The organism is Flavicella sp. IMCC45537, assembly GCF_057197705.1.
In genome coordinates, this window is the sequence record NZ_CM170067.1 from 2,595,212 (window position 1) to 2,652,882 (window position 57,671).

Here is a 57,671-nt window from a genome sequence, read left to right on the forward strand (position 1 = left end):
CAACAACATCAAATGAAATAATCTCAGATGGATTGGAAGTAACATTTACCTGAGACGGTCGAGACTCAAAAGTTCCTAAAACCGTAACAATTCTTTCTTCAATATCTCCCTGTATATCAGCAGCAGTATCATTTTCCGAACACGAACTTACGACAACAACAAAACACAACAAGACAAGTTTAGACAATAGTTTTCCTTTAGAGAAAACAAAATTCTTTTTTTTCATAGCTTTTTTTTGCGAAGATATAAAAGCTAGTGAAATAAAAAGACTTTCATAAAAAAACTATCTAAAGACTTAGAAACATTAACATTTAGCTAACCTTTCATAATACATCTAAACCTCTTTAGGAAAAATTTTGTTTCCGAAAATGATAAGAATAGCCACTCCTATTGTAATAGCAGAATCAGCAATATTAAATATCGCATTAAAAAAAGTAAAGTTTTGACCACCAAATTTTGGGATCCAAGTAGGTAGAACACCTTTCCACATTGGGAAATAAAGCATATCTACAACCTTACCATGGAAAACAGTTCCATAAGGTTCTGGTGCAAACAAAGTTGCTATTTGATAATTGGAGTGATCAAAAATAACACCATAGAAAACAGAATCTAAAATATTTCCCAAAGCTCCTGAAAAAATCAAGGCAATGGAAATCACAAGTAATTGATGCCCCTTTTTTTGCACTGTTGAATACAACCAGTAGCCAATTCCAACAATGGCACACAAACGAAATAAGGTCAAGGCTAACTTCCCTGTCTTTCCACCTATTTCCGCACCCCAAGCAGCACCGTTGTTTTCAATAAAATGAATTCGAAACCAATCAAAAACATATACTTCTTCACCTAACATAAAATTAGTTTTTATCCAAATTTTACTGATTTGGTCAATAGCTAAAACGGCGATAATTATTAAAATTGCTTTTTTCAAAATGGGATCTCTTTTACACAAAACAACTTCTTTATAACCAAATAAAGAAGTTGTTTCTTATATAATTTAGAACGAAAAAATTATGATTGCTTCTTTTTCGCTTCAATACTCAATGTTGCATGCGGAACTAATTTCAAACGTTCTTTTTGAATTAATTTCCCCGTTTCTCTACAAACACCATAAGTTTTATTCTCAATACGCAATAAAGCGTTTTTCAAATCACGAATAAACTTCTCCTGACGAATAGCCAACTGAACATTTGCTTCTTTTGCCATTGTTTCAGCCCCTTCCTCAAATGCTTTAAAAGTAGGAGACGTATCGTCTGTACCATTCGTACTATCGTTTTTATAAGCCGCATTTAGAATATCTAAATCTTCTTGCGCTCTTTGAATTTTAGCTTGAATGATTTCTTTGAATTCATTCAAATCACTTTCTCCGTATTGGGGTCTGATACTTTCTTCCATAGTTTTAGTTTTTACTTATCAGAAGTTTACTTTTTATATCATCAAATTCTACTTCTACTCCGTCAGAAATTGATGCCGTAAACTCTAATGAATTAGTTAGCGTTTCTGTTTTGATATAAGCTTCGTTTTCCAATACTGCCTCTTTTAAAATAGCATTGTCTTCGATTGTCAATTGTATTTTATCTGTTACTTCAAACCCTGAATCCTTACGGATATTTTGAATACGATTGATCAACTCTCTAGCGACTCCCTCTTTTCTAAGTTGTTCATTTATAGTAACATCCAAAGCAACTGTTAAACCTGCTTGATTTGCTACTAACCAACCTTCGATATCTTGGGAAGAAATCTCCACTTCATCAGTTGTTAAATCTACAAATTTTCCATTTATTTCTAAAGAAATTTTTCCATCTTTTTCCAAGGTAGCAATATCATCTTGAGTGAATTTCTGCACTGCAGCCCCAACAAATCGCATCTCTTTACCGTACTTTGGTCCTAGCACCTTAAAGTTAGGTTTGATATTTTTTACCAAGATTCCAGAAGCATCATCAATCAACTCAATTTCTTTGACATTCACCTCCGAAATAATCAAATCCTGTATTGCCAATATATCCTCACGATCTCTTTCGTCCAAAATAGGAATCATTACACGTTGTAACGGTTGTCTTACTTTGATCATTTCTTTTTTACGCAACGACAATACCATTGAAGAAATTTGCTGCGCTTTTTGCATTTTGCGTTCTAATGAAGCGTCAATACATGTTTCATTTGCAACAGGGAAATCCTCTAAATGAATTGATTCTTGTGCATTACCCTCCACTGCATTTGTCAAGTCTTTATATAAATTATCCATAAAGAAAGGGGCAATTGGCGCTCCTAACTTTGCAACTGTAACCATACATGTATATAATGTTTGGTACGCTGAGATTTTATCATGCTCATATTCTCCTTTCCAAAAACGTCTTCTACACAAACGAACATACCAGTTACTTAAATTCTCAGTAACAAAATCTTGAATTGCTCGAGCAGCTTTGGTTGGCTCATACTCTGCGTAAAACTTATCTACTTTATTTATCAGGGTATTCAGTTCTGAAAGCACCCATCTATCAATTTCTGGTCTTTTAGAAATCTCAATGTCCGCTTCTGCATAACTAAAGTTATCCAAGTTTGCGTATAATGAGAAGAACGAATACGTGTTATATAAAGTTCCGAAGAATTTTCTTCTCACTTCATCTACACCATCCAAATCGAATTTTAAGTTATCCCAAGGATTTGCATTTGCAATCATGTACCAACGTGTTGCATCTGGACCAAACTTATCCATTGTAGCAAAAGGATCAATTCCGTTCCCTAAACGTTTAGACATTTTTTTACCATGTTTATCTAACACCAATCCGTTAGAAACAACATTTTTATAAGCTACTGAGTCAAAAACCATAGAACTGATAGCATGCAAGGTATAAAACCATCCACGTGTTTGATCTACTCCCTCTGCAATAAAATCAGCCGGATAAAATTTATTATCATCAATCAATTCTTTATTTTCAAAAGGATAATGCCACTGTGCATAAGGCATAGACCCTGAATCAAACCAAACATCAATCAAATCGGATTCACGTTTCATTGGTTTACCTGAAGGAGAAACTAAAGTAATCTGGTCCACAATATTTTTATGCAAATCAATATTATCATAATTCTCATCAGACATATCTCCCACCACAAAATCAGCGAAAATATCTTTTGACTCCACTCCAGCTTCAATCGCTTTCGCAATCTCTGCTTTTAACTCCTCAACAGATCCTATCAATATTTCCTCAGCACCATCATCTGTTCTCCAGATTGGCAAAGGGATTCCCCAATAACGAGAACGAGATAAATTCCAGTCATTGGCGTTTTTTAACCAGTTTCCGAAACGCCCCTCTCCTGTTGATTTTGGCTTCCAATTGATTGTCTCATTAAGATCAAACATCTGGTCTCTTTTCTCAGTTACTTTTACAAACCAAGAATCCAAAGGGTAATACAAGATAGGCTTATCAGTTCTCCAACAATGTGGGTAACTGTGCTTATATTTTTCTACATTAAAAGCTTTATTCTCTTCTTTTAATTGAATTGCTATTTCAACATCTACAGATCTATCCGGAGCTTCACCATCATTATAGTATTCATTTTTCACATATTTACCTGCATAAGGACCTACATTTGATGTAAATTTCCCTTGTAAATCAACCAATGGAATTGGATTGTCATTTTCATCCAATACCAACATAGGTGGTACTTCTGGTGTAGCTTGTTTTGCCACCAAAGCATCGTCTGCACCAAAAGTAGGTGCCGTATGCACAATACCAGTACCATCTTCTGTGGTAACAAAATCACCAGAAATTACTCTAAAGGCATTTTCCGGGTTTTCATATGGCAATGCGAATGGTAATAATTGTTCAAATTTAGAACCTACCAATTCAGCCCCTTTGTATTCATCAACAATAATAAAAGGAATTTTTTTATCTCCTTGTTTGTAAGCTGCCAAATCTGACTCTGCCTCAACAGCCACAAACTTTTTACCGAACTGCTTTCCTACCAATGCTTTTGCTAACACGACTGTGATTGATTCAAAAGTATATTGATTGAAAGATTTTACTGCAACGTAATCAATTTTTGGTCCAACCGTTAAAGCTGTATTTGAAGGCAAGGTCCAAGGAGTTGTTGTCCAAGCTAAAAAATGCACATCTCCTTCTAACTCTTGTAATTTCGTTGGCAACGTATCTTTTACCGCCTTGAATTGCGCTACAATAGTTGTATCTGTAACATCTTGGTAAGCTCCCGGTTGATTGATTTCATGTGAACTCAATCCTGTACCAGCTTTTGGAGAATATGGCTGAATAGTATATCCTTTGTACAATAAATCTTTTTTGTACATCTGAGATAACAACCACCAAACACTCTCCATGTATTTTGGCTTGTAGGTTACATATGGATCTTCCATATCAACCCAGTACCCAATTCTTTCTGTAAGGTTATTCCAAACATCAGTGTATTTCATTACCGCTTTCCTACAAGCATCGTTGTATTCTTCGATCGAAATTTTTGTTCCGATATCCTCTTTGGTAATTCCTAATTCTTTTTCAACTCCTAATTCAACAGGCAACCCATGAGTGTCCCACCCAGCTTTACGCTGAACTTTAAAACCTTTCATGGTTTTGTACCTTGGAAAAATATCTTTTATAGTACGTCCGATAACATGATGAATACCAGGCAATCCGTTTGCAGATGGTGGCCCTTCAAAAAACACGTATGGTTCTTTTCCTTCCCTGCTGCTAATACTCTTTTGGAAAATATCATTTTCTTTCCAAAATTTCAACGTCTCATCAGCGACATTTGTTAAACTTAAGCCTTTGTATTCTCTAAATTTAGCACTCATTTTTCCTTGAATTCAATTGAGTTGCGAAAATACATATTTTCTATGAGATTTTACAAGCATTTTTATGTTAAGAAAACATGCGCTAAAAAGCTAAAAATGAACACTTACAGTAGATTTACCTCAAAATTTATTTTGAAGTTGATATTTCACTTTTCTAAGCAAACGAATTGCTTCTTTATACTGAACATAACTTTTTTTATCCTCTAATTTCTTTAAATATAAACGTGCAGATTGCAACTTAGCCTTTGCCTCGTTAAAGCCATTTAAATAACAAATCAAATATGTGATTGGAAAATCTTTAAAAACCTCTTTTTCAAATGTTGTTAACACTGAATTCCCAAGTATTTTTTCTAAAACAACATTATTTTCATCATATACAGCTTGCAGATTATTTTGATCAAATTTTGGAGTTTCAAAAAGAAACTCAGTGGCAATATTATACGTTCCATTATCTCTGAAATGAATGACTGTTTTTTCTAATGGATACTTTTTTAAATCTTTCAAAATCCCCAAATAAACATACTCCGTAATCACAAAAGACTCTTTACCAATTTCAATGGTTACTATATCTAAAGAAGAAAAAAACAACCTGACCTGCTCTTTGATCAACTCAATATCTACTCTTGTATAATACAACTCCCCATCGATATACTTTTTCTCTCCCGCCCAACAGAGTACAAAATATTCCTTAAAAACTAAATATGTAGGATTGTATTTGACAGGATGTTGCTTGATAAAATCAAATACTCCATTTAACGTCAACTCAATAGTATCACTCGATGATTTTTCTAGTTTCTCTACAAGTTCTTTGTTGTTATTTCTCAATACAAACCCATCACTAGTGGGTGTAGATGCGCTTCCTTTTCTAAAAAAAGCCATCCCTTTATCGTATTTCCAATAATTTTTCTTTAAGGATGATAATTTATTAGTAGGCATAATGGTTACCAATCCTAAAACCTTATGACGTGGTAATTTTGGAAAAGAAATATTCTCATATTTTATGAACGGCGGGTTCACCAAACAAGAATTTACTAAATCTTGAATTCGACTGTCATCGAAAAAATCTACTCCAACAATTTTATTTGTCCCATCATCAACACCAATCACAATATAGGAATTGTTCTCTGGGTTTGAATTTGAGAGTGCACAAATATGTTTTAAAAATTTTGCCTTCCCTTCCTTAGAGTCTAAATCAATTTTTCGCTTGTTATCATAGAAACTATTTTCATCATTATGATTTAATAGATTCCTGATAAGAAGACGTTTATTGATCATTTTAAAATTCTTTGTGAATTTGGGTTCCGGATGCTTGCGCGTTTGGCAATATTAAAATATCTGAAATATTCACATGATACGGTCTTGTAACTACAAAATGAATCAAATCTGCAATATCTTCTGCTTTTAGAGCCTCAAAGCCTTTATAAACATTATCAGCTCTTTGAACATCACCTTTAAACCTAACGGTAGAAAATTCAGTATCTACTAAACCAGGGTGCACAGCCGACACTCGAATTCCATATTTACTTAAATCCATTCGCATCCCTTTATTTAGGGCATCTACCGCATGTTTGGTAGCACAATATACATTTCCTCCTTCGTATACTTCTTTTGCAGAAATAGATCCAATATTAATAATTTGACCTTTTTTTTGAGCCACCATCCCAGGACTAATCGCTTTGGTTACATAGAGCAAACCTTTGATATTAATATCAATCATTGCTTCCCAATCCTCCGTATCTCCTTCTTGAACCGGACTCAGACCATGTGCATTTCCCGCGTTATTTATTAAAACGTCAATTTCCTTAAAGCTTTCTGGTAAAGATTGTACCGCTTTAAAAACTGAATTTTTATCACTAACATCAAAATTTAAAATACAAACATCAGTAGTTGCAGAAAGTTCTTTTTGCAATAACTTCAATCGATCCAATCTTCTTCCACATAAAATTAATCTTATATTATTCTTTGCAAAAATCTCTGCTGTTGCTTTTCCTATACCAGAAGTAGCACCTGTAATAAAGGCTGTTTTTTTCACTTTAAAATATTTAAGTTAAAGGTATAAAAAAAACCGTCTCCAAGCGGTGACGGCTTTCTTATTTTTGATTGGATAACCACAACCAACCAAAATCAACTAACCAAACTTAATATGAAATTTTATTTATTTTTTGTCTTTTTATTTTGGAGCGTTTCCGCTCAATTTTATTTTTATTAGAAATTTTTCCATCCTTTAAATATTGAATAAAATAATCTCCTTCAAATTTATATGTTGTCCCAGAATTGATATGAAATAACTCTACAATAGTATCACTTACTACAGTTAACTCAAAAGTTTCAGTGTTAATACTATCATAACCCAGTGTTAAAACTTTCAAATCGTCATATCCATCAATGTCAAAGATTTCATAATTACCTTCGTAATTCCAAAACACTAAATCAATATCCGTGCCAACTTTTGATTCTGAAGAATAAAATGTATTATTTTTTTCTGCAGTAAAGCGTAAAAAGTTCTCATAATCAAATTCATTCCTACTTCCAGCAATGCTTGTCTCATATTTTCTCCATATCTCAAAGTCTTGAAGAAGGTACTCTATATTCTCATAAAATAATTTATCGTAATCAAATTCTTCTACATCATACCCTATTAAAAAATAACTGGTTTCTGTAGCCACATGATACAACTCAATTTCATTCTCAGATAACTGATGCACCTCAAAAGAATCTTGTCCATCTAAATCATGATTCGCCACGAGCACACCTCTATTTAAATCATAATTCCCAATTTGAATTCCAAAACCGTTTCCTTGGAAACCAATACCTGAGATATTATTATTTGCATACAAATTACCCCTATTAAAAGACAAAGTAAAGGCCAACTGCAAATACGGTATTTCATCAGATCCTTTAGTTGCATGGTAGTCTAAATACCACAAATCATAAGCTTCCACAAAGCTCGGGTCTCCGATAGACTCCACAATATATTCATCTGAATACTCATTGATCACACAAGAACTAAACAGCAACAATGAAATTGCTAACGAAAATGTAATTTTTAAAAGTCTCATAGGCATTAGGTTTAATTAATTAAGACTTTTCAAAGTTTGTGCCAAAAAAATAGAGCCTTTGAAAATTTCTTTAAAAGCGAAAGGCATAATTTTTCATTTGTTATAACTCACTCCATATATTTTTCTCTATTTTTTTTGCTTTTGGGTGTAAAATATTATTTTCTAAATGAATGTGTTGATGCAAATCCTCTTCAAACTCTTGCAATTTAGAATACATCGCTTTAAATGTATTGCACGCCTCTTTTGGAGTGGTATAATTATTAGTTAATTCGGCAATTCTTTTAAAAATTTCACCTGCGGATTCATGCTCCTCTTCCATCACTTGAATAGGGTTTTGAACCGATTGAAAATGAGGTTTGGCATACTCCTCCAATCCATTTTCTATTTGAACCAAATACTTGATATATGGAAAGAGAATTTTCTCTTCCTTTTGCATATGGAAATTTAATTCTTGAGCAACCTCCCTAAACAAAGATTGAATTTCTAACAATTCTGTATAATGGTGCCCATGAACTTTAGTCACTTTATTAATATATTGATTCAAAACAGCCACACTATCTAAAACATATTTATGATGAATGTTTACAATATGATCTATTAAAAAATTTAAATTCCAGCTATCATAGTTTTCTGCTCTATTTGTTATTTGATCCACATTTTGCAAATCTTGCAACAAATCATCATACAAAACCCCTTTTTTATTGCAAACTTTATCCAATGAAACTCCTCCACCGCAACAAAAATCTATGCCATGCTTTTTAAAAACATCAGCGGTTTTAATATTATTAGAAACTACATCTGCTACAGTACACTCTTTGGTTATCGTTAACATATTCTATTATTTCAATAAGAGACTAATTTATCCTTTTTACAAATATATACAAAATCTAACCATTTACAAGTTCGATGTAACCAATTCGTTTTCTTTATATAAGGAAATGAGTATCTTTAAAAAATCCAACCTAAATAAAATATAAAAACATTAACAATGTTCTTTTACAAAATGCCTTCTGCGAACCAAATCCAAAAACTTTGTTTCGCAATTATTTCAAGCTTATTAATGTTTTCATCCTTCAAATCTGCTGCCCAAACGATAGAAGGAACCGTTTTGGAAACCGGAAAAAAAACGCCATTACCCTATGTAAACATATTCATTAAAAAAAACAACAGAGGAACGATCACCAATGAATCTGGAACCTATTCTTTAAACGTTAAAGGACTACAAGAAACGGACACGATTTCTTTTCAATTTATTGGATTTAAAACCGTAAATACAACTTTCCAAAGCTTATCAAAAAATCCTACGATACTATTAACGAACGATGTTATGTCTATTGAGGAAGTTGTGATTACAAACAAACAATTAAAGGTAGAAGATATTGTAAAAAATGTTCTCAAAAACAAAGACCTTAACTACAATACAAATTTTCAAAAGACGCAAATATTCTCTAGAGAGCGCTACATAACCGATGTAAATAAAATAGAACTCGATTATAAAAAAAGTACTATTGAAGAATTAAGTGAAGATACCATTCGAAATTTTGAAGAAAAAATGCCAAAAACCTCTACTTCATATTTTGATTTTTTAGCGGATTTCTATTTTAACGGACAAAACTCAGACTTTAAAATTGCACCCATCCAAGCAGCAGAACTTATTTCTAAAGACTTGGCCGAACTTGCAAACTATGAAGACGTTTTTAACGCTCTTTTCGCCGACACTAAAGACAAAGAATATTGGAAGATAAAAAGTGGGATGTTTGGAGAAAAAATAGATTACGAACAAGACACTACAGAGGTGCCTGAAAATGCAGATAGTAGACCTCTTTCGTACTTTAAAGCCCAAATTAAAGAAAAATCAAATTACGTTACCCTAGAAGACAAAAATTTTTGGGAGTTTTTACACAAAACCGGACGTTATAATTTTGAGTTAGAAGGAAGCACCTCTGTGAACGGTGAATCTGTTTATATCATCAGCTTTACCCCAAAAAAGAAAGGAAAATTTATTGGTAAACTATTCATCACCACTGAATCTTTTGCCCTCTTAAAAGCAAGTTATCAATACGCCGAAGGCAAACGAGGCAAAAACTTCAATTTATTAGGAATAGGCTATACAGAAAATGGTTTTAAGGGCTCTATATACTTCGAAAAAGAAAACAACACTTACCTATTAAAATATTTTTCTTTCAACAAAAATTACAACATAAGAATCAATCGAAAAATTGCCTTGCAAAAAAAGAAAAACCGCTTCCTTTTTGATAAAACATTAAAAGAATTAAAAATTGGCTTGAATTTAAATTTGCAAATTCAAGAAGCTATTGAATATTTTGCCATAAAAACAGCAACCATAACAAAAAAGGATTTTGATAGCTTTCAAGAAAGCAAAACATTTAATGTAATCCACATTGACCAATTTGATCAAGAACTTTGGAAAGGATATGACATCATAGAGCCGACAAAAAAATTAAAAGGCTACAAAAAGCTAAAATAACCTTGTTATTTACCTAAAAAGGATTTTGTAACTTAGAGCAATATAATAACACTATGAAAAAACAATGCCTTGAATGTGGAGATGAGTTTATCGGTAGATCAGATAAAAAATTCTGTTCGGATTATTGTAGAAACTCATACAACAACAAAGTTGACTCAGAGGCCAAAAATTTAATTCGTAACATCAACAATCGACTTAAAAAAAACTACAAAGTACTCAACAAACTAAATTCTTCCGGAAAAACAAAAATCCCTAAATCTAAAATGATAGATGAGGGATTTTATTTTCAATATTTTACAAGTATTTACACCACTAAAACAGGTAATACTTATTTTTATGTCTATGATCAAGGCTATCTTCCTTTAGACAATGACTTTTATCTTTTAGTAAAAAAGGAATCTTAAATATCTTTTAACGCCAAAGCTGCTTTTAAAACATCTCTACGACTTATTTGCCCCACTAACTCACCATTATCTACCACAGGAAAACGTTTTCTTTTTGACTTATAAAACAACGTAGCAACTTCAAAAATTGACATGTCAGAGGTTATTGTTTCCACATCTTTTACCATATGGTCTTCTACCTTTACGTCATTCATAGGAACATTGTAATAGCCACTTTCTGCGATTTGCTTCATACAATCTCCCTCAGAAATAATTCCCAGCAACTGATTTGTATCATTTACCACCGGTCCACCAGAAATTTTATTTTTAATCAACAACTCCATTACTTCTAAAACGGATTGATCTGCTCTAAACGTGATTAATTTAGTAGTCATATATTTTGACACAAAAATTTTATCTGTGTAGTCCTTTTCCTCCTTTGTAGTTGGTGCTTTAAAATTCTTTATTGCCATGTGGTTATTATTTTAAGTAGTTAACAATTTCTTTTGCTTTTTGTTAGCTTCCCTAATATATAAATTTATTCATAAAAAAAAAGCGTCTTCAAATATAATTTAAAGACGCTTTTCAATTTCTATGTTTAGAATCAATCTATTGCACTTGACTAACTCTAATATTATTTGTCATTCCTTGCTCTTCAACAGGAGATGCATTTAAATTAATTACGTGATCACCCGTTTTTAAGAATCCGTATTTAATTGCAATTTCGTTTACATCTTTAATTGTTTCTAAAGTAGAAGCATCACTACTGTAATACTTCGCTTTCACTCCGTAATACAAGTTCAACATTGCCAAAACTCTTTTATTTGGAGAATAAGCTAAAATATGCGTATTCGGTCTCAATGCAGAAATTTGAACTGCCGTATACCCTGAATATGTTACTGTAGAAATAGCTTTAGCATCTATATTCTCAGCCAATAAAGCTGCCTGGTAACAAATTCCATTAGAAATAAAACGTTTTGGATCTTTCAATACAGGCACTACTCTAGGCACTTCAATCAATGGAGAATGCTCACAACTAGTAATGATATCACGCATTTTTCTAATTACCTCTACTGGGAAAGCACCAACAGACGTTTCACCAGATAACATTACTGCATCTGCACCATCCATAATAGAATTGGCAACATCATTTACTTCAGCTCTTGTTGGAACCTGATTCTCGATCATCGTTTCCATCATTTGCGTAGCAATAATAACTGGTATCTTCGCTTCTTTTGCTTTTCTTACTAACATCTTTTGAACCAAAGGAACCTCAGCCATTGGAATCTCAACACCTAAATCACCACGCGCTACCATTAAGGCATCTGTATTAGCAATAATTGCGTCAATATTCTCTAAAGCTTCTGGTTTTTCAATTTTAGAGATTACTCTTGTTCTATATACTGAAGTATCAGAATTCTCTTCGATTAGCTTATGAATATCAGCTAAATCTGCAGGGTTACGAACAAATGATAAAGCCATCCAATCTACTTCTAATGACAATGCAAAGATTGCATCCTTTACATCTTTCTCTGTCAATGCAGGTAAAGAAATAGCAGTATTAGGCAAGTTTACACCCTTTTTAGACTTCAATGGTCCACCACGCAATACTTTCGTAGTTACATTTTCTTTTCCATCAGTAGCTGTTACTTCAAAAAGCAACTTACCATCGTCTACTAAAATCTGCTCTCCAACTTTTACATCCACTGGGAAGTTTTTGTAAGTCATGAAAGCTTTTTCTTGAGTTCCTATTGGAAGATCAGCAGTTGTAAATGTAAATACATCTCCTTTTGCTAATTCAACTCCTTCCGTCATAACTCCAACACGAAGTTTTGGACCTTGTAAATCTGCCAAACAAGCAACATGGTATCCCATTTCCTCGTTTAACTCTCTAATAATCTTAACAATTTTCGTTACCTCAGTGTAATCAGCATGAGAAAAGTTAATTCTAAAAACGTTCACACCAGAGATCATTAACTCTTTTAAAGTTTCTCTGTTATTGATAGCAGGTCCAAGGGTTGCTACAATTTTGGTTTTTTTTGATTTTAACATAATTCTAAATAATTAAAAAATCTTTCGACTTTAGTGTTGCTATGTCTATAATATAGGAGGTCATAACTTGCTCCATTTTCTTTATTTCCTGAATCGTTTCGTATACAAGATACTCTTCGAAATCACCTTCAATTTTAACTAAATAATCCGTCTGTTTTTTCTCAGGGATCAGATAGCTCGTTCTGTTTACTGTTTCATTAATTGTTCCAAACAAACCATTTTCAATTGGTACCTGCGAGACACCATGAAATTTGTTTGCTATTAAAAACCAATCTACATCTATAGACTCGTCTAAATAGTTGAACACAGAAAAACAAGCATCCTGTACACCTTCTTCTACAACCAACGTATCTTTTGATTTTTGAAAGGAAGTATTCAAGTTCCTATTCAATAGATATGCCAATTTATAGTCTGGTAAACTTGTATGAATACCAATTAGTGTAAAATTTGAATCTTCAAAATCATCTATTTCCAACGAATGTACTTGCATAAAAACAAATTCTCTTATTAGATTTCAAATTTTAAAAACATGCGAAAAACGCAGGTTTTTTCAGAACAAAACTTCGGCTAAGTTACTTATAATTTAGAGCAACCTAAAAAAAACATACGAAAACGTTGTAGCGATTTAGAGGATATTCTTGATTTCATCTTGGTAGACAAAATATATTCTTTTAGATGCAATTTCTTCGGCTTTCTTTTTTGAAGTTGATCTCCCCTTAGAGACTACCTTATCATCGATCATCAATCTTACACTGTAATGTCTGATATTTTCGTTACCAGAATCTTCATAGGTTTGAAATTCAAGATTCTTTTTCGTTTTTTGGCACCATTCGATCACCAAACCTTTGTAACTAGTAATTTTATTTTCTAAGGACGGTATATCAACAAAGGCGTTGATTACCCGCTTATCAATAAATTTCTCACAATAGCGATATCCCCTATCCAAATAAATAGCACCAATTAGAGCCTCAAAAATATTACCATAAATATTCTGACCCATTCTATTTTTAGAGATGGTACTCTTCACAAAACGTATTAAATCGAGCTCTTTACCTAAAGTGTTCAATTGATTTCTACTTACAATCTTTGAACGCATTTGGGTAAGGTACCCTTCATTTCCATCAGGAACTGTCTTAAACAAAAAAGCCGCTATAACAGATCCTAACATAGCATCGCCAAGAAATTCCATCCTTTCATAATTGATAGGATTTCCATTCTCATCCAATACTTTTATAGATCTATGTATAAAAGCTGTTTTGTAATAATTGATGTTCTTAGGACGAAAACCTAAAAGTTTTTTAAGCGCAACATAAAACTCCTCATCATCTTTATCCTGAGGATTTATTATGTTACGAATAAATTTCAAAGGCTACTTAGTCTATTTTTTTTATCAATACACATGCGTTGTGCCCACCAAACCCGAAAGTGTTACTCATCGCCACTTTGATATCCCTTTTCTGAGGTTTGTTCAAAGTAAGATTCAACTTTTCATCAATACGCTCGTCATTCGTTACGTGATTGATTGTTGGAGGTACAATTCCATGTTTCATAGACAAAATTGTAGCAATTGCTTCAATTGCCCCAGCAGCACCTAATAAGTGCCCTGTCATAGATTTAGTAGAATTGATATTGATGTTGTATGCTTTTTCACCAAACACATCTTTGATCGCTTTTGTTTCAGCAATATCTCCTAACGGAGTAGATGTTCCGTGTACGTTAATTGCATCAATTTCATCTAGAGATACACCAGCATCTTTGATACAGTTTAACATTACATTTTTAGCCCCTAATCCTTCTGGATGCGGCGCTGTTAAGTGATGTGCATCTGCAGAAAGTCCTGCACCACCAATTTCAGCATAAATTTTTGCACCACGTGCTTTAGCGTGTTCGTATTCTTCAAGAATCAATGCTCCCGCACCTTCTCCCATTACAAAACCATCACGATCTTTATCAAATGGTCTTGAAGCTGACTGTGGATCATCATTTCTCTGAGATAATGCATGTAAAGCATTAAAACCTCCCATTCCAGATTGCGTAATTGCTGCTTCAGAACCTCCTGAAACAATAACATCGGCATATCCTAAACGAATATAATTTAATGCATCAATAATTGCATTTGCCGAAGAGGCACATGCAGAAACAGTTGTAAAGTTTGGTCCTCTATAACCGTGTTTAATTGAAATCATTCCTGGTGCTATATCAGCAATCATTTTAGGAATGAAAAAAGGATTAAATTTAGGTGTTCCGTCACCAGCAGCAAATTCTAACACTTGTTGTTCAAATGTGTCAATACCACCAATTCCTGCACCCCAAATTACTCCTACTCTATCAACATCAATATTCTCAGGTGTCAAACCAGCGTCAGCGATAGCTTCGTCAGATGCAACCATTGCATACTGCGTAAACTTATCCATTTTTCTAGCCTCTTTCCTGTGAATAAAATCGTTGACATTGAAGTCTTTTAATTCGCAAGCAAAACGAGTCTTGAACTTGGCAGCATCAAAATTAGTTATAGGCGCAGCTCCGCTAACACCATTCACTAGTCCATTCCAATATTCTTCAATATTATTTCCGATTGGCGTCAATGCACCAAGTCCAGTTACTACTACTCGCTTTAATTCCATAAAAGTCTTACTTTTTTGCTTCTTCTATATAGCTTACTGCTTGTCCAACAGTTCCAATGTTTTCTGCTTGATCATCTGGGATTTGAATTGAAAATTCTTTTTCAAATTCCATGATTAATTCTACTGTATCTAATGAATCAGCTCCTAAATCGTTAGTGAAGCTCGCTTCGTTAGTTACTTCGTTTTCGTCAACGCCTAATTTATCAACGATGATCGCTTTTACTCTTGATGCAATGTCTGACATAATTTTTTATTTTAAATTTTAAATCGGGGCAAAAATAATAAACTTTCAATTAAAAAAGCATTTTACCCGAAAAATGTGCTCACTAAAATAAAAAATTATCTTTAATATTTTGATTATCTTGGTCTAATATTAATATTTATTGTTTCTTTTGCAGTTGAATTTCCTTTACAAAATATCATGAAAAGATTAGCAATATTAGCATCGGGGTCAGGTAGCAACGCAGAAAACATAATTCGTTACTTTCAAAACCACAAGTCGATTAAAGTAACTTCTATCGTTACCAACAGAAAAGAAGCAAAAGTTCTTGACCGAGCAAAAAAATTAAATATTCCAGCCGAATATTTCCCCAAAAAAGCCTTTTTTGATGAGGAAACCGTACTTGATCATCTAAAGAAAAACGCTGATTACGTCATCTTAGCAGGATTTTTATTAAAAATACCGCAAAATATTGTGGACGCTTACCCAGATAAAATCATAAATATTCACCCAGCATTACTGCCAAAATTTGGAGGAAAAGGAATGTATGGAATGCATGTACACACTGCAGTCAAAGAACAAGGTGAAACAGAAACAGGAATTACAATTCATTTTGTAAACGAAAACTATGATGAAGGAGCTATCATATTTCAGGCAAAAACTGAAGTCCTAGCCTCTGACTCTCCAGAAGACATTGCACATAATATTCACCAATTAGAGTACGCGCATTTTCCTAAAGTTATTGAAGAAACGCTTTTATAGTACACCAATTGGAATACTTTAATATATTCATAGAAAATAAACATCCCTAAAAGAAGTTAATATTTCTAAGTTATGGCCAAAAAATACTACGTCGTTTGGGAAGGAAAAAAAAGAGGTGTCTTCACTTCTTGGAATGTCTGCAAAAAAAATATTGACGGCTATCCAGGAGCGAAATACAAATCCTTTGCTGATAAAGAATTAGCTGAAAAAGCTTTTAAGGGAACTTATGAAGAATATAAAGGTATTAGTACAAAGAAAAAAGAGCTTTCTGCTGAGGAGAAAAAAGCTTTTGGCAAACCTTTATTAAATACAATTGCCGTGGATGCTGCCTGTAGCGGTAACCCAGGACTAATGGAATATAGAGGTGTTGCTACCAGCACCTCTACGCAACTCTTTCTTCAAGGTCCTTATAAATCTGGAACCAACAATGTTGGTGAATTTTTAGCCCTCGTACATGGCTTAGCTTGGTTGCAACAAAAAAAACAACCTACCATGCCTATCTATTCTGATTCTAGGATTGCGATTTCATGGGTGAAACAACGAAAATGCAAAACAAAACTCCCAATCAATAAAGACACTGAAATTTTATTTGACTTGATAAAAAGAGCCGAATTATGGTTGAAAAACAATCCTTTTCAAAATCCTATACTAAAATGGGAAACCAAAGCATGGGGTGAAATTCCAGCAGATTTTGGTCGTAAATGATGACAAAGTCATCGTTTAAGTATCTCACTCGGATGGAAAACTATTTTAGTCGCCCGTTTATAGGTATTCTTCTCAAAAGGTAGATTTCATATTTTAAGGAAACCTTCAAACAGAAATATTTTGATTTCTTTCAAATAGAAATTCAATTGCTACGAAAGCATCATTTTTGCTTTTTTAACAGCGTCAATAAACACGTCTATTTCTTCCTTGGTATTGTAAAAAGCAAAAGAAGCTCTCACCGTACCTGGAATCTCAAAATAATTCATAATAGGTTGTGCACAATGATGCCCGGTTCTAACTGCTACTCCTAGTTTATCTAAAATACTACCTACATCAAAAGGATGTACACCCTCTAAATTAAATGAAATCACAGCAGCTTTTTTTTCTGACGTTCCGTATATTTTTATGCCTCCTATTTCAAGTAATTTTTCCGTACCGTATTGTAGCAATTCATCTTCATAAGCAGCAATATTTTCAAAACCAATAGCATTCATATAATCAAGCGCTACACCAAAAGCAATTCCACCTGCAATATTTGGAGTTCCTGCTTCAAATTTATGAGGCAATCCAGCATAAGTAGTCTTTTCAAATGTTACGGTTTCAATCATCTCACCACCTCCTTGATATGGTGGTAATTTATCCAACCACTCTTCCTTACCATATAGAACACCAACACCCGTTGGTCCACATAGTTTATGAGCAGAAGCTACATAAAAATCTACCCCCATGGCCTGAACATCAGGTTTTATATGAGGACATGCCTGAGCTCCATCAATCAAAACTGCCGCTCCTACAGCATGTGCTTTGTCAATTATTTCTTGGACAGGGTTGATCGTTCCAAGAGCATTAGAGATATGATTGCTAAAAACCAATTTTGTTTTGTCCGATAATAATGAATCGTACACATCCATTTGCAATTCACCGGCATCATTAAACGGAATTACTTTTAAAATTGCTCCTGTACGTTCGCACAACATCTGCCAAGGCACAATATTAGAATGATGCTCTAAAGCAGAAACGATAATTTCATCACCTTCCTTTAACAAATCTGTAAAACCTGTTGCCACTATATTGATACTATGTGTGGTACCCGCTGTTAAAATAATCTCGTAAGATTTTTTAGCATTGAAATGTTTCTGAACAGTTAACCTAGCTTGCTCATAAGCATCCGTTGCAACTTGACTTAAAGTATGTACACCACGATGAATATTTGCATTTATCTTAGTGTAATAATCTACTATCGCATCAATCACTACTTGTGGCTTTTGACTTGTTGCAGCATTATCAAAATACACTAAAGGTTTTCCGTTTACTTTTTCATTTAAAATAGGAAAATCCGCTCTTATTTTTTGAATATCAATCATAGGACTACTAATTTGAACTGCAAAAATACGACAGGAATTAGTCTTTACCTACAATAATGAACAAAATAAAACTTTTATTTAGACTTAATAAAAATAATATTATATTTGTTTAAAACATTTTACTATGACATCTGATATTACAATTTTAAACATGACAACAAATGGTATCATTTCAAAAAAACAATATTTCGACGAGTATCATATTGTATATAAGAATCTTAATTTTACATTTACCTTAAAAGGGTATGAAACCTTTACCAATTATATCCTTGATTTGAAGGACATCTTTGATGATCATAGAACTGAAAACTCGTGCGGTTGCCAGGAAATGGAAATCCCTACTGGAAATGATAGTTTAAAACTAACACTAACCTACAATGAGCTAAGAGAACTAAAAGATTTATTCAATTTAAAACCCTTAAAGGTGAATATTATGAAAAGAATGGAATACAGTTTCTCTCTAAATTAATTTGAATTAAAATACCTTTCTTTCAAAACATTGATATGATGTATGGGGTGCCCAACAATAACAAAACCAAGAGCCAAAACAGAAATTTTCATAAAACTCATTCCTTCTCTTAACAGCATTTCGTCAGAAAAACTTTTAAAAAGGGAAATAGTAGCTTTTCTTACCTCAACAAATTCTTGTAATAGATCCTCAATAGTTCTCGCAGAACTTGATGCATTTGCAGCATAGCCATTTTCATCAAACCCCGGCATCGTATTTTTGTCACCTCTTACAAATGCTAATGCTCTATAAGCTTGCACCCTCTCAGTATCGATGCAATGCTGCAACAAATCTTTTGGAGTCCACTTTCCAGGTGCATAAGAATATCCTTGATGCTGTAGCAACTCCTCTTTTAAAGTTTCAAAAATATCTAAAGAAGATTCTAATTGTTCTAACAATGGGATTTCAGAATCAGCCAAATTGATATATCTGTCAAAAAACTCTGGCATAAAATTTAAATCTTCTATTTTCATTTCTTATTTTTTTAAAGCAGTAACTTCTATTTCAATTTTCATTTCTTTATTCGCTAAACCAGCGGAAATCATAGTAGCTGAGGGTTTAATTTTTCCAAAATATTTTTTTAAAATGGGCCAACATTTTTCAAAATCTTCTGCTACCGGAACAATATACGTAACACGAATTATATCATCCAAACTAGCGTCTGCTTTCTGTAATGTTTCTACGATATTTAACATACACTGTTCGCACTGCTCTACAATATCATTTGATATTGTCATTTTTGCATAATCATATCCTGTAGTTCCAGAAATAAAAACCCATTTATCTTGAATAACGGCACGCGAATACCCTATTTCATTTTCAAACGTTGATCCAGAACTGATCAATACCCTTTTACTCATTTCTTTTTTTTACTAAGATATATCTTTCACAAAACATCTAAAAACAAAAAACCTAACAACTCATAATGAGCTGTTAGGTTTCCAATTCTTTTTAATATTTCTTCCTAACTCACTTGTGCTCCATTGGCAACATTTTCTGTTGAAGGTTGCACAAAAGCTAATTTTCCATCTTTCGTATCTGTCATTAAAATCATTCCTTGACTTTCTACTCCTCTTAATTTTCTTGGTGCAAGATTCACCAAAACAGATACTTTTTGACCAATAATATCTTCTGGCTTAAAGCTTTCTGCAATTCCAGATACTATGGTTCTTACATCAATTCCAGTATCTACTTTTAACACCAATAACTTTTTGGTTTTAGGCATTTTTTCTGCTTCAACAATGGTTCCTATTCGGATATCCATTTTTGTAAAATCATCAAACGTTGCTGTTTCTTTTTGAGGTTCTACCACCTTAGATTCAGCCTCATTTGCCAATTTTGTAGCCTCTAATTTATCCAATTGCTTCTGCACCTCTGCATCTTCAATTTTCGCAAATAACAATTCTGCTTTTCCAATAGTATGTCCTCCAGGAAGTAGTACTTCTTTTGAACCAACATCTGACCATGAATTCTCGATACAATTCTCCTTTGTCGAATCACTTGAACTGACATTCAGAATGTTTTTTAGCTTTTCAGAAGTAAAAGGCAAAAATGGCTCAGATAACACAGATAATCCTGCCGCAATTTGCAAGGCAACATACATAATTGTTTGCACTCTTTCTGGATCTGTTTTAACTTGTTTCCATGGCTCTTCATCTGCCAAATACTTATTCCCTAAACGAGCAAAATTCATCAGTTCGCTCAAGGCTTCTCTAAATCTGTATCGTTCAATTGATTTAGAAATAATCTGTGGATATGCTTTTAGTTGTTCCAAAGTCTGCTCATCTAACTCAGTAAACTCCTTTGGAGATGGAACCACACCACCGTAATATTTATTGGTAAGAACTACTACTCTATTGATAAAATTTCCAAAAATCGCAACCAATTCGTTATTGTTACGCGCTTGAAAATCTTTCCAAGTAAAATCGTTGTCTTTTGTTTCTGGTGCACTTGCCGTTAATGCATAACGCAGCACATCTTGTTTGTCTGGAAATTCTTCTAAATATTCATGCAACCAAACTGCCCAATTTTTAGAAGTAGATAATTTGTTTCCTTCTAAATTTAAAAACTCATTTGCAGGAACATTATCTGGTAAAATATAATCTCCTTGTGCTTTTAACATCGCAGGGAAAATGATACAGTGAAATACAATATTATCTTTTCCAATAAAATGTACTAATTTGGTGTCCTTATCTTTCCAATAGGGTTCCCAATCTTTACCTTCTCTCGCTGCCCATTCTTTGGTAGAGGATATATAACCAATAGGAGCATCAAACCAAACATACAATACTTTTCCTTCTCCGCCTTCTGCAGGTACCGGAATTCCCCAATCTAAATCACGTGTTACTGCTCTTGGTCTTAAACCGTCATCAATCCAAGATTTTACTTGACCATATACATTAGACTTCCAATCACTTTTATGACCTTCTAAAATCCATTCTTTTAAAAAGGCTTCGTGTTTGTCTAAAGGCAAAAACCAGTGTTTGGTTTCTTTCAAGGCAGGCACATTTCCTGTTATTGCAGATTTTGGATTGATCAAATCTGTAGCATTATGAGACGTACCACATTTTTCACATTGATCTCCATAACTTTCTTCATTCCCACATTTAGGACAAGTACCTATTACAAATCGATCTGCTAAAAATTGTTTTGCCTCAGCGTCGTATAATTGTTCTTCAACTTTCTCAACAAACTCCCCTTTTGCATCTAAATCTTTAAAAAATTCAGAAGCGGTTTCGTGATGGATTGGAGCTGAAGTTCGAGAATAATTATCAAACGTAATCCCGAAATCTTGAAACGATTTTTTTATGATTCCATTATACTTATCTACAACATCTTGAGGTGTAACCCCTTCTTTTTTTGCTGTAATGGTAATAGGCACACCGTGCTCATCAGAACCACAAACAAAAGCAACATCTTTTCCTTTTCCTCTTAAATAACGTGCATAGATATCAGCAGGCACATACACCCCGGCTAAATGTCCAATATGGACAGGTCCGTTTGTATAAGGTAAAGCTGCTGTAATGGTAATTCTCTTTGGATCGTTCATCGTAATATTTTAATGGCTGCAAAGTTACATATTAATGTTGATTATTACTATGTGGAATCTGACCGCATTCTATGATTCTCAGAATTCCCTTTTTAATTATTAATTTTTACCCTAAAAAAAAAAGCACCCTATGAACTTAGGGTGCTTATTTAGTTTTTAAGATTTCTTCTTTTAGTCTTCTAAATCGTCAATTACATGCTTGTCAATGTTAATTTGAGACTCACCATGGTAACTGATATCCATTCCTTCTAATTCATGTTTCTCATGGATACGTGCACCTCCTGTAATTTTAGCTACAACCACAAATACAATATACGTTGCTACTGCAGAGTAAATGATTGTTGCTCCTACAGATTTCAACTGTAAAAGTACTTGCCAAGGGTTTCCGTCAATCAATCCAGCTCCATCAGGGTTTACTACTGAAGTAGCAAAAACTCCTGTTAAAATTGCACCAACAATACCAACTAAACCGTGCATTCCAAAAGCATCTAAAGTATCATCATGTCCCGTAAATGATTTGAATTTTACAACACCCCAGTACCCAACAATACTACCAATTCCTCCAATAACCAAAGCACCGGTAACATCAACAAAACCAGCCGCTGGCGTAATAGCAACTAGTCCGGATACGGCTCCAGAAGCAATACCAATCAACGTTGGTTTTTTAACTATTTTCCATTCTATAATCAACCATACCAAACCACCAAAACAAGCAGCTACGTTTGTTGTTAAAATTGCATTCGCAGCAATTCCATTGGCTGCATAAGCAGATCCTCCGTTAAATCCGTGCCATCCGAACCACAATAAAGCAGCTCCTAAAATCATCAACTTTATTGAAGATGGTTTTCTTTCTTCGTCTAAATGCAATCTTTTACCTAACAATAGAGATAAAACCAAACCAGCAACTCCGGCATTTACGTGAATTACAGTACCTCCTGCAAAATCTAAATCACCATGCAAAAACCCATCAGATCCCCATACCCAGTGGCAAATTGGAGCGTATACAACAATCACCCAAACAAACGAAAAGATAGTCCAAGTAGAAAATTTTACTCTTTCAATAATAGATCCTGAAACAATTGCAACGGCAATAGCCGCGAAAGTCCCTTGGAACATCACATCTAACAATAATGGAATTCCATCTCCATCTGTCGGCTTAATTCCGTGTAACAAAAGATAATCAAAGCCACCAATAAAGGCATTTCCTTCAGAGAAAGCAAAACTGTATCCTACGATTACCCAAGCAATAATTCCAGTACAAAATGAAACAAACGACATTCCGATTGTATTCAATACAGATTTGTTTTGTGTCAACCCAGAATAAAATAAGGCTAATCCGGCAGGAGTCATCATCATTACAAGAGCCGTTGACATTAACATCCAAGCAGTATCTCCTGTATCAATATTATTTGCTGCTGATGCAGAAAGCGTTGAGCCTCCAAGCAACAAAATAGATAACAACGATAATTTTTTCTTCATAATTTTTAATTTAGTTCGATTAATATGAAAGTTTCTATGAGCGGCAAAACTACGTGTTTTATAAGAGATTAAAAAAAATACGGATCAATTTAGGTCTTGTGACTTAAGTAAAATTCTTTAAATAAATTGTAATATTGTAACAATTCTAAGACCTCAACGGTGAAATTTATATTTATAATTTTTTGCAGTTTTCAAATACTGCTCGCGCAACATCAAATCATGAAAAAACCTGATTTTTTAAAACCTGGAGATACAATTTCTATTGTGGCCCCTTCTGGAATTATCAAAAAAAACGCTAGTATTTATGAAGCCGCTGATTTGGCCAAATCATGGGGTTTACATGTGCTTATCGGAGATCATGTTTTTGATAGGTATCATCATTTCTCTGCAACAGATAAAAATAGATGCGCTGATTTTCAAAAAGCCTTAGACAATCCTTCCATAAAAGCCATTTGGTGTGCAAGAGGTGGTTATGGAGCTGTTAGAATTATCGACGATATAGATTTCACTGAGTTTAAAAAAAATCCGAAATGGATTATTGGCTACTCAGACATTACTGTATTTCACAATCATATTCATAATATGGGAATTGAAACCATACATGGTATGATGCCTGTGAACGTTGAATTTCCGAAAGAAAAAAACATAGAAAGTGTAAAGACGCTACAGCAAGCATTATTTGGGGAATTAAAAAACTACACCATTTCCTCCTCCAAATATAATATTGAAGGAACTGCCAAAGGAATTTTAGTTGGAGGAAACTTAACCTTATTGGAAAACCTATTGGGCACCCGATCTTCTATCAACACCGAGAATAAAATTTTGTTTTTTGAAGAAATAGGTGAATATAAATACCATATTGACAGACTACTACAAGGGCTTAAAAGAAATGGATATTTTGATAATTGTGCAGGAATAATAATTGGTGGAATGAGTCACATCAAAAAAAACACCCCTGCCTATGGTCAAACTATTGAAGCCATTATCTTAGATGTTTTACCAAATAAAAATATACCTGTAGTATTTGATTTTCCGGCTGGACATGACCCTGAAAATAGAGCCTTGTTTTTTGGCAACACGATAGAACTTACTGTTACAAAAGCGACAACAAGAATTTCTTTTGAAAATTAAAATACGGCCATCTTTTAGAGATGACCGTAAAACATATTTAAATGAATAAAATTGGGTCATCATCGTCCTCCTCTTTTACATCATCTTTTAAGTGTGGTTTTGGGTAAAGGGTATTGGTAACTTTGTCAAAATAACTTAACAAATTTTTCTCTAAGTAATTATCTATTTCGGTTGCAATTCTTCTAATTGTTTTCATAATTAATTTAATTTTTTCTCATAAAAAAAGACGCTAAATAAGCGCCTCTACAATTCATAAGAAATTGATATTATTTCTAATTGGTATTATAAAGGCTTGTAGGTGGACATACAAAATGCTTATGGCGTAGCATTGTGACTTTTACCATTTTGATTGATTTTACTGTTGATTTGCGTACTTGTCTGTTCATAATTAAAAATTTATAGTTACTATTATTACATAAAAAAAGCGCCCATATAAATGGACGCTTTTTGTATTAGATAGATATATTTTATTACATACTATGATACAATTTCGTCCTTGATACGTGGTTTTTTACCATGTTCAATCGAATCATATGCTTACAAAAAGCAACTAAAACTGATGTATGTAGGTTATTTGTTTTCATTTGTGTTACAAATATTAGAATTTTTAACCTGAATTACAACTAGTTATACTGAAAAAACAAAATTTAATTTTTAACCCTTTTTGATTACAAAATCTAATATTCATTATCTTCGTCCACAAAAAATGAAATGATTGCTAAAAATTCTATGAAAATATTTTCTATAATACTGTTTCTAAATTTTAACTTTTTAGCTGCACAATGGAAAACTGCAGCCGCCGAAAAAATTGTAAATGATGTTATCATTACCTATTCCGTCATTTATGAAAATGAATTATCCGAAAGGCAAAAAAAATCCTCTCTCTACAAAAGTGAAATTGTAGTTGCTTTTAACAAAAACAGCTTAAAGGAAACATCTTTTGGCTCTTCTAGCGGTCTTCAAAAATTCAATTTTTTAGATTACAATAATGATGTTTTTTATCAATGTACTGAAAGTAGCTCCTCTAAACTAGCTATTTCAAATAGTTTTAAAAAACCTTACAAAGAAGCTACTTTACAAAAAGGAAAAACAAAAAAAATTATTGGAATGCCCTGTGAAGAATATATTACAATTGTCAAAGGAGTTCCTACAAAAATTTACAGTACGCAAAAGTTTGGGCTAAAATTTATTCATCAATACGACATCGCTGGTTTTCTTTTGGACTACCCAGGTTATGACAAGTACCTTGGAAAATATAGAGTTGTTGCCCAAAAAATAAACTATGCCAAGTTACCAGCATCCTATTATTCTTTAGATAAATTTATCAAAATCACAAAAGAGCAATATGCAAAAAGCAGGAAAAAACCGGGCGAAAAATACAAAGCTCTTTATGAAAAAATGATTGGATCTAAAACTCCAAAATACAGGTTTAGAACTATAGAAGGTGAAAAGTTTAGTACTAAAACGAATGAAAATAAAATAGTGGTACTTAATTTTTGGTTTACAACATGCCCGCCATGTAAGTCTGAAATTCCTCATTTAAATGATTTACAAGAAGAATTTGCAGACAACCCTGATGTGGTATTTTTAGGAATTGCATTAGATGATAAATTGAAATTAGAAAACTTTGTTGCGGAACACCCTTTTACTTACAAGTTAGTATCCGATGGCAGATATGAAGCTAATATGTTTAACGTGCCTGCCTACCCAACTAATATTATAATTGACAAAAAAGGTAACATCCGTTTTTATAAAACAGGTGGACTTACTAAAACTGCTACCAAGGCACTCTCTTATAAAATAGATGATTTATTAGAAGAGGAATAATTTTCAATATCTCTTAACTAAATTTGTAGCCACTTTGGATTCTTGATCTATTTTCATATAATTTGCCTTTGCAATAAACAGAACTCCTAAAATTAAAATAGAAAGACTAATTATTAAAACGCGGATACTTTTAGAAGAAGCCCCTTTCCATTCTTTTGTAAGTATTCCATTGATATTAGCAACCATAATGGCACCCGTTTCTAGAATAGCAAACCCTACAGAGGTTCCTAATTCACCTAGTTTATAAGCCCCTAAACCATAAATCACCAAGGCTGCATCATGAAAAACAGCCATCGTTAAAATTAAAACAAGACCTTTAAATGCTCCATTGCTTGTAAAATTTGACCAGGTTTTTCTTTTGGTAATTGTAAAAGAAAAATAAAGCATTGTTGAAATAGCAGCCCCCATAAATATTGGTAGTAAAACCGCTAATCTTGCAATCCAGGGTGCATTGCCATAATCTAATTGTGCCACTTCTCCAATTTTACCTAAATTATTTCCTACATGATATGATAGATTAAAACCCGCAGCGCAAATGGCTCCTAAAACACATAAAAGAATTCCTTTTTTCATTGTTTTTGCATCTGCTTTCAAAGAAATATTTTTGCTTTTATCACGTAATACACCTGCGTAGCCATTCAAGGCGATCCCTGAAACAATTACAAAAACACCTAAAAACATCATATTACCTACATCAGTCCCTATAACCGATTCTTGACCTTCTGGAAGCAATATTAAAGGCAAAAGAGTATCAATAGAGGTTATCACTCCAAGGAACAAACTAAAAGCTAAAGACATGCCAATAGATGCAATACTAAACCCCCACAACATATTACCAATTCCCCAGCAAAAACTTAACGCGAACATGGCAAAGAAAATCCAACTAGGAATATGCTCATAGATTGCCCAAAGATTATCAACTAGCGTAAAAGTTGTAATCAATGGAATAACAATCATTCCAAAAAAGAAAAATCCACCCCAAGTATTTTCCCAAGCATAGTTTTTAGCGTATTTTGAGGGCAACGCATATAACCCTAAAAGTATTGCGGAAACAAAAGCAAGAACAATTCCAATAGCCATTTTAATTTTTTTATTAAGTTGCTTAAAGGTAAAAATTTATTTTTTTCTAAAATATTTCCTTGAGCAAGCTATTTTTCCAAAAACTCTAAAACAACATCCACTTCGTCTTCTTGAGAAAAACTTGGCAGGTCTTTTGTTTGACGCATCCAATTTTTTGAAAAAATAGCAACGTCCTTTTTAAAGTTTTTTTGATTCTCTATATCTTGCTGAGTAAAATCTGTCTGCAAATAATTAAAATAAGTCTTCCATAAAGGCCGATAAAAAGTTTTGATTACTCCTGCCAATTGATAATTGGAGGCTATTACTTTTTGAGAAAATTTTTGTTCAATTAATTTTTTGTCTATGCTTGTTTTCCCTTGGCTTTTTATCTCAGATAGAAGAAACCCAAAAGAAAATTCATTTCTTACAGCTAAAACATTATCTAAATTCTCAAGGCTTGTCAATAATTCTTCGGTATGTTTTGAAAAAGATGTTGAATTTTTCGATTTCAGGTCCTTTTGTAGGTTATGATACTTTTTATTATTTGTCAATATTAATATTTCTCTCAAAACATCTACAATATCCAATCTAAAATTATCAGACTCCCCAATAAATTCTCTATCCTCTAACAAATAATTCAAAGCGAGCAATAAATTCATAGCATCCAAATTTTGAACACCTTTATTTAAATTGCCGTCCTTGATAAATTTATATCCTGCGATTTGAGTTTTTGTCTGAAAATCGTTTTGTTGGTTTAGCCGTAAATTATAATTAATTAGAATCTCTATGGCTTCTGCTGCTCTCGCCGATACAGCACCATATCGTTTAAAAACAAAAGCATCAATTCCATCTTTATTACTCTGGAGGTTTTCAATTTTATAAAAAATTCTATTTTCTTGAGTTTTTGCATATTCCTTTAAAAACTCAGACACAAGTGTATCAATAAATTCAGCAGACATGTTGGTTTCAGGGAACTGAGTACTAACGTTCGCTGGTGGATCTTTTTTTACAGAAACCATTTCCTTTTTGTTGGTCAGGTACTTGCAAGAGGACATTAAAACCAAAACCAAAGAAACTTGAAAAATAAACTTACCCATAAAACTCAGCTAAACATTCACAAAAATAACGATAATTACATTGCTTTCTATATAAATTCATACAGCTAATTGTTGCCATTTTAATCTGCATATTTTTTTATGATAAGATTATTTTAATGATCTAAAACACTGCTTCAATCCAAAAATCTATTCGATATTTGCAGCATGAAACTATTAGTCAAACAACGTATTGCAATTGGTGTTTGTTTTTTTCTAACAGGAGTTTGTTTTTCTAGTTGGGCATCAAGAATCCCTACAATCAAAGATTTATTTCTGCTGAATGAAGCACAATTAGGAAATTTATTGATGGTTATGCCAATCACCGCTGTAATTGGATTGCCTTTTTCAGGATGGCTTGTCTCTAAATATAATACCAGAGGTCCCTTATTTATATCCTTTTTTATCTTTAGTATTTCCCTTTTTGGAATCGGAATGGCTTCTGAACTTTGGATATTAATTCTTTCTTTGACTGGATTTTCTTTTTCATTAAGGTTGATCAATATTGCAATGAATACGCAAGCAGTTACTCTTCAAAAAAAATTCACAAAAAAAATCAATGGTGCCTTTCATGGGTTTTGGAGTTTAGGTGGAATCTTTGGCTTATTATTTTCCACGGTTATGATAAAATACAATATTGATATTAAAATTCATTTGGCTTCTATTTCAGTATTTACCATTGTAATGATTTCATTAGGCTATCCATACTTGCTTAAAAACGATCGACCAAAAACAGGAAATAAATTAATTTTTGGAAAACCTGATCCATTTGTTATGTATTTAGGGTTGATCGTATTTTTTGCGGCGGTGTGCGAAGGCGGAATTTACGACTGGAACGGAGTCTATTTTAAAGAAGTTGTAAACGTAGAATTATTCACTGCTGGATATTTATCATTTATGATCTGTATGACTCTTTCTCGATTTTTTTCTGATCTTGTTATTGATAAAATCGGTATCGAGAAAACTTTTGTTTTAAGTGCTTTACTAATTGTATTTGGAATATCCGTTACCATTTTATTTCCCTTTTTTTGGCCTGCACTTATCGGGTTCTGTATCACTGGTCTTGGGGTATCAACATTATTTCCAATGACATTTTCTTTATCGGGAGAATCAAAAAAATATGCTCCAGGCATGATTATTTCAATCATCTCCACGTACAGCATTGTCGGCATGCTCATCGGTCCACCCTTGATAGGATATGTTGCCTATATCTTTGATTTACGCAAATCCTTTATCATATTTATTATTTGTGGAATTATGTTCATCCCTATTTCAAAAATGTTTTTCCGACTTCCTAAATAAGTTGAAAAAAAGCAATTTTCAACCGTAACTCTAGTAAACATTAACTAAACGTAAGGGTATTGTTATCCGATAGGCTATAACATCAAGTAAACATTAATAATTATAAAAAAATATAATTTTTCTTTTATTTTAAGAATATATTATTATATTAGCAGAACAATTGTATAATATACAATTAATCCAACGGATTTTGAGAATCTATTACCCCCATAGGATTCGAAATAAATCAAATGAATTTTGAATCTAGTACCCCCAAAGGATTCGGTTAACAAATTAAAAACTCCCACTTAGTTGTGGGAGTTTTTGTTTTTATACATTTCATTGATTTTATGTATCTTAAATTAAAAATGGCCAACCATAATGATTTTGGAAAGCAAGGAGAAAAATTAGCTGCAGACTATCTATTAAGGAATAAATACATCCTACTAGAAAAAAATTTTAGATATCGAAAAGCAGAAATTGACTTGATTGCTATAAAAGGCAACGAACTTATAATTGTAGAAGTTAAAGCAAGATCTAGTGATTACTTTGGGAACCCGCAAGATTTTATCTCTCCAAAAAAAATTGAACTCCTAACAGAGGCTGCCAACTATTATGTAATTAATAATGATTTAGATGTTAATGTAAGGTTTGACATTATTTCTGTTTTAAAAAAAAGTGGAAAAACTGAATTGAAACATTTTGAAAATGCTTTTTTACATTTCTGACACGATACAGACAAACAGATACAATTTCACTTTATTAATTTCTGTTTTGTATTTTTACCCAATCCTCAAAACCTAACACAAAATGCTATATAGAGTTTTTAAATTTCTTTTTTACTTCACCACCAAAGCTTATTTCAGATCTCTCTATATAAAAAACAAAAATATAGTTCCCGACAAAGGACCTGTCGTTTTTGCTGTGAACCACACTAGTGCATTTATGGATCCCATTTTATTGGCTACACATATCAAAAGACAGCTTTATTTTTTATCGAGAGGAGATGCTTTTAAAAGTGGTTTTTCTAGATGGCTTTTCCCTAAACTTCATATGATTCCGGTATACAGACCAGATCTTTTTCCGAATGACACACATAAAAACAAACAGGTATTTGAAAAATGTTTTGAACATTTAGAAAACAAAAAAACGGTAATGATATTCCCAGAAGGAATTAGTGAAACTGTGAGAAGACTAAGACCTATAAAAACTGGAATTTCAAGAATTTCATTAGTGTCAGAAGAAAGAAACAACTTTGAATTAGGAGTAGTAATCATCCCTATTGGAATTAATTATTCTAATCCTCATCATTTTAAAAGTGATGTTTTTGTAAAATTCGGAGACCCTATTTCTGTAAAAGATTATAAAGAGCGTTATTTTTCAAACAAAAAACAAACCGTTTTAGAGTTAACAGAAGACATCAAATCTAGCTTAGAAAATGTAACAGTAAATATTGAAGATAAACATCATGAAAAAATAATCCGACAAATTGAAATTCTATACAGAAGTAGGCATAGAGAACTTATTAATGAAGGAGACAAAGCACCTAACGACTTCTACCTATCTCAAGATATTGTAAAAGCTGTTTCTTATTTTTGTGAAAACAAACCAGAGCAATTGAAAAAAATAGAAGTCAAAATGACTTCTTATTTAACCAACTTAAAAAGACTTGGAATACGAGATACTCAAATTAGAAATGAGAATTTGAACTTTAAAAACAGTCTTAATTTTTTATATTTTTTTCTAGGATTCCCATTATTCCTTTATGGTTGTATTTTTAATTTAATTCCTTTTAAAGGAGCAGAATTACTCGCAAAAAAAATCCCTGTAAGAGCAGATTTTGTTGGTTCTATGAAACTTGGATTAGGAATGTTTATCTTTTTAATTTGCTATTTTATTATGACCATCATTATGGGTATTTATACAAATTTTGGATGGGCAATTTTATTTCTTTTAACCCTATACCCTATCGGGCTATTCTCAATAAATTATATTAAAGAATATTTTCAAGTAAGAGGAACCTTAAAATATTTATTTTTGAAAAAAAGAAAATCTGATCTGATCAATGAATTAAAAGAGTTTAGACAAAAAATTGTGGAACAATTAGAGCAAGGCAAAGCTGAATATGAAAGCTTTAGAAACATTGAAAAGAATTAACCAAGAGATCCCCTAATTTTTGTTTAATAAACCCATAAATTTGATAAATTGTGGAAGTAATTTTTGACACCATGAATTTATTTGATCAAAAAAAAAATTTCTCTCAGAAGTTAATCATCCTGCTCTGTTTCATCTTTTTCTATCAAGGATATGCTCAACAAAAAGAAAATTCTTTCAAATTAGGAGGGTTGTTATTTGGAGATGTCTATCATATTTCTCAACATCATTTAGAGGAAGATATTGGAAAAACAGAAGCTGTTTTAAGAAGAGCTTATATCACCTTTGATACCAAAATAAAAAACAAATGGTTCGCCAGAGTTAGAACTGAAACCAACCAAGATGGAAGCTTCGGTGTTTATAATTTTGAAACCGATATTAAAGATTTATTTATAGGCTATAAAACTGAAAGGCATAAAATTACCTTAGGTTTATCTCCTACCAAAACCTATGATCTAATAGAGAATATTTGGGGCCTGCGCTACCTTTTAAGAACACCAATGGATTTACAAGGTGTTGCGAGTAGGGATTTTGGTATTGCATTAGATGGTGCTATTGATAAAAAAGACCGCTTTTTTTATCGTTTCATGATCGGAACTGGACAAGATTTTGGAAATGAAACGGGAGATGGAACCAAAACAATGGTTGGATTTACTTATAAAACCAAACAAAAATATTATTTTGATCTCTATGCCGATTATGAGCGTCTACCAGGAGAAAAAGACAGAAGTACCTATCAATTATTTTCTGGTTTCAAATCCGATGATTTAAGATGGGGAGTTCAATATTCTCATCAATTTAGACAGCTAGACCCTGCTTTAGAACTACTTTCTGGGTTTATTGTAAAAAAGATTCATAAAAACATTGCTGCTGTAGGTAGAATTGATAGAATTATGGAACCTAGCCCGAATGGAAACAACATTTCCTATATTCCATTTGACCCAAGTACCAAAGCTACTTTATTTATCGTAGGAACCGAAATCCCAATCACTTCCTACTTTTTAATTCATCCTAATATTATTTTCACAACCTACGATACCATTGCTGGACAAGCTACCCCCAACAATGATTTAATGCTTCGATGTACGGTGTTTTTAAATTTAGAATAAACTACTGTTGCAGCGCTTTTATATTTTCTTTCAATGCTGAAAAATTATCTGGCAAAGCTATTATTCGCTTGTTGGCGTTTAATAAAATAAAAGTTGGTGTAGATTCTATGCTGTAAGACTGGGCAATTTCATTTTTCCATTTCCCCATTCCTAAAACATGCTCCCAACCTTTAAAATTTGGTACTAATTTTTTAAAATCTGTATCTTCTTTTTCTAAGGCTACTGCAACCACTTGAATATCCTTATAGTCTTCTAAAAAACGATACAACTCTGGCAACTGTTTTTTACAATGAGAACAACCTGTACTCCAAAAAACAACAACATAGTTTTTATGCGTATTTAACGTAGACAACTGTTTATTTTTACCCCATTTAAAGTCTGGTGCTATTGCTCCTACAACCACAGATATTTTAGCTAACGTTTCAGAAATATATCCATCGCTTTGCAATTCTTTGGGTAAGTTTTTATAGTAATTATCAAGTACATACCTTACAATTTCAGTATCTTCCGTTTTTACAAACTCCTCGATAATAATTTGAATCAGATCTTTTTGAAGACTCGTTTTTTTAGGAATTTCAATTACATTTTTTATCGATTCTTTATATAAGTTTTGTTGGACCGATTTATCTTGAGAATAATTCAAATTGAAAATATAGTCGATCGTTCTATCTACCAAAAAGGAAGAATTAATCAAAATAGGATCTTGAAAATCTATATGTTCAAAAAAGTTAATTTTTATATTCTCTAAATATGCTTGTGGAGCCTCCACTACTGTTTTTGAATTATATCGTTGTGTAGCCTGAATAAAATTAAAGGCCAACATACTTTTTGATTTGTTTTGATACTCCTTTTGAAGGTCTTTTAACTCATAATACGTTTCTTGATAGGTAGTAGCCGTAGATTGTCTAGGATCTCTAAAATAAGCTATCTGCAGGGAATCTAAATATTGTTGTGCTCCTAAAATATTCACCAAATATTCTTGGTACATTTTATTTTCTCTAGACTTCTCATATACCACGCTTTCCTCAGGATAATCCGGATTAAATTTTAAAGTAACATCTTCTTTATTATACAAAAAGTCTAAAAATCCTTCTCCTTTTAACCTGTACACAATTCTATACATTCCTGAAGAAGCCTCTTTGGGCATTTCAAAATAAAACGACTTATTATCTATTTTTGTGTTTTTTATATAATGTTGTCTACCATCTTTGATCTGGTATAGCATCACCCATTTGATATCTTTAGAAAAAGGTTCAAAAGTTCCTTTCAATTGTTTTTGTGCAAAAGACATCAAAGAACACAGAACTAAAATAAAAAGTATTTTTTTTTTCATCATAACACACATAATTCAAATATCAAACCAAAACTATTCTTCTTCAGAAGAAAAATATTTTACGATGGCTTCTTTCATTAAAATCGATTGTTCTCCAGGTTTTAACGGAGGTAATTCTTCTAAGACTTTATAATGTGGCCAACCATCTGGATCTATAAAATCAAACTCATAGTACCCATATGGCTCAAGTAATCTACATATTGCAATATGCATTAGGTTTACTTTTTCATCTTTTTTAAAAGATTGAATCCCTTTTCCCAGCTCTTGTACTCCAATTAAATAAACGATAGAATCTAAATCTAGCATATCTCCATCCGCAAATTTATCCGAAAGAAATTTCACTACAGACTCCCATTGTTCCTTCAATTCTATATCTCTAGACATCTTAATAATTTTGAAAGCAAAGATACATCAAAAGACTATTAATTCTCCTGTCAATTGTTTGAACTAAAACTAGAAAACTTTAACTTATCTTTGAAAACCAAAACGCATCATTTTATTTCAATGAATACATTTGATATTATTATTGCTACCCTATTACTTTTCGGTTTTATCCGAGGAGTTTTTAAAGGATTATTTGTAGAAATAGCTTCTCTAGTAGCGCTCATAGGAGGCGTCTACGGAGCAATGCATTTTTCGTTTTATGCAGGCGATTTTCTAAAAAAACAATTCGATTGGGATGAACAATATATTTCTTATGCCGCTTTTGCAGTTACTTTTATTGGAATTGTTGTAGCCGTTTCTTTGGCAGGAAAATTACTTACCAAAATAGCAAGTTTTGCCGCATTAGGAATTCTAAATAGAATTCTAGGAGGTATCTTTGGATTTCTAAAAATAGCCTTTATATTAAGTGTCATTCTCTCCTTTTTTATGAAAATGAATAATACTATTCCGTTTGTAAGTAAAGAACAACTGAAAGCTTCTATATTTATAGAGCCCGTTAAAAATTTGGCACCTACAATATTTCCTAATTATTTTAATAACACGCAAACCCCTTCTTTAGAAGAAATTATTTCAAACGAAATATAATTGAGTGTTATTTGAATACTATAATAGGCTTATCATAGTACAACTTTTCATTGTTCATATGGCAGTAGGTTTTATCTAACTCATTCATTAGACTAAAATCCCTTTAAACTAAGGATCAATGATATTTGTGAACTTAATTTTTACTTAATTTAAATAACGATTAAACTTCTTTCCTTTGATTCATTTCTAAAAAGTTGAAAACCTTCATTATCAATATTTATAGCACAAAAAAAGCGACCTAAAAAAGGTCGCTTAATTCTCGTTCATAGCGATTTTGATAACGAATAATTGAAAAAACTTCAATTTAATAATGTCAATAGCATCCAATTTTACCCCTAAAACGAATTATTTTTTCCATATTTGTGTAAAAGCTTAATATCATTCGTTAACAATGGTAAAATTATATAATTAGGTTTATACGGGCAACTGTGTAAATACGCAAGTTTTTTGACTATGAAAAAAGAAAACGAACCAACAATACAATCTGTTGTTACTGAACAGCCGATTGACATCCATTGTGATGAGTACAAACATTACGATAAAATAATTCAACGCTTTCCAAAACAAGCGGTCTATATTTATTCGTTTTCAGAACAACGAATGGTTTTTGCTGCCGGATGGAAAGATGTTTTAGGATATGAAGACAGTGAGATCAATATGATGCTTATTGTTAATTCTGCCGCTGCTCAATATTCACAATCATTGAATGAGCTCAACAACAAAGCATGGTATTTTTTAAGTACAAAAACAGAAAAACTAGAAGAATATAGCTTTACTTACGAAATCCAAAGATATCATAAAGACGGATCTGAGGTGCCTGTTTTTTCTACAGTAGGCGTACATAAAGCCGTGAACGGAAAAGTGGATCAAATTATTGGAATTACTCAAATTGTTCCTTCTTTAAAGTTTGGAAAAGTGATGCAATTTGCAACCTATGGTCCAGAAAAAGAAGAATTCGAAGATAGTTTAAGCAAAGAGATTTTTCATCATTTTGCCATCTCAAGAAAAGAAAAAGAAGCCCTTCAATTGGCATCAAAAGGATATGCTTTTAAAGAAATTGCTAACAAGTTAGGAGTTTCTCAATCTGCTATTGAAAAACGAATCATTCCTATGTACAAACGATTTAACGTAAAAAGTTTAACTCATTTAATTAGTTTTGCATACGACAATCATGTTTTGCCGTAAACTTACCTCTTAAATAAATTCTCTAGTGCACTATTTACATCAGGAAAATTAAATTCAAATCCAACGTTTTTAATTTTTTCTGAGGAAACTCTGCTTCCTTTAGTCAAAATAACAGCCATCTCTCCAAAAAATAGTTTCAACACCCATTGAGGAACTTTTGGCATAAAGAAAGGTCTATTTAACGCCTTTGCTAAAGATTTGGAAAGTTCTTCATTATTTAAATCATCACCAACAACAGCATTGTACGGGCCAGAAACATTTGAGTTTTCTAAAGCAAACAAATACATCTTACAAAGATCATCTATATGGATCCATGGTGTATATTGCTTTCCGCTACCTAATGCAGATCCCAATCCAAATTTAAAAGGAAGAAGCATTTTTGCAATGGCACCCTGATCTTTGGCAAATACAATTCCAGTTCGCAAAGCCACAGTTCTTATCCCCATTGAATTCATTTGAAAAATTACAGATTCCCATTCAGAGCATACATTAGACAAAAAATCTGTATCAGATTCATCGTTTTCTGCATAAATATTTCTCGTTGTTTTGCTTCCATAAATCCCCGTTGCGGATGCAGAAATAAAACTTTTAACATTATGACTTTCTTTACTTAGTAAATCATAAAGTAACTCTGTAGATTTTACTCTACTTTGTAAAATTTTATCTTTTCTAGAATTCGTCCATTTTGATGCTGCAACATTCTCACCAGAAAGATGAATAATTGTTTGAACTTTGAAGAGACATGTTCTATCGATGAGTTTGTTTTCAATATCCCACAAAAAATAAGAAACATCTTTCGTATTTTCTCTGATACTTCTAGATAATATTGAAACTCTATAACCTTTAGAAAGTAGGTATTTAGTTAAGTATTGCCCAACAAAACCAGTTCCTCCAGTAATTAACACTCGATTCATCATTAGGTAAATGTAATAAACTCCAAGCTGAAATTTATGAACATATGTTAGGATTTGATAACATAATTTGTTTGAATAATTGATTTATATTTGTATTTCAACTTAAAAATTTATTATGGATATAGAAGAAATGAACACTACGTTTGAAAGTATCAAAACACAAACTGTAGAAATCGTAAGTGAGTATGGTTTAAAATTAATTGGTGCCATCGCTGTTTGGATCATTGGATCTATGATTGTTAAATCAATGGTGAACGCTTTTGATAAGGTTTTAGACAAATCAAAAACGGATCCTTCTTTAAAACCTTTCTTGAAAAGTATTGTAGGAGTATTGCTAAAAGCGCTACTTGTTATTACAGTATTAACGATGCTTGGTATTGAAATGACTTCTTTTGTTGCTATTTTGGGAGCCGCTGGTTTAGCTGTTGGTATGGCTTTGTCTGGTACTTTGCAAAATTTTGCTGGAGGTGTTATGATTTTAATTTTCAAACCTTTTAAGGTTGGTGATTTTATTGATGCACAAGGATATACAGGTGTTGTTTCTGAAATTCAGATTTTCAATACAATTCTGAAAACTTTAGATAACAAAACGATCATTATTCCAAACGGTGGTTTATCTACTTCTTCTATGACGAATTATTCAGTAGAAGCTTTTAGAAGAGTTGATTTTACTTTTGGAGTTGGCTATGGTGATAGTACAGAAAAAACAAAAGAAGTATTGAATGGTTTAATTGCCGCAGACAAAAGAATTTTATCTGGTGGAGATCATGATTCATTTGTTGCTGTTTCAGGATTAGGTGATAGTTCTGTTGATTTTGTAGTTCGTGTATGGGTAAAAGCAGAAGACTATTGGGGAGTATTTTTTGACATGAATGAAAATGTTTACAACACGTTCAATAAAGAAGGATTAAATATTCCTTATCCACAAATGGATGTGCATGTTCACAAGAGCTAATAAAAACAACCTATCCTCCTCATTTTAAAAAGAGGGACCATATATAAAAGCCTTAAGTTATCTTAAGGCTTTTTTTATTGCTTTTAAAACGGTTTATTTCCAAAAGACACATCAGATTAATACTTTTCATAAAAACGTCTAAAACAGCTTTAAATTCCGCGTTTAGCTGTACATGTCTCAAAACATTTTCTTCTATAAAAACTAACATAACGACATAAAAAAAGCCTTGCTCGTTTGAGCAAGGCTTTTTGTAATTTTATAAAGCATCTTACATGTGAATACCTACACCTAGGCTTCCTCCACTGTTTCCAGCTTCTAAAATGATACCCCATGTTTGGTTGAATTTATATTCACCACCAATATGCAGGTTCCACGACAAATCACTATTGTAGTCATTCGCAATTCCGATGTTAAAACCAGCTCCTACACCACCCCAGATATCCCAAGGCTCATTTAATTTTAATAAAGAATCAAAGTAGTAATCCACTCTTGCTCCTGCTTTAATATAATCAAAGTCAAAAGGAATAGTTGCTTCAGGAGAAATTGTCCAGTTCTTAGCCAATGGAATCTCATAGTTACCTGTAACTGAAGAGTTATTTCCAAAAGTAGCAAAAAGGTTCAACGCTCCTCCGTAAGATTCTTGAGCAGACATAGTAGATGATGCTCCAAAAGCGAAGACACAAAATAAAGTAATTCTTAGTAATTTTTTCATGTTTGTTAAATATTAGTTAATAACAACACGAATATAGGAAAAAAATAAACTTAGAATAAAAAATTCGCAAAAAATAACATTACAAAATCTTTAAACTTTCTGCTAAAATCCAACCGGTTTTACCATCAGATAATTTGATTTTTTTCCAAATATCTACCTCATCTAAAACCTTAACTTTTAACCCTTCATGAATCTCAAACACCTCTTGCCCAGATGTTAAAGGAGCATCTTTAACACTCGTTTTTTCATCAAAAACGATCGCTTCTATTGTTGAAATACTTGTATCGTATTGCTTAATAGTAAACAGCAAACTAAAAATTAATATCAAACAGCTTAAAATACTGGTAATAAAATAGGCTCTTTTTCTCGTAGGGATGTAAGAAAAATAGAAAAACAAGAAGAACAAACAGGTCAATATAGAAGCAGACGTGGCAATATATGCCCATTGATCAAAAGACAATTGCTGAATTATATTTTCTTCTAAGTTCTGAAAAAACGTTTTTGGCAAAACTTCAATTGCATCAATAGTCATCCTATTAGCAAACACCAAATTATTTGCTGCATCACTATTTTGAGGATTTAACAACAAAGCTTTTTCTAAATTATAAATGGTAGGTGCTACTTTATTTATTTTATAGTACGCATTACCCAGGTTGTAATACAATTCTGAAGAAACCATCCCGCTGGCTTCTATTTGTTCATACAGACCTATAGCCTCAACATATTTCTCATTTCTGTATAACTCATTCGCTTGTTTGAATACTTCTGAATCGCTTTGAGCAAATGAATTTGAAAATGCAAAAAATAAAACCAAACATATTTTTATTATTTTAAACCCAACCAACGGTAAAGCATACTTTTTCAAAGTAGCTTTTGCTTTCCCTATTTCTTTTAAAAAACCAATCATAATCTTATAATTGTTTATCCATTTTGGTAATTACCTCTTTCGCCTTATGGTACTCCTCCTCCATCATTACACTTGTAACAGGTGCATATCTTGCAAAATCACAATCGTCTAAGACAGCAATAAAGCTTTTAATTATTTCTTGATCAACTCCTTTACTCATCAACAACTCAGAAATTCGTTCTTTGCTAATTTCATTGGTTTCAATTTGTAATTTAGCTTTCAAATAATTATGCAATGCTTTTTCCAAAGCAATATAAAAGGCTTCTTTTTGACCCAATAATTTTTTCGCTTGAGAAAGAAACTTTCTTGCAAGTTTATCCGCCTTTCTTGTTCTGTTTCCTATGAGGTCATTGGCTCTTTCTTTTTGTTTTTTACCAATAACAATAGCAATTGGAATGGCTAAAAACGGTAAAAACAACAATAAGTAAAATAAATTAGACTTAAAGAAATCCTTTTTTTCTATCCTTGCTAAATCCGTTTTTTGCTGTATGTATTTAAAGGAACTATTAGCCGTAACAACCTGTTTATTGATGCTATTATCAGCTTGCTGACCTTGATCTGAATTGGTAACCAAACTTTTTCCTTCTGTTACGTTTACAAATAAATTATCAGAAATTATACTATGGTATTTTTTATCTTTTGGATTAAAGTATGAGAACGAAACTGGGGGTATTTTATACTTCCCTTTAAATTGTGGAACTACGGTATAAGCATCAGAAATATCACCACGTAAACCTTTGGTACCTGAAACTGAAATCCTCAAGTTTTCACCATGCTCTGGTGTATACACTTCCAACTCTTGAGGTGTAACAACTTTTGGAATTTCAAATAATTTTAAATTTCCCTTCCCAGAAACAACTACTTTTAATTGCGTAGATTCATTGGCTTTTAAACTTTCTTTACTCGTTGTTACCGACATATCAAAATCTCCAACAGCCCCATTAAAATCGGCTGGTTTTCCTTCAATTGGTAACTCTTTAACTTTAATCGTCTTTTTAAAAGTTTTAAAATTCTTTCTGATATTTCTAGTAATAGGATTCCCAAAAAAGTCTCCTCTACCAGTAGGCACTCCAATTATCAGATCTGAACTTAAAGGTTCTAAAGCTAGCTTTCCTGATTTTTGCGGAATTAAAACTGCTTTTTTAATCGTAAAGTATCTATAATCTTCCCCTTTAAATTTTCCGTTTTTAACCTGAATCTGATCAATTTTTATATCTTGATTCCAGAATCCTTTAAACTCTGGTAACTCTTTAATATCAAAATCACTAATGGCAATATTATTACTAAAATACAATCTGTATTCCACATAGATTCCTTCTCCTAAATAGGGACTCGCATTGGAAACCATTACCTCTAAGTGCACATTTTTATCTGCAATATAATTCGGATCATTTGGATCCTTAGGCATTTCAATGGCATCAACCACTAAAACATCTACTGGGTTTGATTTTATAAGTTCCCCTCTGTACTCAATAGTTGCTCCAGAAACAGTTAACTTTCCTTTCCTTTTCGGGGCCACTATATAACTATAAGATTGGGAATAGGTAACCTTCCCGTTAATCCAAGATTGATTGACAGATTGACTAGGCCCTCCAACAACTTCAAAGCCATTAAAACTAGGTGGAGAAAAATTATCTGCACCTTGTTTGTTTACGGTAAACTCAACTCTTAAACGCTGATTTAGTCCGAGTTTATTTTTACTCACTTTAGTAGATAACTCAATTTGAGCCAACACGCTTTGTGTAAGTACTAATAAAAATATATATGTTAATTTAAATTTCATTTCTAAACTCCAATTCTTTTTTGATAAAAACTACCAGTCTTTTTCTTGCTGAACTTTTTTACCTTTTACTTTCTGAGCATTTACTTTTTTCTGAGTTTTAGCCTCCTCATTATTCATGGTTTCTAGCAACTGTTTTATTTGTTGAGGAGTCATCTGACCTTGTTGCGGCTGTGCCTGCTGCTTTTGTTCTTCTTTCTTTTTGTTTTCAGAATCCTTGTTTTGATCGTCTTTATTTTGATCTTTATTCTGGTTATCCTGCTTATTTTGATCTTGTTCGTTTTCTTTTTTGTCGTTGTTTTCCTTGTCCTCTTTATTTTTCTTTTTATCCCCGTTCTGATCTTCTTTTTGATCTTTTTTCTTCTTTTCCTCAACCAATGCTTTCTTTAGTTGATTCAATTTTTGGTCATTAGGAAACTTTTTTAAGCCCTTATCAATCGTTGCCATTGCTTTATCAATTTCACTATGAATAAAATCCTTTGCACCTGAATTGAAATAGCCCTGTGCACTAGTTTGAGAATTGACCACCAAGCCAATCATCATAAAAAACATAAATACGATTGCTTTCATTATTTTGTTTCTATTTTAATTACCGACTCAATTTTTTTCATAAAATCCTTGTAGTTTGCCACTGTTGGATCTTTTTCTAAAGCACCATCCAATAATTTCAAGGCCTTATCAAACTGATAGGCTTCAATTAATTTATCCGCCTGTTTCTTCATTCTTTTAGCATAGTCTGAAGGAGGTGGTGGATTGTTCTTTTTGTCGTCTTCCTGTTGTTGTTTTAATTTTTCACGAGCAAAAGCCAAGTTGTACCTAGTCTCATCATCAGAAGGATTGTTGCGTAAACTTTTTTTATACGCCTCAATGGCTTTGCTATATTCTTTTTCTTTTAAATGCGCATTTCCAATATTATGATATGCTGCCGCCTTTTCAAATTTATTTTCAGTACCTGTCGCAGCTAATTCGTACTGAGGAATGGCTTCTTTATAATTCTTTTGAGCGTACAAGGTATTCCCTAAGTTAAATGAACTTTTAAAATAAGTACCTGCCTGAGCAGTAGCTTTTTTATAGGCAATTGCGGCATCAGCATATTTTTCAGCTGTATATAAAGCGTTACCTTCTCTTACAAAACTCCTTGCCAATCTTTGCTGTACAATAGAATCCTGCTGCGCTTTCATAGAAAAGCACACCAAGCATAAAACAACCCATTGTAGAATTTTCATAAATATTATTTTTTAAATTCCTTTTCTTTAAATAAATCAACCTTTTGAAGCCATTTCGTTTTCTTTTCTAAAAAGAAAATATCAATGATAAAAAACAACAATCCGATACCAACAAACCATTGAAATTGGTCTTTATAATCAGAAAATTGTTTCGTTTCAAATTCATGTTTTTGTGCATTAGATACTACATCGATTAAACTTTCTACAGGTTTTGCCGTCAGGTTTCCATCTACATAAAGTCCATCTGCCTTATTTGCAATTTCTTTTAAAACATTAGGTACTCTATGTGTAATAACCACTTCTCCTTTTCTGTCCTTTTTATAACCAACCAAGCTTCCTTTACTACGTAATGGTATTGGACCTCCTTTCTCTGTTCCCACCCCTACAGTATACACTTTGATGCCTTCTCGTGCTAAATCTTCTGCCTTTGCTATGGTATTTTTTTCATGATCTTCTCCATCAGAAATAATAACTAAAAACTTATTGGTTTGTTCATCATTATTATAATAGGTTTTTGCCAAATCTAAAGCCTCATTAATTGCAGTTCCTTGACTAGATACCATATCAGGGTTTGCATTTTGTAAAAACATATTAGCAGATGCGTGGTCGGTAGTAATTGGCAATAAAGGATAGGAGTTCCCTGCATACACGATAATACCTACTCTATCACTTCCTAATTTCTCAATGGTTTTAGAAATAATTTGTTTAGACTTTTCTAATCTATTTGGAGCAATATCTTCCGCCAACATACTTTTAGATACATCCAATGCAAACACAATATCAACACCTTCTCTCTTAACCGTTTTTAATTTGATTCCCATTTTTGGGTTTACCAATGAAAGGATTAAAAAAGAAACACCAATCAATAAAAAAACCAACTTTAAGGTCGCCTTAAAAAAAGAATAATTTGGAGCTATTTTTTCTAATAAATCTAAAGAAGCGAATTTCTTTTGCGTACGCTTTTTCCACCATAGTGCCATGACGAAAATTACAATTACCACGGGAATAATTGCAAAAAGATAAAAATATATAGGTTCTTCTAACTTGTACATTTCTTAATTTGAACTGTTTTTTGTTTAATTGTTTAAACGTTAAATTATACTTGTGTTTTTCTTAATGCGTTTAACATATTAGATATTTTCTCAATTTGATATCTCAATTCTAAAAATACATCTTCATTTATATAATTTAATTCTTTTGCTATAATTAATTGATTCAAAACCTCCATACAAGAGCTGTAAGCTATAACAGTAAAATGAGCTTTATCTTTATTCGTTACCCTCGAAGTTCCTTCTGCTAAATTGGAAGAAATAGAAACACTTGCCCTACGTAACTGACTTGTCAATCCAAATTTTTCTTCATTAGAAAATGTAGAAGTTATTTTATAAATATTTTTAGAAAGCTGAATAGCCTCCTTCCAAACTTCTAATTTTTCAAATGAAAAAACATACATACGATTACACTTTTTTTAACATTTCAACTATTCAACTTATGTCTAAATAAAACTTTTAAACAAGGTGTTTCTTAAAACGTATTCCAATAAAAACAACACCAAAGCAGCAATCACATAGATTCTGTACTCCTCTTGGTAATTGTAATATTTAAACTCTTCTATTTTAGTTTTTTCTAATTTGTTAATTTCTTCATAGATAGATTCTAACTTCAAATTATTTGTCGCTCTAAAATATTTTCCATTAGTTTCCGAAGCAATATGTCTCAATAAATCTTCATCAATTTCAACTTTTTGACGACGGTATAATAAATTTCCAGCTCTATCCTTTGCGTATGGAAAAGGAGCCATTCCGTTGGTTCCTATTCCAATGGTGTACACCTTAATGTTTAATTCTTTTGCTAATTCTGTTGCGGTTCTAGGATCAATAAATCCAGCTGTATTTACTCCATCTGTTAACAAAATAACAACCTTGCTTTTCGCCTTGCTATCCTTTAATCTATTGATAGCAGACCCTAATCCCATCCCAATAGCCGTTCCATCTTCTATTTGTCCATATTGGATTTCAGAAATAGTTCTTGCCACAATCCCTTTATCACTTGTAATAGGAGTTTGGGTAAAACTCTCTCCGGCATAAACAACTATTCCAATTCTATCATTAGGTCGTTTTTCAACAAAGTCAGCCGCAACCTCCTTTAATGCCTCTAGTCTATTCGGCTTTAAATCCTTTGCCAACATACTACCAGAAACATCAATAGCCATAACAATATCAATTCCTTTATTTGATTTTGTTTTTCTGCTAACCTCAACATTCCTTGGTCTTGCCAATGCAATAAACAACAACGCTACAGCAACAATTTTTAAAACATATAACAATGGCTTTAATTGCGCTAAAATTGATTTTTTTAATTTAAAACCAGAAACTGTAGTGACCGTTAAAGAAGCAGTGCTTTTTTTATGACTTAAATAAAACCACAAGATCAAAAATGGTATGATCAATAAACCCCATAAAAATAGAGGTGTTTCAAATTCAAAATTTGTCCAATTCCCCATCATTATTCGTTTTCAAATTTTATGGATTGAATCACAGTTTCCATCGTTGTTTGCACATCGGTATCCTCAAAATTACCATTGGTAAATACTTGCCAAATTTTATTTTCTTGAGAAAAACCTAATAAATTAAAACCTTTCTTTACACCATTACTTACATAACTTCCCTTTAAATAAACTCCATGCACTTCTTCTCCAAAAGAGGCTGGCTGTCTTTCAAATTCAAGGTCTTCAATTTTTTGAGTCTTTTCTAGATTGCCTATTGTACTCTGTACTACTTGTTCTACATCTGGGTTTATCTGTTCCGCATAAACTAAAGTTGTTACCGATATTTCAGAATTTTGAGAAGGATCTTCATAACTATAAATTTTCAACTCAGACATGACACTCTGAATTTGAGCAGGCACCTCATCAGACTTTAACTCAATTGTTCCCGGAGCTGTCAATATTAATGCTGGAGAACCAAAAGATTGACGACTCCATCCATCAGACTCAACCTCTTCAGTAGGCAACGTATTTGCACCTTTTTTAATTTGAGCCGTTTGATAAATTTGGTAGCCAAAAAAGCCTACAACCACGGCAGCAAATATTATAATTGCAATAAATATCTTAGATCGCTTACTTAAATTTTTCAATGAGAATTCTTTTTTCGGCTTGCTTTCTTTTGCAATACTTTCTTCAATTTTTCTTTGCTCTTCAGCATAAGAATCTAGCAATGGTTTCATTTCATCAATCAATGAAGCTGCAACATTTCTGTCGTTTTTAATTTCACCAGAGCTCGGTCTTAACTTAGCAAACTTCACAAAGTCGGCATGCTGTAAAAATGCTTGTAGTTGTGTTATTGATTCTTTCGTAATTCCAATATTTTTAGCACTATTTTGATCCTTTAACAAAGTAATCAACTCATCTGTAGTAGCTTCTAACGTATGAACATTTACTTCTTTTCCTAGATAAACTCTTATAATTTCTGTAAGTTCTATATAATATTCCTTAATCTGATTATTTTCTAATAGATCTTTTTCATCCAAATGACTGAACTTTTGAATTGCTTCTTGATAAGCCGGAATGCTTTTTTTCTTAGCCTTTGTTTTCTTAGCTTTTTTCTGAAACAAGAAATACAAACTAGCCAACAAAATTAAACAACCCACTATCAAATAAAACCAATTGAAATAGGGTTTAAAATCATCAAAAACCATAGGTTCTTCGGCTATGGTTTTAATTGGAAATGCTTTTTGTTTTACAGTATCTACTGCTACATTTGCAACATTGATCAATAAGGAATCTGTGAAATACGTTTTGTTTTTTATAAAAACCTGTTGTTTTGGAATATAAAAACTTCCACTATCAAACCCGGTTAATACATACTTCTTGACAAGCTTATTTTTAAGCGTATCTATTTTTTCAGATCCTACAACTTCTATCAATCCTAAATTTGAAAGAATAGGAAATGTTATATCTGTTTTTTTATCAACCGATATCTTATATTCAAACTGTTCTCCAATTCTGATTTGCGTTGTATCAATGGCAACCAAAATTTTAGGTTCTTGTTGCGAGAAGCCCAAAAAGACGCTGAATAAAAATAAATATATTATGCTTTTTTTCATTTTAAATAATACTACTTATTACTTTCCTTTTTGTTTGAAATACCCCAACAATTTTTTCACGTAACTTTCGTCAACTTGAGTACTAATGGTACCTGCTCCACTTTTACTAAAAGTAGTTTCATAAAATTTTGTCAGCTCAATAAAGTTAGCCTTGTAAGCATTTCTTACCGCTTTTGAGCCTGTATTTACGATTACCTTTTCTCCTGTTTCTGAATCTAACATTGGAACCAGTCCAAGGTTTGGGATTTCTGTATCGTGTTTATCATACACACGAACTCCTGTTACATCATGTTTTTTACCTAAAATTTTTAAAGTTTGCTCATAGGAATTATCCATAAAATCAGACAAAACAAAAACAATGGCTTTTTTAGTCATGACATTCGACAAATACTTTAAAGCTTCATCAATATTCGTTTTTTTACTTTGAGGTTGAAACTCTATCAATTCTCTAATAATTCTTAAAACATGACTTTTTCCTTTTTTAGGAGGAATAAATAATTCAACAGAGTCTGAAAATAAAATCAACCCTACTTTATCATTGTTTTGAATTGCAGAAAAAGCCAAAGTAGCGGCTATTTCAGTAATTGTATCTTTTTTAAACTGAGAAGTTGTACCAAATAATTGAGATCCACTAATATCAACCACCAACATCATGGTAAGCTCTCGCTCTTCTTCAAATACTTTTATATAGGGTTGATTGTACCTTGCGGTAACATTCCAATCAATATTTCGAACATCATCCCCAAACTGATACTCACGTACTTCACTAAAAGTCATACCACGCCCTTTGAAAGAACTATGATATTCCCCTGAAAAAATATGATCTGAAAGTCGACGCGTTTTGATTTCTATTTTGCGGACTTTTTTAAGTATCTCTTTTGTTTCCAATTTTAGGTATGTAATTGTTTAAATCTTGAACCACTCAATGCATAAATCCTGTACAAAACAAAATTTTAAGGCACTTCAATTTCGTTTACAATCTTGTTGATAATGTCTACAGAAGTTACATTTTCTGCTTCCGCTTCATAGGTAATCCCTATTCTATGACGTAAAATATCGTAAACAACCGCTCTAACATCTTCAGGAATTACATAACCTCTTCTTTTGATAAAAGCATAACACTTGGCTGCTTGAGCCAAACTAATACTTCCACGAGGAGACGCTCCAAAGCTGATCAATGGTTTTAAATCCGATAAATTATATTTTTCTGGATAACGTGTTGCAAAGATAATATCAAGAATATATTTCTCAATTTTCTCATCCATATACACTTCTTTTACAGAAGCTCTTGCTTTTACAATTTGTTCTAAAGAAACTACTGGGTTCACCTTAGAAAAACCTCCTGATAAATTCTGACGCATTATTAACTGCTCATCCTCTAACTTTGGGTAATCAATTACAACTTTTAACATAAAACGGTCTACCTGCGCCTCTGGCAAAGTATATGTTCCTTCTTGCTCAACTGGGTTTTGTGTTGCCATTACCAAAAATGGCTCTTGTAATGGAAATGTTTCTTCTCCAATAGTTACCTGTCTCTCTTGCATCGCCTCTAACAAAGCAGACTGAACTTTTGCCGGTGCTCTGTTTATCTCATCTGCCAATACAAAGTTTGCAAAAATAGGTCCCTTTTTAATTTCGAACTTATTTTCCTTCATATTATAAATCATAGTACCCACAACATCTGCAGGTAATAAATCTGGCGTAAATTGAATTCTACTAAAACCTCCATCAACAGCTTTTGATAAAGTGTTTATGGCAAGTGTTTTTGCCAATCCAGGAACCCCTTCTAACAAAATATGTCCATTTCCTAACAAACCAATCAACAGACGATCAATCATGTGTTTTTGACCGACAATTACTTTATTCATTTCAGATTTTAACAAATCTATAAAAGCACTTTCCTTTTCAATTTTTTCATTGATTGCTCTAATATCAACGTTGGTGTTTTGATCTTCCATTTTATTAAATATAATTTACTATCAAATTCAATTTATTCTGAGTTTGACAAAACTAATATTTTATTCCAATGACACTGTTAAAATTTGGTTAAAGAACCGCGTAAAACCTAGACTTCTTAACCTAAGAAAAAACTAAAATCATTCATTTCTAAGGACTTGTGTTAAAAAAATGTTATCTTTTTCTTTGTAGTATCATTATATTTCACAATATTTGTGACAACCAACAAAAATTAACTAAACCAAACTAACATGAAAAAGGAGGCTGATACAGTCTCCTTTTTTTGCGTTTATACCTAAACAAACCCAGGTTTTAAGCTACCTAATCGCAGGTTTAATTATTATTTTATTCGTTGCTAACTCCGCTAATTTGTGCTAATTAAAACTTAAAATTGTCTATTTTTAAAATCTTCTGAATTAGAAGAAATTCAACTTTTAAATAAAAATAGGGACAAGTAAATTTAATTGACCTATTTTTCAGTCTATAATCAACGATTAAAATTGCCATTTATGAAAGATTCAAAGAAAAAAAGTGTATCCCTAATTTTAGGAAGTGGTGGTGCTAGAGGTTTAGCACATATTGGTGTTATCCAGTGGTTAGAAAAAAATAATTTCGAAATTAAATCTATATCAGGATGCTCTATTGGATCTTTAATTGGAGGAGTATATGCAGCCGGAAAACTGAAACAACTTACTGAGTGGATGCTTGCCTTGAATAAAACGGATATTGCTTCTTTATTAGATTTTTCTTGGGGAAATAGCGGTGGTATTTTTAAAGGAGACAAAATAATCAATACGCTGATCGGCTTTTTAGAAGATATTCAAATAGAACAATTAAGCATTCCATTTACGGCTGTTGCTACGGATATCATTACAGAAAAAGAAGTCTGGATTAATTCTGGTTCTCTATTTGAAGCAATTAGGGCTTCTATATCATTACCTCTTTTTTTTACTCCAGTTCCCTATGGAGAGGCTGTACTCATTGATGGAGGCGTACTAAACCCTGTTCCGATTGCTCCTACTTTTAACGATGATACAGATATTACTATTGCGGTTAACCTTGGTGGTGCTCCCCTTAAAATAAAACCAGAACAGTTTGATGGAATTGATAACGATTTCAATATTTCAAAAATCCAAAATCAAATCAAAAACTTCTTAGAAACTAACAATATCACCACGGCAAGTGACCCTGCAAAAAGTTTAAGTATATACGAAGTTGCTGATAGGGCTTTTGATACAATGCAAAGTACTATTGCAAGACAAAAAATAGCCGCATATCCGCCCGATATTGAAATAGAAATAGCAAGAAATGCCTGTGGTACTTTAGAATTTGATAAAGCTGCTGAAATGATTGCTTTAGGTTTTCAAAAAGCACAAAACACCTATGAAAATTTGGAAGACGTTAATTTTTAAATTCATAACCAAACATATCAAAGCGCTATTTTTTAGTTAAAAACTAAGAAACTCTAATTTGATAACTAGAATTTATATTTCAAACCTAAACGAAACGTTTGTGTTTGATAATAATTCTCATAATCAGCCGTAAAACTATCACCATTTATTTGTTGACGAATACCATAGGTATTCAAAACATCAGTGGCTGCAAAATTTATTTCTCCCCTTCCGTCCCATATTTTCTTTTTAGCACCCAAATCAATCGAAGCTCTCGAATATTGTTTTCCTTGTGGTATGTTTTTATCCGCCATATAAATAGCCGTCGCTTGCAAGCTTAAATCATTTTTAAATTCAAACTGATTATTTACTTTCACATCCCAAGTATATTCTGAAGAAGCTAAAACATCAAAAGTATGTTGATACGGAAACAAGAGCGTACCCTGATAAGCAGCTATAGCATTGTTATAAAGATTACCATTCCCTGAAATTTTCCAAAATTCTAATAATTGTTGGCTAAATACCAACTCTACACCAGAGTTTGTAGCGCTACCTGTATTGGCATACGATTTTATAATTACATCATACAGTGGATTTGTTTCATCTTTAGTATACACTCGCATATAAGGATTTTGAATGATACGATGATAAGCAGATACATACACAGATCCCAAATCCCAGCTTGATTTATAAGCTACTTCAAAAGATTGGGTAAACTGAGGTCTTAAATATGGGTTTCCAATTTTTAACAATTCTTGATCGTCAGATTTAGGAAAAATTCTAAGTTCTGGCTCCCCAGGTCTGTCGATTCTTCTATTATAAAACAAAGAAATTTTATTATAGTCGTTTAGCTTATAACTAAATCTAAGATTCGGAAATAACTCTAGATAGTTGTAGGCATCATTTTGATTGTAATAAATATTATCTGGGTCTATTTTATAAAACACTGAGGTGTGTTCCAAACGCAAACCGGCTTCAATATCATAGGCATTCTTTTCTAAAATAAAATTACCATAAGCCGCATATATCGTTTCTCCCCAATCAGACCAATCTCCTAACCCGGGATAAATAACACTATTTTCTCCTCTATCTACTGTATATTCGACTGGTAGATTTCTAAATCTAGCTTTCGCTCCTAATTCCATACGACCTTTACTCAAAGGCTTCACATAATCTGTTTGAATAGAAGTTGTGTGTTCCGTTGCTAAAATGTTTGTGACATCCCTTCCTATACGGACTGCTGAACTATCATTAAGATAATACGTTTCATCTTCCCAGCCTTTTGTATACTGTGCAGAGACTTCAAGTTTATGTCCTTTTTGAGCAAAATTATGACTAAAATTTGCCAGGTAATTCATATACCCTGTAGTTTCATCTTCGTTCCAAGCTATATACCTATATCTTTCACCTGTAGATACGTCAATATAGGGAACCTGAGCGGTATCAATGTGATGTTCACGATCAAACATTGCAGAAATCGTTACTATATTATCTTCATCAAAATTATAATCCATCCCCCCTTTTAAAATAAAACGGTGTTGTTTTCTATTTTCAGGAACCTGAGATGCAGTCACGGTACCATCATCATAATACCTTGTAGTAAACTCATTATTTGGCAACTTCTGCAGCAACATAGCCTCTGATTGAAAAAAGAAATTCACTTTCTCTTTTTTATAGTTTAAGTTAAGGCCCAAAATTCCACTAGGATTAGAGGAGTAACTACCTAATTCTGTTGGTAAATCATCCTTACGTTTTGAAATAGCCCCTAAACCACTTGTAAAACTAACATCTCCATTAAATCCAGCATCAACCTCATCTTTATAAATAATGTTAATGATCCCTGCCATACCGTTCGCATCATACTTTGCAGATGGATTGTTGATGATATCGATTCTTTCAATATTGGCAACTGGAATATTATCCAATCCTTTTTGGTTACCAAAACCAGTAAGACTTGATTGTTTCCCATCTACTAAAACCACAACCTTATCACTACCTCTCAAAATAATTTTCCCCTCCTGATCCACAGAAACCCCTGGCATGGCTTTCATTGCATCCAATACAGAACCACCAGATTGTGCAATATTCTCATCCATAGAGAAAGACTTACTTTCCATTCCTGAAGAAATTGTTGCTTTTTTGGCTTTTATACTAACCTCATCCATTTGTTCTGAAGTAGCAACTAATAATACCGTACCAATGTCAAAATAAGTATTTAACTCACCTATTAGAATATCTTTTGTATAATCACTATACCCAACAAATCCAACTTTAAGGATATATTTACCTTTTAAATCGCCAGAAATTTCAAAACGACCCTCTCCATCGGAAACGGCTCCTGTAATTAACTTTTCTGATTTTTTTTCAATTAATGAAATTGTAGAAAATGGTAAGACTTCTTCATTTTGCTGGTCAACAATTTTCCCAGAGATAATAATTTCTTGTGCAAAACTTGTTAGGTTGTAAAAAAACAAACCTATTAACATTACATACTTCATGAGGCGTATTTAAAAGGCAAATGTCGCTTTTTTTTTGAAAATTTTGAGAAATATTACTCTCAATCCTCAAACGTTTCAATTCGCATTTTCTCACCATCAAAAACACCATAGGTAAAGTAAGAAATCCAATCACCAAGATTTACATATGTTGCTTTTTCACCGACCTCTAAAGTCATCGGTAAATGACGATGACCAAAAACAAAATAATTGAAGTGTTTTGTTTTTAAAACCTCTTTGCAGTATTGTACCAACCATTCGTTTTCCTCTCCTAAGAAAACAACATCCTCATCCCCTGAGATTAATTTATTTTTAACCGAAAGATACGTAGCCAACCCAACTCCAATATCTGGATGTAACCATCTAAAAAGCCATTTACAAAGTGGATTTGTAAACACTTTTTTCATTCTTTTGTAGCCAAAGTCACCCGGTCCTAATCCATCACCATGACCAATTAAAAAAGTAGTGTTGTGAAAGGTAAATTCCTTGGGTTCATGGTAAACGGGAATATTCAATTCTTTTTCAAAATAATCTTCCATCCATAAATCATGATTTCCAACAAAAAAATGAATGGGTATTCCGCTATCTCTAATTTCTGCCAGTTTTCCTAAAACTCTAACAAACCCCTTAGGAACCACTGTTTTATATTCAAACCAGAAATCAAATAAATCTCCTAATAAAAAAATAACCTCAGCATCTTTCTTTACAATATCTAACCATTGTACAAACTTTTGTTCTCTTAGTTTACTTTTTTCAGCAGTAGGTGCTCCAAAATGTTGATCTGAAGCAAAATATATTTTCTTTTGTTGGGTCAAATTTTAAAATTTTAGCAAAGATAGGTAAATTCAACTTTGATTATTTATTCTGTAAACTATCCAATTCTATTACTTTTAAAAGCATTGGATCTCTTCTGTCGTGTATTTTAGAAAAAGCAGTCTCATCAAAAATTTGACGGGCTATCAACGCTTTCAAATAATGACTCAATATTGATTTTTTAGTTGCAGAAACATTTCTTTCTAGGTTTGCGTCTTCTAGAAATACTTCTACTAATTTTTCCTGTTGTTTTGTATCCAAATCATAGTTTTCAAAACCTTGCTCCAATAATTCATTTCTATGATCATCGGCATATTTAAAAGTGAATGAACTTAATTTAGAAAAATATCCATTTTCTAAATAGGACGTGGTATCAACAGCTACAAAAACATCTGGTATAATACCACCTCCTCCATACACAACCTTTCCTTTTGGAGTTGTATATTTTAAAGAATCTATCACTTTGATACTGTCTTTAGACAACAATTCACCACTCAAAATTCTATCTTGATAATCGTGTTCGTAATTTTCACCGTCGTTCAATTTATATGGTTTTTGAATAGAACGACCTGTAGGTGTATAATAGCGTGCAATGGTAAGTCTTACCGCAGAACCGTCACCCAATTTCATTTCTTGTTGAACCAATCCTTTTCCGAAAGAACGTCTACCAACAATAGTTCCTTGATCATTATCTTGCAATGCACCCGCAAAAATTTCACTTGCAGAAGCAGATCCTTCATCAATTAACACATATACATTTCCTTTTTCAAAAACACCTTCTTTAGTAGCATAAAATTCTTCCTTACGACCTTTGTTATTTTCTGTGAAAACAATCAATTTTCCGTCACTTAAAAACTCATCAATAATGGCATTCGCAACATGTATAAATCCTCCTCCATTTTGACGCAAATCAAAAACTAAATTTTTAGCACCTTTAGATTTTAAATCTTGCAATTTCTTGTTCACCTCATGATATGATGTTGCTGCAAATCTTTCTAACTTTAAATAACCTAGACTATCATTAATCATATAAGCAACCTCTGCACTTTGAATTGCAACTTTATTTCTTCTAATGGTAATTGGAATTAAATTTTCTGAGCCTTTTCTAAAAATTTGTAAATCAACAGTGGTGTTAGAAGGTCCTTTTAAAATTTTAACAATATCTCTACTTCGCATATTTTTACCATACAAAGTATCTTTATCAGCTATTAAAATTCTATCTCCAGCCAATATTCCAGCAGATTCACTTGGTCCACCCGATAAAATATGAGTTACCACTAAAGAATCCTGATACATAAAAAACTGCACCCCGATTCCTTCAAAATTTCCCTGTAAATTTTCTTGACTCGCAGCATAAATATCTTTCGGAAAATAAACCGAATGCGGATCAAGGTTAGAAATTATATCGGTTATTACATTGTCTAGAATTCCATCGGTATCCACTTTATCAACATAATCTTGCTCTATAAATTGCAATAGTTTTTTTATTTTTTGCTCACTACTGCTCCCCTTAAAAAAACCAGATTCTGTTGGAAAATTTAAGCTTGCCCCTACTAAAATACCAAAGGCAATTGCGATCCCTAGAAATAGAGGAAAATTATTTTTATTCCTCATATCCCTCTATATGTTCAACTTCAATTCCGGCTTGTTTTAAAAATGCTACCCCAGACAAATCTTTATAGGCATTCGCATAAACAACTCTCTTGATTCCTGCTTGTAAAATTAATTTACTACAATCTTTACAAGGAGATAGTGTTATATACAAAGTAGCGCCTTTAGAAGATTGTGTAGAAGCTGCTACTTTTAAAATGGCATTGGCTTCCGCGTGTAAAACCATCCATTTGGTGTCCCCATTTTCATTTTCACAACAATTATCAAAACCTGTGGGAGCACCATTGAAACCATCAGAAATAATCATTCTGCCTTTCACAATTAAAGCTCCAACTTGTTTTCTTTTACAGTGAGATAATTTTCCCCATTCAAAAGCCATATTTATATAGGCTTTATCATATTTTAATTGCTTTTTCTTGGTCATAACTGATACTAATTCACTCGTCAAATAATTGTGTCAACACATACCTCGTGTTAAGAACAATCAAAAGTCGTGAATCTTAAGGAAAGCGCCAAAAAACAAGGAGGTAATAAATTTATAATAAATGTTTTATAAACCCATCATATCTTTCCATGAGCATCGGGATGGTTATCCCTAAAACAATAGCAGAGATAACAACAATCCAATCTTTTTTAGAAATTTTAAATAGAGGTGTTATCAAATGATACAGCGCAACAATTACAATTACAATAATTACTTGTGCCAATTCAATCCCAAGTGAAAATTCAATCAATGGTAATAATTTAGAATCTAACCCAGAAATCAACATTTTAAAATAGTTAGAAAAACCTAATCCATGAATCCAACCAAAACAAAAAGATAAAAACAATAATAGCTTTGAATTTGAGTTGTTTTTAGCTCCAGAAAAAATATTATTCACAGCAGTAATAAAAATTGTTGTTGGAATTAAAAATTCAACTAAATCCCCTGCTACATAAATAATTTTATATGCCGATAAAGCCAAACTTGCCGTGTGACCTAAGGTAAATAAAGATACCAACCACAACATATTTTTCCATTGTTTAAAGGAAAAAGAAACCACTAATACTATTAAAAATAATATATGGTCGTAGGCATTAATATCCAATACGTGTGTGCATCCTAATTCTAAATAAAATAAAAAGTCATTCATGGTATTATTTTTGCTCAAATGTAAAAAACTTATAACGGATGGTTACCTTATTTTGAAATATGTCTATATAAATGATTGAAAATTCAAACATCTGAAATAAATAAATTAATATTGCATAACAATATAAAGCACCTATACACTTATGAAACTTAGTATTCCTTTTTTTAGTATTCTATTTTTAATTTTTTCTTGTAAAAACAAACCAGAAACAACTAAAAAAACAACTACACCTAAACAAAAAATTGAAACTGCACCCGTAATACAAAATGAAGCTGATACTAGTAATATGGTTCATTTTTCAGGAGGAACTATAACTATAGGAACTGATAATGGACCTGCAAATGAGGGGCCTTCTTTTGAAACTCAAGTAGCTCCTTTTTACATGGATAAAAATTTAGTTTCTGTGGCTGATTTTAGAAAATTTATCGAAGCAACAAATTACATTACGGAAGCAGATAAGTTTGGAGATTCTGGTGTTTTTATGTTTGAAACAGGCCAATGGCAACTTTTAAAAGGAGCAAATTGGTTATACCCACTAGGAGAAACAAAGCCAAAAGCATTGGATGATCATCCGGTAACACATGTAAGTTGGAATGATGCTCAAGCCTATGCGAGTTGGGCAGGTAAGCGTTTGCCTACAGAAATAGAATACGAATTTGCTGCCAAAAATGGAGGTTCTACTATATATCCATGGGGAAACACTGTTTTGAAAGACGGAAAATATATGGCCAATACTTGGCAAGGGGCTTCTGTGCAAGATACAGATGCTAAAGATGGATTTTTATTAACATCTCCTATCGGATATTATGGGGAATCACCAGCAGGATTAACTGATATGGTTGGGAATGTTTGGCAATGGACAGCAGATGTTTACAAAAGTTACCCAGGAAACCCAAATCAACAACCTGAAGATCCTAAAGTTAGAGCTACCAGAGGTGGTGCTTTTATGTTTGATCAAGCTGGAGATAAAAGTTT

At 32.5% G+C, this 57,671-nt stretch carries 57 protein-coding genes (2 of these 57 running past the window's edge); 16 read left to right on the forward strand and 41 right to left on the reverse strand.

Features of this window, described 5'->3' with window-relative positions:
• From AC2DGP_RS10630 to ric, 8 genes are all read right to left on the reverse strand, one after another.
• Positions 1-226: the 5' portion of a hypothetical protein gene (locus tag AC2DGP_RS10630; protein WP_484490040.1), read on the reverse strand. Its footprint begins 1,169 nt before the window's first position; 226 of the gene's 1,395 nt are visible here — the first part of the coding sequence; its start codon is at positions 224-226; its stop codon lies beyond the left edge, outside the window.
• Between the two features lie 108 nt (positions 227-334).
• The gene (locus AC2DGP_RS10635; RefSeq protein ID WP_484492499.1) at positions 335-931 is read right to left on the reverse strand and encodes a lipoprotein signal peptidase; all 597 of its coding nucleotides are present in this window, start codon (positions 929-931) and stop codon (positions 335-337) included.
• 77 nt (positions 932-1,008) lie between these two features.
• Complete coding sequence (locus AC2DGP_RS10640) at positions 1,009-1,392, reverse strand: TraR/DksA family transcriptional regulator (protein WP_484490041.1); 384 nt, start codon at positions 1,390-1,392, stop codon at positions 1,009-1,011.
• Positions 1,393-1,396: 4 nt separating this feature from the next.
• Positions 1,397-4,804, reverse strand: coding sequence for an isoleucine--tRNA ligase (gene ileS, locus AC2DGP_RS10645; protein ID WP_484490042.1), 3,408 nt, complete (start codon positions 4,802-4,804; stop codon positions 1,397-1,399).
• A 120-nt stretch (positions 4,805-4,924) separates the two neighbouring features.
• Complete coding sequence (locus AC2DGP_RS10650; protein WP_484490043.1) at positions 4,925-6,079, reverse strand: DUF5929 domain-containing protein; 1,155 nt, start codon at positions 6,077-6,079, stop codon at positions 4,925-4,927.
• 1 nt (position 6,080) lies between these two features.
• Complete coding sequence (locus AC2DGP_RS10655) at positions 6,081-6,836, reverse strand: SDR family NAD(P)-dependent oxidoreductase (RefSeq protein ID WP_484490044.1); 756 nt, start codon at positions 6,834-6,836, stop codon at positions 6,081-6,083.
• Between the two features lie 106 nt (positions 6,837-6,942).
• A complete protein-coding gene (locus AC2DGP_RS10660; protein WP_484490045.1) occupies positions 6,943-7,863 on the reverse strand; it encodes a hypothetical protein in 921 nt (306 codons plus the stop codon).
• A gap of 100 nt (positions 7,864-7,963) precedes the next feature.
• The gene (gene ric, locus AC2DGP_RS10665; protein ID WP_484490046.1) at positions 7,964-8,695 is read right to left on the reverse strand and encodes an iron-sulfur cluster repair di-iron protein; all 732 of its coding nucleotides are present in this window, start codon (positions 8,693-8,695) and stop codon (positions 7,964-7,966) included.
• Between the two features lie 156 nt (positions 8,696-8,851).
• Between ric and AC2DGP_RS10670 the strand changes: the two genes are divergently transcribed.
• Positions 8,852-10,351 carry a carboxypeptidase-like regulatory domain-containing protein gene (locus AC2DGP_RS10670; protein WP_484490047.1) on the forward strand — a complete coding sequence of 500 codons (1,500 nt, stop codon included), beginning with the start codon at positions 8,852-8,854 and terminating at the stop codon, positions 10,349-10,351.
• 53 nt (positions 10,352-10,404) lie between these two features.
• Positions 10,405-10,755 carry a hypothetical protein gene (locus AC2DGP_RS10675; protein ID WP_484490048.1) on the forward strand — a complete coding sequence of 117 codons (351 nt, stop codon included), beginning with the start codon at positions 10,405-10,407 and terminating at the stop codon, positions 10,753-10,755.
• On the opposite strand, the gene AC2DGP_RS10680 is transcribed toward AC2DGP_RS10675, so the two are convergent.
• The 6 genes from AC2DGP_RS10680 to AC2DGP_RS10705 form a co-directional block, all read right to left on the reverse strand.
• The gene (locus tag AC2DGP_RS10680; RefSeq protein ID WP_484490049.1) at positions 10,752-11,207 is read right to left on the reverse strand and encodes a CBS domain-containing protein; all 456 of its coding nucleotides are present in this window, start codon (positions 11,205-11,207) and stop codon (positions 10,752-10,754) included. The genes AC2DGP_RS10675 and AC2DGP_RS10680 overlap by 4 nt on opposite strands.
• A gap of 136 nt (positions 11,208-11,343) precedes the next feature.
• Positions 11,344-12,786: a pyruvate kinase gene (gene pyk / locus AC2DGP_RS10685; protein ID WP_484490050.1), complete on the reverse strand. Its 1,443-nt coding sequence runs from the start codon at positions 12,784-12,786 to the stop codon at positions 11,344-11,346.
• A gap of 4 nt (positions 12,787-12,790) precedes the next feature.
• Entirely contained in the window at positions 12,791-13,276 is a 486-nt protein-coding gene (locus AC2DGP_RS10690) for an IPExxxVDY family protein (RefSeq protein ID WP_300323349.1), read from the reverse strand.
• A 135-nt stretch (positions 13,277-13,411) separates the two neighbouring features.
• A complete protein-coding gene (gene rnc, locus AC2DGP_RS10695; RefSeq protein ID WP_484490051.1) occupies positions 13,412-14,152 on the reverse strand; it encodes a ribonuclease III in 741 nt (246 codons plus the stop codon).
• 7 nt (positions 14,153-14,159) lie between these two features.
• Positions 14,160-15,410, reverse strand: a complete 1,251-nt coding sequence (gene fabF, locus AC2DGP_RS10700; RefSeq protein ID WP_484490052.1) for a beta-ketoacyl-ACP synthase II — start codon at positions 15,408-15,410, stop codon at positions 14,160-14,162.
• 7 nt (positions 15,411-15,417) lie between these two features.
• A complete protein-coding gene (locus tag AC2DGP_RS10705) occupies positions 15,418-15,654 on the reverse strand; it encodes an acyl carrier protein (RefSeq protein ID WP_152286074.1) in 237 nt (78 codons plus the stop codon).
• Positions 15,655-15,831: 177 nt separating this feature from the next.
• On the opposite strand from AC2DGP_RS10705, the gene purN reads away from it, so the two are divergent.
• Together purN and AC2DGP_RS10715 are read left to right on the forward strand one after the other, a co-directional pair.
• Positions 15,832-16,392 carry a phosphoribosylglycinamide formyltransferase gene (gene purN / locus AC2DGP_RS10710; RefSeq protein ID WP_484490053.1) on the forward strand — a complete coding sequence of 187 codons (561 nt, stop codon included), beginning with the start codon at positions 15,832-15,834 and terminating at the stop codon, positions 16,390-16,392.
• 72 nt (positions 16,393-16,464) lie between these two features.
• Positions 16,465-17,097 (forward strand): ribonuclease H1 domain-containing protein, encoded by a 633-nt coding sequence (locus tag AC2DGP_RS10715; RefSeq protein ID WP_484490054.1) that lies wholly within the window; start codon positions 16,465-16,467, stop codon positions 17,095-17,097.
• Between the two features lie 149 nt (positions 17,098-17,246).
• Here the strand turns inward: AC2DGP_RS10715 and AC2DGP_RS10720 are convergent, their stop codons facing one another.
• The gene (locus AC2DGP_RS10720) at positions 17,247-18,461 is read right to left on the reverse strand and encodes an aminotransferase class V-fold PLP-dependent enzyme (RefSeq protein WP_484490055.1); all 1,215 of its coding nucleotides are present in this window, start codon (positions 18,459-18,461) and stop codon (positions 17,247-17,249) included.
• A gap of 124 nt (positions 18,462-18,585) precedes the next feature.
• Here AC2DGP_RS10720 and AC2DGP_RS10725 point away from each other — a divergent pair, with 124 nt between their 5' ends.
• The gene (locus tag AC2DGP_RS10725; RefSeq protein ID WP_484490056.1) at positions 18,586-18,930 is read left to right on the forward strand and encodes a DUF6686 family protein; all 345 of its coding nucleotides are present in this window, start codon (positions 18,586-18,588) and stop codon (positions 18,928-18,930) included.
• Here the strand turns inward: AC2DGP_RS10725 and AC2DGP_RS10730 are convergent.
• From AC2DGP_RS10730 to AC2DGP_RS10745, 4 genes are all read right to left on the reverse strand, one after another.
• Entirely contained in the window at positions 18,927-19,442 is a 516-nt protein-coding gene (locus AC2DGP_RS10730; protein ID WP_484490057.1) for a DinB family protein, read from the reverse strand. The genes AC2DGP_RS10725 and AC2DGP_RS10730 overlap by 4 nt on opposite strands.
• 3 nt (positions 19,443-19,445) lie before the next feature.
• Complete coding sequence (locus AC2DGP_RS10735; protein WP_484490058.1) at positions 19,446-19,829, reverse strand: RidA family protein; 384 nt, start codon at positions 19,827-19,829, stop codon at positions 19,446-19,448.
• Between the two features lie 104 nt (positions 19,830-19,933).
• Positions 19,934-22,018 (reverse strand): methionine--tRNA ligase, encoded by a 2,085-nt coding sequence (gene metG, locus AC2DGP_RS10740; protein WP_484490059.1) that lies wholly within the window; start codon positions 22,016-22,018, stop codon positions 19,934-19,936.
• Between the two features lie 171 nt (positions 22,019-22,189).
• Positions 22,190-23,497 (reverse strand): ammonium transporter, encoded by a 1,308-nt coding sequence (locus AC2DGP_RS10745; RefSeq protein WP_484490060.1) that lies wholly within the window; start codon positions 23,495-23,497, stop codon positions 22,190-22,192.
• A 219-nt stretch (positions 23,498-23,716) separates the two neighbouring features.
• Here AC2DGP_RS10745 and AC2DGP_RS10750 point away from each other — a divergent pair, with 219 nt between their 5' ends.
• Entirely contained in the window at positions 23,717-24,628 is a 912-nt protein-coding gene (locus tag AC2DGP_RS10750) for a S66 peptidase family protein (RefSeq protein WP_484490061.1), read from the forward strand.
• 37 nt (positions 24,629-24,665) lie between these two features.
• Here AC2DGP_RS10750 and AC2DGP_RS10755 read toward each other — a convergent pair whose 3' ends face one another.
• Positions 24,666-24,824, reverse strand: coding sequence for a hypothetical protein (locus AC2DGP_RS10755; protein WP_484490062.1), 159 nt, complete (start codon positions 24,822-24,824; stop codon positions 24,666-24,668).
• Between the two features lie 533 nt (positions 24,825-25,357).
• Between AC2DGP_RS10755 and AC2DGP_RS10760 the strand changes: the two genes are divergently transcribed.
• Complete coding sequence (locus AC2DGP_RS10760) at positions 25,358-26,455, forward strand: TlpA family protein disulfide reductase (protein WP_484490063.1); 1,098 nt, start codon at positions 25,358-25,360, stop codon at positions 26,453-26,455.
• A gap of 3 nt (positions 26,456-26,458) precedes the next feature.
• Here the strand turns inward: AC2DGP_RS10760 and AC2DGP_RS10765 are convergent, their stop codons facing one another.
• Together AC2DGP_RS10765 and AC2DGP_RS10770 are read right to left on the reverse strand one after the other, a co-directional pair.
• A complete protein-coding gene (locus AC2DGP_RS10765) occupies positions 26,459-27,535 on the reverse strand; it encodes an L-rhamnose/proton symporter RhaT (RefSeq protein WP_484490064.1) in 1,077 nt (358 codons plus the stop codon).
• Between the two features lie 68 nt (positions 27,536-27,603).
• Positions 27,604-28,611, reverse strand: coding sequence for an alpha-N-acetylglucosaminidase C-terminal domain-containing protein (locus AC2DGP_RS10770; protein ID WP_484490065.1), 1,008 nt, complete (start codon positions 28,609-28,611; stop codon positions 27,604-27,606).
• 165 nt (positions 28,612-28,776) lie between these two features.
• Here AC2DGP_RS10770 and AC2DGP_RS10775 point away from each other — a divergent pair, with 165 nt between their 5' ends.
• From AC2DGP_RS10775 to AC2DGP_RS10790, 4 genes are all read left to right on the forward strand, one after another.
• Positions 28,777-29,910: an MFS transporter gene (locus AC2DGP_RS10775; RefSeq protein WP_484490066.1), complete on the forward strand. Its 1,134-nt coding sequence runs from the start codon at positions 28,777-28,779 to the stop codon at positions 29,908-29,910.
• 347 nt (positions 29,911-30,257) lie between these two features.
• Positions 30,258-30,617, forward strand: a complete 360-nt coding sequence (locus AC2DGP_RS10780) for a YraN family protein (protein WP_484490067.1) — start codon at positions 30,258-30,260, stop codon at positions 30,615-30,617.
• A gap of 82 nt (positions 30,618-30,699) precedes the next feature.
• The gene (locus tag AC2DGP_RS10785; protein ID WP_484490068.1) at positions 30,700-32,046 is read left to right on the forward strand and encodes a 1-acyl-sn-glycerol-3-phosphate acyltransferase; all 1,347 of its coding nucleotides are present in this window, start codon (positions 30,700-30,702) and stop codon (positions 32,044-32,046) included.
• 50 nt (positions 32,047-32,096) lie between these two features.
• Positions 32,097-33,152, forward strand: a complete 1,056-nt coding sequence (locus AC2DGP_RS10790; protein ID WP_484490069.1) for a hypothetical protein — start codon at positions 32,097-32,099, stop codon at positions 33,150-33,152.
• A gap of 1 nt (position 33,153) precedes the next feature.
• On the opposite strand, the gene AC2DGP_RS10795 is transcribed toward AC2DGP_RS10790, so the two are convergent.
• On the reverse strand, positions 33,154-34,488 hold the full coding sequence (locus AC2DGP_RS10795) for a TlpA family protein disulfide reductase (protein ID WP_484490070.1): 1,335 nt from the start codon (positions 34,486-34,488) through the stop codon (positions 33,154-33,156).
• Between the two features lie 30 nt (positions 34,489-34,518).
• Positions 34,519-34,869, reverse strand: a complete 351-nt coding sequence (locus AC2DGP_RS10800; protein ID WP_484490071.1) for a hypothetical protein — start codon at positions 34,867-34,869, stop codon at positions 34,519-34,521.
• 120 nt (positions 34,870-34,989) lie between these two features.
• Between AC2DGP_RS10800 and AC2DGP_RS10805 the strand changes: the two genes are divergently transcribed.
• Entirely contained in the window at positions 34,990-35,514 is a 525-nt protein-coding gene (locus AC2DGP_RS10805; RefSeq protein ID WP_484490072.1) for a CvpA family protein, read from the forward strand.
• Positions 35,515-35,967: 453 nt separating this feature from the next.
• Positions 35,968-36,699 (forward strand): LuxR C-terminal-related transcriptional regulator, encoded by a 732-nt coding sequence (locus AC2DGP_RS10810; protein ID WP_484490073.1) that lies wholly within the window; start codon positions 35,968-35,970, stop codon positions 36,697-36,699.
• Positions 36,700-36,701: 2 nt separating this feature from the next.
• Here the strand turns inward: AC2DGP_RS10810 and AC2DGP_RS10815 are convergent, their stop codons facing one another.
• Positions 36,702-37,616 carry a TIGR01777 family oxidoreductase gene (locus AC2DGP_RS10815; RefSeq protein WP_484490074.1) on the reverse strand — a complete coding sequence of 305 codons (915 nt, stop codon included), beginning with the start codon at positions 37,614-37,616 and terminating at the stop codon, positions 36,702-36,704.
• A gap of 112 nt (positions 37,617-37,728) precedes the next feature.
• Here AC2DGP_RS10815 and AC2DGP_RS10820 point away from each other — a divergent pair, with 112 nt between their 5' ends.
• Positions 37,729-38,568 (forward strand): mechanosensitive ion channel family protein, encoded by an 840-nt coding sequence (locus AC2DGP_RS10820; RefSeq protein ID WP_484490075.1) that lies wholly within the window; start codon positions 37,729-37,731, stop codon positions 38,566-38,568.
• A 268-nt stretch (positions 38,569-38,836) separates the two neighbouring features.
• Here AC2DGP_RS10820 and AC2DGP_RS10825 read toward each other — a convergent pair whose 3' ends face one another.
• The 11 genes from AC2DGP_RS10825 to AC2DGP_RS10875 form a co-directional block, all read right to left on the reverse strand.
• The gene (locus AC2DGP_RS10825; RefSeq protein ID WP_484490076.1) at positions 38,837-39,280 is read right to left on the reverse strand and encodes a hypothetical protein; all 444 of its coding nucleotides are present in this window, start codon (positions 39,278-39,280) and stop codon (positions 38,837-38,839) included.
• Between the two features lie 79 nt (positions 39,281-39,359).
• Positions 39,360-40,187, reverse strand: coding sequence for an SH3 domain-containing protein (locus AC2DGP_RS10830; RefSeq protein WP_484490077.1), 828 nt, complete (start codon positions 40,185-40,187; stop codon positions 39,360-39,362).
• A gap of 4 nt (positions 40,188-40,191) precedes the next feature.
• The gene (locus AC2DGP_RS10835; protein WP_484490078.1) at positions 40,192-41,970 is read right to left on the reverse strand and encodes a BatD family protein; all 1,779 of its coding nucleotides are present in this window, start codon (positions 41,968-41,970) and stop codon (positions 40,192-40,194) included.
• 30 nt (positions 41,971-42,000) lie between these two features.
• The gene (locus tag AC2DGP_RS10840) at positions 42,001-42,537 is read right to left on the reverse strand and encodes a hypothetical protein (protein ID WP_484490079.1); all 537 of its coding nucleotides are present in this window, start codon (positions 42,535-42,537) and stop codon (positions 42,001-42,003) included.
• A complete protein-coding gene (locus AC2DGP_RS10845) occupies positions 42,537-43,193 on the reverse strand; it encodes a tetratricopeptide repeat protein (RefSeq protein ID WP_484490080.1) in 657 nt (218 codons plus the stop codon). Before AC2DGP_RS10845 ends, AC2DGP_RS10840 begins: the two co-directional genes overlap by 1 nt.
• Positions 43,194-43,198: 5 nt before the next feature.
• Positions 43,199-44,245, reverse strand: a complete 1,047-nt coding sequence (locus AC2DGP_RS10850; RefSeq protein ID WP_484490081.1) for a VWA domain-containing protein — start codon at positions 44,243-44,245, stop codon at positions 43,199-43,201.
• A 44-nt stretch (positions 44,246-44,289) separates the two neighbouring features.
• On the reverse strand, positions 44,290-44,646 hold the full coding sequence (locus AC2DGP_RS10855; RefSeq protein ID WP_484490082.1) for a four helix bundle protein: 357 nt from the start codon (positions 44,644-44,646) through the stop codon (positions 44,290-44,292).
• Positions 44,647-44,688: 42 nt separating this feature from the next.
• Positions 44,689-45,696 (reverse strand): vWA domain-containing protein, encoded by a 1,008-nt coding sequence (locus AC2DGP_RS10860; protein ID WP_484492500.1) that lies wholly within the window; start codon positions 45,694-45,696, stop codon positions 44,689-44,691.
• A gap of 2 nt (positions 45,697-45,698) precedes the next feature.
• Positions 45,699-47,297: a hypothetical protein gene (locus tag AC2DGP_RS10865; protein ID WP_484490083.1), complete on the reverse strand. Its 1,599-nt coding sequence runs from the start codon at positions 47,295-47,297 to the stop codon at positions 45,699-45,701.
• Between the two features lie 18 nt (positions 47,298-47,315).
• Entirely contained in the window at positions 47,316-48,185 is an 870-nt protein-coding gene (locus AC2DGP_RS10870) for a DUF58 domain-containing protein (RefSeq protein ID WP_484490084.1), read from the reverse strand.
• 65 nt (positions 48,186-48,250) lie between these two features.
• Entirely contained in the window at positions 48,251-49,255 is a 1,005-nt protein-coding gene (locus AC2DGP_RS10875) for an AAA family ATPase (RefSeq protein WP_484490085.1), read from the reverse strand.
• Between the two features lie 507 nt (positions 49,256-49,762).
• Here AC2DGP_RS10875 and AC2DGP_RS10880 point away from each other — a divergent pair.
• Positions 49,763-50,665, forward strand: a complete 903-nt coding sequence (locus AC2DGP_RS10880) for a patatin-like phospholipase family protein (protein WP_484490086.1) — start codon at positions 49,763-49,765, stop codon at positions 50,663-50,665.
• Between the two features lie 65 nt (positions 50,666-50,730).
• On the opposite strand, the gene AC2DGP_RS10885 is transcribed toward AC2DGP_RS10880, so the two are convergent.
• The 5 genes from AC2DGP_RS10885 to AC2DGP_RS10905 form a co-directional block, all read right to left on the reverse strand.
• Positions 50,731-53,142 carry a TonB-dependent receptor gene (locus tag AC2DGP_RS10885; protein ID WP_484490087.1) on the reverse strand — a complete coding sequence of 804 codons (2,412 nt, stop codon included), beginning with the start codon at positions 53,140-53,142 and terminating at the stop codon, positions 50,731-50,733.
• A gap of 59 nt (positions 53,143-53,201) precedes the next feature.
• Positions 53,202-53,954 carry a UDP-2,3-diacylglucosamine diphosphatase gene (locus tag AC2DGP_RS10890; RefSeq protein WP_484490088.1) on the reverse strand — a complete coding sequence of 251 codons (753 nt, stop codon included), beginning with the start codon at positions 53,952-53,954 and terminating at the stop codon, positions 53,202-53,204.
• Between the two features lie 40 nt (positions 53,955-53,994).
• Entirely contained in the window at positions 53,995-55,566 is a 1,572-nt protein-coding gene (locus AC2DGP_RS10895) for a S41 family peptidase (RefSeq protein WP_484490089.1), read from the reverse strand.
• Positions 55,556-55,987 carry a deoxycytidylate deaminase gene (locus tag AC2DGP_RS10900; RefSeq protein ID WP_484490090.1) on the reverse strand — a complete coding sequence of 144 codons (432 nt, stop codon included), beginning with the start codon at positions 55,985-55,987 and terminating at the stop codon, positions 55,556-55,558. The genes AC2DGP_RS10895 and AC2DGP_RS10900 overlap by 11 nt, the downstream gene beginning before the upstream one ends.
• Before the next feature lie 112 nt (positions 55,988-56,099).
• Entirely contained in the window at positions 56,100-56,696 is a 597-nt protein-coding gene (locus AC2DGP_RS10905; RefSeq protein WP_484490091.1) for a HupE/UreJ family protein, read from the reverse strand.
• Positions 56,697-56,838: 142 nt separating this feature from the next.
• On the opposite strand from AC2DGP_RS10905, the gene AC2DGP_RS10910 reads away from it, so the two are divergent.
• On the forward strand, positions 56,839-57,671 hold the 5' portion of the coding sequence (locus tag AC2DGP_RS10910; RefSeq protein WP_484490092.1) for a formylglycine-generating enzyme family protein. Its footprint extends 73 nt past the window's final position; 833 of the gene's 906 nt are visible here — the first part of the coding sequence; its start codon is at positions 56,839-56,841; the stop codon falls past the right edge of the window.

Bases quoted from the DNA above. Each gene is read 5' to 3' on its own strand.
- AC2DGP_RS10640 (WP_484490041.1), bottom strand. From the start codon at position 1,392: ATGGAAGAAAGTATCAGACCCCAATACGGAGAAAGTGATTTGAATGAA.
- ileS (WP_484490042.1), bottom strand. From the start codon at position 4,804: ATGAGTGCTAAATTTAGAGAATACAAAGGCTTAAGTTTAACAAATGTC.
- AC2DGP_RS10650 (WP_484490043.1), bottom strand. From the start codon at position 6,079: ATGATCAATAAACGTCTTCTTATCAGGAATCTATTAAATCATAATGAT.
- AC2DGP_RS10660 (WP_484490045.1), bottom strand. From the start codon at position 7,863: ATGAGACTTTTAAAAATTACATTTTCGTTAGCAATTTCATTGTTGCTG.
- ric (WP_484490046.1), bottom strand. From the start codon at position 8,695: ATGTTAACGATAACCAAAGAGTGTACTGTAGCAGATGTAGTTTCTAAT.
- AC2DGP_RS10670 (WP_484490047.1), top strand. From the start codon at position 8,852: ATGTTCTTTTACAAAATGCCTTCTGCGAACCAAATCCAAAAACTTTGT.
- AC2DGP_RS10675 (WP_484490048.1), top strand. From the start codon at position 10,405: ATGAAAAAACAATGCCTTGAATGTGGAGATGAGTTTATCGGTAGATCA.
- AC2DGP_RS10680 (WP_484490049.1), bottom strand. From the start codon at position 11,207: ATGGCAATAAAGAATTTTAAAGCACCAACTACAAAGGAGGAAAAGGAC.
- pyk (WP_484490050.1), bottom strand. From the start codon at position 12,786: ATGTTAAAATCAAAAAAAACCAAAATTGTAGCAACCCTTGGACCTGCT.
- AC2DGP_RS10690 (WP_300323349.1), bottom strand. From the start codon at position 13,276: ATGCAAGTACATTCGTTGGAAATAGATGATTTTGAAGATTCAAATTTT.
- fabF (WP_484490052.1), bottom strand. From the start codon at position 15,410: ATGGAATTAAAGCGAGTAGTAGTAACTGGACTTGGTGCATTGACGCCA.
- AC2DGP_RS10705 (WP_152286074.1), bottom strand. From the start codon at position 15,654: ATGTCAGACATTGCATCAAGAGTAAAAGCGATCATCGTTGATAAATTA.
- purN (WP_484490053.1), top strand. From the start codon at position 15,832: ATGAAAAGATTAGCAATATTAGCATCGGGGTCAGGTAGCAACGCAGAA.
- AC2DGP_RS10715 (WP_484490054.1), top strand. From the start codon at position 16,465: ATGGCCAAAAAATACTACGTCGTTTGGGAAGGAAAAAAAAGAGGTGTC.
- AC2DGP_RS10720 (WP_484490055.1), bottom strand. From the start codon at position 18,461: ATGATTGATATTCAAAAAATAAGAGCGGATTTTCCTATTTTAAATGAA.
- AC2DGP_RS10725 (WP_484490056.1), top strand. From the start codon at position 18,586: ATGACATCTGATATTACAATTTTAAACATGACAACAAATGGTATCATT.
- AC2DGP_RS10730 (WP_484490057.1), bottom strand. From the start codon at position 19,442: ATGAAAATAGAAGATTTAAATTTTATGCCAGAGTTTTTTGACAGATAT.
- AC2DGP_RS10735 (WP_484490058.1), bottom strand. From the start codon at position 19,829: ATGAGTAAAAGGGTATTGATCAGTTCTGGATCAACGTTTGAAAATGAA.
- metG (WP_484490059.1), bottom strand. From the start codon at position 22,018: ATGAACGATCCAAAGAGAATTACCATTACAGCAGCTTTACCTTATACA.
- AC2DGP_RS10745 (WP_484490060.1), bottom strand. From the start codon at position 23,497: ATGAAGAAAAAATTATCGTTGTTATCTATTTTGTTGCTTGGAGGCTCA.
- AC2DGP_RS10750 (WP_484490061.1), top strand. From the start codon at position 23,717: ATGAAAAAACCTGATTTTTTAAAACCTGGAGATACAATTTCTATTGTG.
- AC2DGP_RS10755 (WP_484490062.1), bottom strand. From the start codon at position 24,824: ATGAAAACAATTAGAAGAATTGCAACCGAAATAGATAATTACTTAGAG.
- AC2DGP_RS10760 (WP_484490063.1), top strand. From the start codon at position 25,358: ATGAAAATATTTTCTATAATACTGTTTCTAAATTTTAACTTTTTAGCT.
- AC2DGP_RS10765 (WP_484490064.1), bottom strand. From the start codon at position 27,535: ATGGCTATTGGAATTGTTCTTGCTTTTGTTTCCGCAATACTTTTAGGG.
- AC2DGP_RS10770 (WP_484490065.1), bottom strand. From the start codon at position 28,611: ATGGGTAAGTTTATTTTTCAAGTTTCTTTGGTTTTGGTTTTAATGTCC.
- AC2DGP_RS10775 (WP_484490066.1), top strand. From the start codon at position 28,777: ATGAAACTATTAGTCAAACAACGTATTGCAATTGGTGTTTGTTTTTTT.
- AC2DGP_RS10780 (WP_484490067.1), top strand. From the start codon at position 30,258: ATGGCCAACCATAATGATTTTGGAAAGCAAGGAGAAAAATTAGCTGCA.
- AC2DGP_RS10785 (WP_484490068.1), top strand. From the start codon at position 30,700: ATGCTATATAGAGTTTTTAAATTTCTTTTTTACTTCACCACCAAAGCT.
- AC2DGP_RS10795 (WP_484490070.1), bottom strand. From the start codon at position 34,488: ATGATGAAAAAAAAAATACTTTTTATTTTAGTTCTGTGTTCTTTGATG.
- AC2DGP_RS10800 (WP_484490071.1), bottom strand. From the start codon at position 34,869: ATGTCTAGAGATATAGAATTGAAGGAACAATGGGAGTCTGTAGTGAAA.
- AC2DGP_RS10805 (WP_484490072.1), top strand. From the start codon at position 34,990: ATGAATACATTTGATATTATTATTGCTACCCTATTACTTTTCGGTTTT.
- AC2DGP_RS10810 (WP_484490073.1), top strand. From the start codon at position 35,968: ATGAAAAAAGAAAACGAACCAACAATACAATCTGTTGTTACTGAACAG.
- AC2DGP_RS10815 (WP_484490074.1), bottom strand. From the start codon at position 37,616: ATGATGAATCGAGTGTTAATTACTGGAGGAACTGGTTTTGTTGGGCAA.
- AC2DGP_RS10820 (WP_484490075.1), top strand. From the start codon at position 37,729: ATGGATATAGAAGAAATGAACACTACGTTTGAAAGTATCAAAACACAA.
- AC2DGP_RS10825 (WP_484490076.1), bottom strand. From the start codon at position 39,280: ATGAAAAAATTACTAAGAATTACTTTATTTTGTGTCTTCGCTTTTGGA.
- AC2DGP_RS10830 (WP_484490077.1), bottom strand. From the start codon at position 40,187: ATGATTGGTTTTTTAAAAGAAATAGGGAAAGCAAAAGCTACTTTGAAA.
- AC2DGP_RS10835 (WP_484490078.1), bottom strand. From the start codon at position 41,970: ATGAAATTTAAATTAACATATATATTTTTATTAGTACTTACACAAAGC.
- AC2DGP_RS10840 (WP_484490079.1), bottom strand. From the start codon at position 42,537: ATGAAAGCAATCGTATTTATGTTTTTTATGATGATTGGCTTGGTGGTC.
- AC2DGP_RS10845 (WP_484490080.1), bottom strand. From the start codon at position 43,193: ATGAAAATTCTACAATGGGTTGTTTTATGCTTGGTGTGCTTTTCTATG.
- AC2DGP_RS10850 (WP_484490081.1), bottom strand. From the start codon at position 44,245: ATGTACAAGTTAGAAGAACCTATATATTTTTATCTTTTTGCAATTATT.
- AC2DGP_RS10855 (WP_484490082.1), bottom strand. From the start codon at position 44,646: ATGTATGTTTTTTCATTTGAAAAATTAGAAGTTTGGAAGGAGGCTATT.
- AC2DGP_RS10860 (WP_484492500.1), bottom strand. From the start codon at position 45,696: ATGGGGAATTGGACAAATTTTGAATTTGAAACACCTCTATTTTTATGG.
- AC2DGP_RS10865 (WP_484490083.1), bottom strand. From the start codon at position 47,297: ATGAAAAAAAGCATAATATATTTATTTTTATTCAGCGTCTTTTTGGGC.
- AC2DGP_RS10875 (WP_484490085.1), bottom strand. From the start codon at position 49,255: ATGGAAGATCAAAACACCAACGTTGATATTAGAGCAATCAATGAAAAA.
- AC2DGP_RS10880 (WP_484490086.1), top strand. From the start codon at position 49,763: ATGAAAGATTCAAAGAAAAAAAGTGTATCCCTAATTTTAGGAAGTGGT.
- AC2DGP_RS10885 (WP_484490087.1), bottom strand. From the start codon at position 53,142: ATGAAGTATGTAATGTTAATAGGTTTGTTTTTTTACAACCTAACAAGT.
- AC2DGP_RS10895 (WP_484490089.1), bottom strand. From the start codon at position 55,566: ATGAGGAATAAAAATAATTTTCCTCTATTTCTAGGGATCGCAATTGCC.
- AC2DGP_RS10900 (WP_484490090.1), bottom strand. From the start codon at position 55,987: ATGACCAAGAAAAAGCAATTAAAATATGATAAAGCCTATATAAATATG.
- AC2DGP_RS10905 (WP_484490091.1), bottom strand. From the start codon at position 56,696: ATGAATGACTTTTTATTTTATTTAGAATTAGGATGCACACACGTATTG.